We start from the raw sequence: 57,671 nt of genomic DNA, 5'->3' as shown, positions 1-57,671 counted from the left end.
GAGCCGGTGTCAGGACCTTGCCGATGCGGTCAACCAGTTTAGCTGGGTTGATGGAAAGCCACCAGGAAAATACAAAGAATAACACCAGGAATGCCCACATGATTGGCTGGGAACCGCCGCCATCGAGAAGCGGGCGGACGGCAATTTCATAGGAAACCGTCCCCGTTCTGGGAATAGCAAAGGCCGGACCAATAGCCAGATAGGAAATGACCGTGAAGAAAATAGCATATCTTTTATCTACACGATTCATCAATTCCTGCAGGTTGCTGCAGCCCGAATAACCCATAGCCAGTACACCCAAAAGCGGCAAGCCTACACCGGTAATAACAAAACCAGCAACAGCGTACCAGACGTTCGTACCTGCTGCCTGACCCATGGATGCAGGGAAAATAAGGTTACCGGCACCAAACCATAAGGCGAATAACATTAAGCCAATTGCAATCGTTCTATTGCCCTTTTTTCCTCCCATACGTCAAACCTCCTTACTTATAAGAACAGATAATATAGAATAATAACAACATACCAGAAGCTCTGCTTCATTTATTGTTTGTCTCATTCTACCATAAATTTTTAAAGTTATCTACCCTTATAAGTAGCAAATTTGCATATTTAACCTTATTTTAACTTTGCTTTAATCTTCATTTAATTTAAATGTGAAATTTTTCCTTTATAATGTCTGAAACGATATGTTAATATGATAATATTGCCAGATTTCTTATTGTTATTCTTAAAATAATTAACTTTTATTTTTTAAGCATGCTTTTATTGTCTCTACGACATACTCATTCTCTTCCCTGCTGCGGACAGCCAGGCGGATGTAGTAGGAATCCAGCCCCGGATAGTTGCTGCAGTCACGGATGAGGATGCCCTGCTCCTGCATGTGTCCGGCCAGTACCGTCGCTGTCAGGCCCGTCTGTCTGATATGGCATAAAATGAAATTGACCGACGGCTGACATATTGTCACTCCGGGAATGCAGGACAACATCCGGCTCATCCAGTCTCTTTCTTCTCTTACCAGTGTCCGTGATGCTTTTTGATATGCCGTTTCTGCAAGGGCTTCTATACCGGCAGTCTGAGCCAACGTATTGACGTGCCACACATCCGTCTGCTCCATTAATCCCTGTATAACTGCTTCGGGTGCGATGCCGAACCCCAGCCGCAGACCGGGCAGAGCATAAAATTTCGTCAGTGAATGGATGACAAAAACCTGACCGGACTGGCTGGCAAAGTCTGCCACAGTGAAATCCGGACCATCGTCGAGGAAATCAAGAAAAGATTCATCGACAATGACAAACTGCCCTCGTTGTACCGCCCGTTCGAGAAAGGAAATCAATTTCTGCCGTCTGATGAGATTTCCCGTAGGGTTATTGGGATTGCCGAGGACAATGCAATCAGCATCTTTGACCTGACTTGCTATAGCAGTCAGATCAGGCTGAAACGCTTTATCTGCTTCCAGATAAGCATATACAATCTCTGCCCCGGCAGACCGGGCAGCCCGTTCGTATTCACTGAAAGCCGGAACGGGAATACAGACGCGCCGGAAGTGGAAATGATGAAAATACAAGTATAGCAGTTCCGCTGCCCCATTTCCAGGAACGATAGTTTCCACAGGGAGATGATAAAACCGGGACAGAGCTTCTCGCAGGGCCGTGCAATCAGGATCCGGATAGTGAATGACATCGTCCAGATGAGACGATATGGCATTGCGGACGCCTTCAGCCAGACCCAAAGGGTTGATATTGGCACTGAAATCCAGTACAGGCCTGCCGCCTGCATGGCGGTATATATTTCCTCCGTGTTCAAAGGGACGGATCATACAGTCACTCTTCTTTCTCTATGTCCATAGTACCACTGATAAGGGGCACCACATCTAGTAAGGTATAATCAGGGAAGCGGGCTGTCAATTCGGTCATGCACTGCTTCACTTCAGAAACAGGCAGGAAGGAAGGAAATAATACGCCACACACTGTACCGCTGTGAGCCGCGTTAACGCCTAAAGCACCCATTTCCCGGCAAGCCTGTATCAGCTGGGGCAGGGCTGGTTTTGGCAATATATTCTGATGAGCCAGGGCACTCATCGTCGCCGCCTCTCCAATCTGCTCTTCCGTCGGCTCCTTGTCAAGAAGGGAGAGCGCAGCCACAGCCGGAGCTGTATGGTACGGCATGGTTTTATCCCACTGGTGGTGAAAGGTCTGCGTATCTACCGTGCCACCCGTATCCAGTATGGCAACGTTCATGGGCGGGACCGGTTCATACGACCGGATGATATTGCCACGACGGTATTGAATCAGCGAAAGTCCTCGGGCAAAAACGCCGTCTGTCGGATCTACACGAGCCGCCAGATGGCCTACGTCCTGCTCACTCAGTGTCCTGCCACAGGCACAGGCCACGGCCTGTATCACTGCTGCTACATCGGCACTGCTCGAGGCCATACCTTTTCCCCGAGGAATGGACGAAACAAGTTGCAGATGATAGGGAAAGGACGAACAGTGCAAATATGATAACGTAAGATTCACGGCTTGTGCTGCCTTTGGCGGGAGCCGTGAAAAGCCCGGTTCGTCAGATACAACAGCAGTGCTGAAAATCGGAACCGGACAGGTCAGAAGGAAGGGCGTCCCATGACAGACGCCCTGTACCAGTTCCCCACAGGATCCGGGAACACGGACGCGTATCACCATAGCCCCCTCCCTGCCCAGCACAAAATGGCAAGGGCTACTCCCATCACTGTTACGGTATACATGAGTTGCACTGCCCCGCGGATATGACGGGCTTTGAGCGGCTGTCGCGCATCTCCCATGTAGGCCCGGAAGGTCATCTTGCCGAAATAGGAATTATACCCGCCAAGACGGATGTCCAGCGCCCCTGCAACAGAAGCTTCGGCATAGCCGCCATTGGGACTGGGATGCTTTGCGGCATCGCGGCGCATCATGCGCCAGGCATTTCTATAATCCAGTCGCAGGAGGAAGGCTGCCATGACAAATAACAGGCCCGTAATCCGCGCCGGAATAAAATTGCATACATCATCCAACCGAGCTGCCACCCGGCCAAAATAGAGATATTTTTCATTCTTATACCCCAGCATGGAATCCATCGTATTGACGGTCCGGTAAAGCAGCGCCAGGGGCAGACCGCCAAGGGCATAGAAAAATAGCGGGGAAATAATTCCGTCCGTCGTATTTTCTGCCACCGTTTCTACCGTCGCCCGCACAATTTCTCCTTCATCGAGCTGGTCTGTATCGCGTCCTACGATCCAACTAACCTTTTCCCGGGCAGCACCGAGATGATGATGAGCGAGGAAGGTATAAATTTCCCCTGCCGCACTGGCCAGACTGCGTGGACAGATAGTAAAGCTCAGGAGCAGTGCTTCTACGCCTGTCGTGACATAGACGTTTCCCAAAATATCGAGTCCCCAGTACAGGATGTACAACACATTAAACACCACGAGGAGAACCAGAAGGACAACAACCATGCCGGCCGTCATCTGCATAAGCGGTCTGGCCTGTCTGGAATAAAAGAGATGGTCCAGCCAGCCGATGAGTTTTCCTATGAGGGCCACCGGGTGGAGACGCGTACGGGGATCACCAATCAGTGTATCGATTATAAATGCTGCCAAACATGTTATCATAAGCCACTATCTCTCATTATCCGTAATATTGCATCCATATCGAGATGCTGTGCCGTCACCGCCGCCAGACGGTCATAACTGCGTTCTTTTTCCGCCCGGTAATTGCGCTGTACCGGAAGAGGCGCAAGCCCTTTGTGACGGCGCAGGATATTAATCATATCCCGGCGGAACGGGTCATTGTCAAAGAGACCGTGAATATACGTACCAAAGACAAGACCATCTTCCCGGGCCGTCCCCACCGTAAGTGAGCAATCCCTGCCCGAACGCTGGCAGACGACAAACGGTTCGACAGCACCGGGCGCCACGTCAGTCTGACCCATGTGAATTTCGTATCCCCCAAGTCTTCCGGCCTGCAGTGTTTCTCCCATGAAAGAAAAGGGACGGCACAGGGCCTGTACCTGATAGGTCTGTTTCCAGTCGGCAAAAGTCGTCGTAACCGGCAGCAATCCCAGGCCGGCTATTTCCGGAAAATCTGATTCTGTATGATGCGGGTCATAAATAGACTGTCCCAACATCTGATATCCTCCGCAAATGCCAATGACGGGCGTCCCCCTTTTCACCTGCAAGGACAAACACCCGGCCAGTCCCGATGCCCGGAGCCAGCGCAAATCTTCGGTCGTATTCTTACTACCCGGCAGGATGATGACATCGGGATGTCCCAGCTCCTCTACTGTACGGACGTAGTACAGCGATGCATCTGGTTCTTCCGCCAGGCTGTCAAAATCAGTGAAATTAGAAATTTTCGGCGTCTGGATGACAGCTATCTGTACATCTCCTGTCTGAGGAACGCGCGGTTTGTCATCGAGAGAAACTGAGTCTTCTTCATCGATTCCCAATTTCTCTATATAGGGTATGACGCCCAGGACCGGTTTTCCCGTCTTTTGTTCCAGAAAATCCACGGCCGGCGTAAACAGGGATATATCTCCCCGGAATTTATTAATAATCAGCCCCTTGACCAAGTCCCGTTCCTCCGGTTCAAGCAGTTCCAGCGTACCTACCAGTGCTGCCAGAGATCCGCCACGGTCGATATCGGCTACGAGCAGGACCGGTGCCCGGAGATACTTTGCAACGCGCATATTGACGATATCATGGTCCCGGAGATTGACTTCGGCCGGGCTGCCCGCTCCTTCAATAACAATCGTGTCATACCGTTGTTTCAGCCGCTCCAGAGCCTCCGTAACAGCAGAAAAGGCACGGAGTGAATACCCTTTATGATAGTCCCGGGCAGACATATTCCCAATTGGCAGACCATCGATGATGACCTGGGAACAGCTATTTCCCGTCGGTTTCAACAGGACTGGATTCATATCGACCGAGGGTTCCAGTCCGGCAGCTTCTGCCTGGGCTACCTGGGCCCGCCCCATTTCCAGTCCCTGACGGGTCACGTATGAATTGAGTGCCATATTCTGTGCCTTAAAGGGGACGACCTGCCGTCCCATGCGGTAAAAAATACGGCATAACGCCGTCGTCAGGATACTTTTGCCTACGTGGGAACTCGTCCCCTGGAGCATAATATATTGTGTCAAATCGATTCACCACCTCTAAAGTGTAAGACATACACCATTATTATAAAGAAAACCTGCCGGAGATACAACCTCAGGCAGGTTTTGATTTGTTTATACTATGTGTGGTCTCAACCGGACCTTATCCTGTTATTAGAGGATGTAATGGCTCAGATCAACATTTTGTACGACATCGTTCAGTTTATCCGCTACGAAGTCTTTATTGACGATGATATGCTTCGTTTCGATATCCGGCGCTTCGTATGCAACGTTTTCCAGAATTTTTTCCAGAATCGTATGGAGGCGGCGGGCGCCGATATTTTCCGTTTCCTGATTGACACGATGGGCATATTCGGCAATGGCATTGATACCGTCATCTGTAAATTCGAGAGTCACGCCATCAGTCGCCAAAAGTGCCGTATACTGTTTGACCAGAGATTGATTCGGTTCCGTCAAAATGCGGCGGAAATCATCGACTGTAAGCGACTGCAGTTCGACGCGGATAGGGAACCGGCCCTGCAATTCAGGGATAAGGTCGCTCGGCTTGGACACGTGAAAGGCCCCGGCGGCAATAAACAGGATATGATCCGTCTTGACCGGACCGTATTTCGTGTTGACCGTAGCCCCTTCGACGATAGGCAGAATATCCCGCTGTACGCCTTCGCGCGATACGTCCGGACCGTTGGAACGGCCTTTTTCTGCAATCTTATCGAATTCATCGATGAATACGATACCAGCTTCTTCTGTCGCTTCGATAGCTTTATCGACGATGACATCCATATCCAGACATTTTTCCAGTTCTTCTTCCTTGAAAACTTCCCGTGCCTTGGCAATGGTCATCTTTTTCTTCTTTTTCTTCTTCGGCAGGATACTACCCAGCATTTCCTGGAAATTATTCGTTAGTTCTTCCGTCGAATTGCCTGTCAGGATGCCCTGGATGGTCCGTTCCTGTTCGGCTACTTCCACTTCGATTTCCCGGTCATCCATCTTGTGCTGGCAGATATCATCGAACATCTGCTGACGGCGGCCAGACATAGGTTCTTCCAGCTGTTTGGGCACATCTTTTTCTTCCCCTTCATCGCCGGAGGAAAAGAAGACATCCATCGGGTTGGGGACCTTTTCGGTCACACTTTTCTTCTTCGGCCACAGGACCTGTAAAATGCGCTTATTGGCTTCTTCTTCGGCTTTCTGTTCATAACGCTGGCTTTCCTGTTCCTGTACCATACGGATGGCATTGGTAACGAGGTCGCGGATAATCTGTTCCACGTCGCGGCCTACATAGCCTACTTCCGTATACTTCGTCGCTTCGACTTTAATAAACGGAGCCCCTACCAGGCGGGCCAGGCGGCGGGCAATTTCCGTTTTGCCTACGCCGGTCGGCCCGATGAGCAGGATATTCTTGGGAATGATTTCATTCTGCATATCCTCGCTCAGCCTTTTGCGGCGCCAACGGTTGCGCAGGGCAATGGCGACGGATTTCTTGGCTTCACCCTGGCCAACGATGTATTTATTCAGTTCAGCAACAATCTGCTTTGGCGTCAATTCGATTTCGTTCATGCTATACCTCTTTCCTACGTTTATATTTCTTCTACGATTACATTATGATTGGTGTAAACGCAGATATCTGCTGCTATATGAAGAGATTTTTCTGCAATATCCCGGGCAGACAGGTCCGTATTTTGCAGCAGGGCGCGGGCCGATGCCAGTGCATAGTTACCGCCCGATCCGATTGCCAGTACTCCATCATCGGGTTCGATGACTTCACCGTTGCCGGAAATGAGCAGGATACGCTGGCTGTCTGCCACGAGGAGCAGGGCTTCCAGCTTGTGCAGTATCTTGTCAGACCGCCAGTCCTTGGCCAGTTCGACGGCACTACGCACCAGGTTGCCGTTATGTTCATTTAGTTTATCTTCAAAGCGGTCAAACAGGGTAAAGGCATCGGCTACGGATCCGGCAAACCCACTGACGATTTTACCATGATACAGGCGGCGGACCTTCTGGGCCGTCCCCTTCATGATGACCGAATTGCCCATAGTGACTTGTCCGTCACCGGCAATGGCCGTTTTGCCGTCCCGCTGGACGGCGCATATAGTCGTAGCATGAAATTCTGTTGTCATGTCAAATACTCTCCTTCATTGCATCAATTTCTTCCAGTGCCCGTTTAGCCAGAAGGCCATTCTTTTCCTTCTTTTTCATCCGTTTTTTAATTCCCAGCGGTTCCATGATACCAAAATTAATATTCATGGGCTGGAAATTGTCATGAGGCGATGAAATATACTGGCTCAGGCCGCCCATAGCCGTACGCTTGGAAAAGGTCAGGCAGGATTTTCCCTGCAGCAGCCGGGCGGCGTTGATTCCTGCCAGGAGCCCCATCGATGCCGATTCCAGATACCCTTCGACACCAGTCAGCTGGCCGGCGAAAAACACGTGTTTGTTTTTCCGGTACTGGAGGGTCGCGTCGAGGAGTTCCGGAGAATTGATATAGGAATTGCGGTGCATGACACCATAGCGGACAAATTCTGCCGATTCCAGGCCGGGAATCATGGAAAATACCCTCTTTTGTTCCGGGAATTTGAGATGTGTCTGGAAGCCGACAATATTATACAAAGTTGCACTGCCATTATCCTGACGAAGCTGTACGACCGCATAGGGAAGTTCCCCTGTGCCGGGAATTTCAAGGCCAACGGGCTTCATAGGACCGAACCGCAGGGTATCAATGCCACGAGCAGCCATGACTTCTACAGGCATGCATCCTTCAAACACGGCATCATTTTTTTCAAAATCGTGAAGTTCGGCACATTCTGCCGTCGTCAGGGCCTGCCAGAACGCTTCGTATTCTTCTTTCGTAAACGGACAGTTCAGATAATCGGCACCGCCCTTGCCATAACGGGCAGCCCGGTATACTTTAGTCATGTCCAGCGACTCTACCGTCACGATAGGCGCTGCAGCATCGTGAAAATGAAAATATTCTTCTCCCGTCATCTGGCGGATGGTCTCGGTCATAGCCGGGCTGGTCAGCGGCCCCGTGGCGATGATGCATATCTGATCATCGGGAAGGTGGGAAACTTCTTCATGACGGACCGTAACCAGGGGATGATTCTGGAGATGATCGGTAATATACTGACTGAAAGGGACCCGGTCTACTGCCAGTGCTCCCCCGGCCGGTACGCGGTGTGTATCAGCCGCTTCCATGATGAGCGACCCAAGACAGCGCATTTCTTCTTTCAGGAGACCGACGGCATTTTCAATATTGGCAGCCCGCAGAGAGTTACTGCAGACCAGCTCAGCAAAGAGGGCCGTATGATGGGCCGGAGATGGTTTGACCGGACGCATTTCCACCAGTTCGACGGGGATGCCCCGCTGTACCAACTGCCAAGCCGCTTCCGAACCGGCCAGGCCGGCGCCGATGACGAGTACACTATTCTTCATTCACTTCTTCACCCTTTTTATGATTTTCACATTCCGGATTACTGCAAAAGAGCTTGTCCGGACCTTTTTTATAATGTTTGATAGTCATGATGCTGCCACAAAGCTTGCAGCGTTTGTCTACCGGCTGGTTCCATAAGACAAAATCACATTCCGGATACTGGCTGCATCCATAAAAGACGCGGCCCCTCTTGGACTTGCGCCGGATGAGCGTCCCCTTGCCGCACTTGGGGCAGGTAATGCCCAGATCATCGACGATAGCCTTTGTATTGTGACATTCAGGGAAATTAGAACAGGCCAGGAATTTGCCAAATCTGCCGAATTTATACACCATAGGAGCTCCGCAAAGTTCACATACTTCACCTGAATCCTGTCCGGCAATGGTGACTTTTTCCATTCCTTCTTCGGCCGCTTCCATTTCCGGTTCAAAGACATCATAAAATTCTTTCAAAACGTGGACATAGGTGTCCTTTCCCTGTTCGATGGCATCCAGTTCTTCTTCCATGTGAGCCGTGAAGCTGACGTTGATAATCCGTTCAAAGAATTTTTTCAACAGATCGACGATAATGACGCCCAACTCAGTCGGAACGAACTGTTTATCCTTCTTTTCGACATAATTGCGGTTCTGGATGGTATCCATAATCGGCGCATACGTACTCGGACGGCCGATACCTTTTTCTTCCAGCGTTTTAATCAGGCTGGCTTCGGTATAGCGGGCAGGCGGCTGAGTAAAATGCTGAATCGTATCAATGGTCTGATTATGTACTATCGTACCCGCCTCAATAGCCGGCAGCACCGATAGAGTCTTATCTTTCTTTGCATCTTCATACAGTTCCGTAAATCCTTTGAACAGGACGGTATACCCAGCAGCCCGCAGTTCATAAGATCCGCTCATGATGACGATGGTCATATGTTCCGTTTCTACAGGAGCCATCTGACTGGCCAGGAAACGGTTCCAGACAAGAGTATACAGGCGCAGCTGGTCCCGCGACAGATACGGCGCTACTTTGTCCGGCGTCAGTTCCAGCGACGTCGGCCGAATAGCTTCGTGAGCATCCTGGCTGGACTGTTTGGCTTTGTAAACATGTGGTTTAGCCGGAATATACTCTTTCCCATAGGTTGCCGTAATAAAATCACGGGCATTCTGCACCATATCATCATTAATACGGACAGAATCGGTACGCATGTAGGTAATGAGCCCCACATGACCGTGTTCGCCGATATCGAGGCCTTCATAAAGCTGCTGGGCCAGCATCATCGTCTTCTTGGCACCGAAATTGAGCTTGCTGACACATTCCTGCTGCATCGTAGACGTCGTAAACGGCGGCTGAGGCTGACGTTTGCGTTTCCGTTTCTCTACCTTTTCAATACGGTCCGGTTCATGACCGTCAGCTTTCCCTTTTTCCCATTGCAGGGCAGAAGCGATGGCAGCTGCCTGGTCCCCCGTTTCTATGGCCGCCTTTTTCCCGTCAATTTTTGCCAGTTCTGTATGGAGTTCCAGCCCGTCTTCTGTTTTGTATGTGCCTTCTACAGTCCAGTATTCTTCTGGTACGAAGGCCTTGATTTCTTCTTCCCGTTCGCAGATAAGCCGTACGGCTACAGACTGGACACGGCCGGCACTGAGTCCCTTACAGACCTTTTTCCAGAGGAGCGGGCTCAGCTTATACCCTACGATGCGGTCGAGGACGCGCCGTGCCTGCTGGGCATCCACTTTTTTCAGGTCGATGGGCTGAGGATGTTCCATTCCTGCCAGAACAGCTTTCTTGGTGATTTCATGGAACATGACACGACACGAAGTCTGGGGGTCCATATCGAGCAAGTGAGCCAGATGCCAGGAAATAGCCTCCCCTTCTCGGTCCGGGTCAGTTGCCAGATAAACGGTTTTGGAGCGGACGTATTCATTCTGCAGGTCTTCGATGAGTTTGCGCTTATCGAACATATTGGTATAGGTCGGCGTAAAATTATCTTCAATATTAACACCAAACTGATTGCGTGGCAGGTCGCGAAGATGGCCCCGGCTGGCCATGACTTTGTAGTCACTTCCCAGGAAGCGTTCAATTGTCTTCGCCTTGGCCGGTGATTCCACGATAACCAGGTTTTTGGCATTTTTAGGCAGGGGATCCATTTTCTTCAAAGGCTGCTTTTCCGGCAGATGGACCGTACCCTTTATGACCATTTTTTCATCGCTGCCCTTTTTTTTACGGCCCCGGCCTTTCTTTTTCTTATCGTCAATGACAATCGTTCGTTTAATTGGAAATTCTAACATCCCTATATCCCAACTCTCTGTGTATCATAGTATCGTATAGATTCTGCATGATTATAAACCTATGTATATTCAGTTATCCATGATACACTATAATCTCTGCAGGTTCAACCTCTATTGTAAGAAAACTGTCTGTCCGCTATGGCAGATGATCAAAAATACCGTGCATGGCGCAACAGGAATCATCCTCAAAAGGTCAGACGCATCTGATGCCAAATGGCCCCGCCATGGACCGATTTGCTGGTCACCCCTTCATCGAGAAATCCAAATTCTCCATAATAAGAGATGAGCCGGTCTTTGCAGGTCAGAACTAAGCCGCGTCTTTTCTGACGGCGGGCATCGGTAATTGCAGCCTGGAGAAGCCGTCCGGCATAGCCCTTTTTACGATACGAAGGCATCGTATTGACACCAAAGATCATCTGCCATGCCCCCTGTTCATTGTGCAGTGCGGCCCGGGCGTACATGTCGTCGGTCAGGTCTTTGTCATCGGTGACCATGCCATCGACAAAAGATATGAGCGTATCTCCTTCAAAGAGGAGCCAGAAATGATTGGCATAATAGGTCAGGCGGTCGTAAAATTCATCTTTCGATGCCGCTTCAGCCGGAGGAAAACATGCTGCTTCTACAGCAGTTACGGCGTCCAGGTCCTGAAGCGTGGCAGTACGGATCGTAATCATGAGATTCAAGCCATCCCTTTCTTTTTTATCATGAAAATTTGAAAAGGGGCTGTCGCACCTGCGGCAGTCCCCTTTGTCTTATTTTCCACCATATTTATGAGCCACGTCGATGCGCAGCAGCGCTCGTTTCAAAGAAGCTTGCGCTCTGGCTTCATCGAGGTTTTCTTTCTTTTCCTGCAGGCGTTTTTCCGCTCTGGCCCGGGATCGTTCTGCCCGGTCCAGATCAATATCTGCCGGCAGTTCTGCCGCCGGTGTAATGACCGTTATGGTATTGCCATTGACTTCCAGGAAACCGGAAGCAATGCAGACACAATTACGCTTGCCATCTTTTTCGTAAACCAGCGGCCAGATACGCAAAGAAGCAATGAGCGGAGCATGACCGGGCATGATACCCAGGTCGCCATCGAGGGCACGGACGAGAACAAAACTGACATCCGTGTTCAGGACAGCAGCATCAGGCGTGATAATTTCCAGGTGGATTGTTTTGCCTGTTTCTGCCATGCCTTATTCTCCTTTCAGAGTTTTGGCTTTTTCATATGCTTCTTCGATGTTACCGACCATATAGAAGGCCTGTTCCGGCATATCATCGCATTTGCCCGACAGGATTTCCTTGAACCCTTCAATTGTTTCCTTCAGCGGAACATACCGGCCCGGCTGTCCTGTAAACTGTTCGGCAACGGCAAAAGGCTGGCTCAGGAAACGCTGGATCTTACGGGCACGGGCTACGGTCAGCTTATCTTCTTCTGACAGTTCGTCGATACCCAGGATAGCGATGATGTCCTGCAGGTCGTTGTATTTCTGCAGGATAGCCTGTACGGCACGGGCCGTATTGTAATGGTCTTCCCCTAATACGTGGGGGTCGAGGATACGGGATGTCGAATCCAGGGGATCCACGGCAGGATAAATACCGAGTTCGGCAATCTGGCGGGACAGGACGGTCGTCGCATCCAGATGGGCAAAGGTAGCTGCCGGAGCCGGGTCTGTCAAATCATCGGCAGGAACGTATACGGCCTGTACAGACGTAATAGATCCGTTCTTAGTCGATGTAATCCGTTCCTGCAGGGCACCGACATCGGTTGCCAGTGTCGGCTGATAGCCAACAGCCGAAGGAATCCGGCCTAACAGAGCCGATACTTCCGAACCGGCCTGGATGAAACGGAAAATGTTATCAATAAAGAGCAGTACATCTTTGTGTTCCTTATCGCGGAAATATTCCGCCATCGTAAGTCCCGTCAGGCCAACACGCATACGGGCTCCTGGCGGTTCATTCATCTGGCCGTATACCAGCGCCGTCTTATCGATGACGCCCGATTCCTTCATTTCATTCCACAAGTCGTTGCCTTCACGAGTCCGTTCACCAACGCCGGTGAATACGGAATAGCCGCCGTGGCCGGTAGCTACATTGTGGATCAGTTCCATGATGAGGACGGTCTTGCCGACGCCGGCACCGCCGAAGAGGCCAATTTTGCCGCCTTTGGCATAGGGGCAGATGAGGTCAACGACTTTGATCCCTGTTTCAAAAATTTCCGTACCCGTAGCCTGGTCTTCAAATTTTGGTACCGGACGGTGGATAGGCCAGTAATCGTCAGCTTCAACCTTCTTATCTACTTTATCGACTGTCTGGCCCAGGACATTGAAAATCCGGCCCAGCACGCCTTCTCCGACAGGTACCTTGATCGGGCCGCCTGTATTTTCTGCTTTCATGCCACGCACCAGACCATCTGTGGAGCTCATGGCTACACAGCGGACAACATCGTCGCCCAGATGCTGCATGACTTCTGCTACCAGGTCAATCGCCTGATCGCCCGTACCGCCGGTAATATGGATGGCGTTATATATAGCCGGCAGTTCTTCTTCGCTCGCAAAGCGGACGTCAACGACAGGGCCGATGACCTGAATTACTTTCCCAATTGTATTGCTCATGAAGAGGCTCTCCTCCTTATTTAGATTTTCCTTCGTCCTTACTGCAGTGCATTGGCACCGCTGACGATTTCCGTCAGTTCGTTGGTAATACCGGCCTGACGGACTTTATTATAATGAACGGTCAGTTTTTCAATCAATTCACCGGCATTATCGGTCGCACCGGTCATGGCCGTCATACGTGCTCCCAGTTCGCTGGCTGCAGACTGCAGGAGGCCATTATAAATGACCATATCGATATACTGCGGCAGCAGAGTCGATAAAACCTGACCAGCATCGGGGGCAAAGAGGTATTCTTCCGAAGGACCGCTTTTTTCCGATACGGAAGGTTCGATGGGCAGCAGCTTCGTCTGTGTCACGACCTGTGACAGGGCAGACTTGAACTTCGTATACACCAGGTACACTTCATCAACGTTACCGGCGAGGAACTCTTCCGTCGCTTTCCGTGCCAGATTCTGGGCATGGCCGAAATTCGGCTTGTCAGAAAAGCCCGTCCGTTTATAATCGGGCGTGATGCGAAGATGCTTCAGATAATCCACTGGCTTGCGTCCCGTCACGATGAGATATGACGCAGAGCGGGGCTTGTTTTTCAGGAGACTTACCATTTCCTTATTGATGTTGGAATTGAAAGCTCCTGCCAGGCCTTTATCGGAGCCGATGATGATGTAGCACGTACGCTTTACATCACGCTGGATGAATAACGGATTATTTTCTCCCGGTATAGCTGCCGACAGACGCTGCAGCATCCCTTCCATTTTTTCAGTAAAAGGAGCAGTTGCCAGAGCGCGTTCCTGTGCACGGCGCAGACGAACGGAGGATACCATCTTCATAGCCTTTGTAATCTGCTGCGTATTCGTTACGGATTTAATCCGACGGTTTATTTCGCGTGCACTCGGCATAGACTATTCCTCCTCTTTAATCAGCTTATGGCTCGTACCGAACTGCTTGGTAAATTCCACAATTGCCTTTTTGAGAACTTCTTCATTATCTGCACCGAGTTCTTTTGTCTTTTTGATATCTGCACCGACTTCGGGATAGTTGGCATGCATGAATTTGATGAGCTGGTCTTCAAATGCCTGCACATCTTCTACTTCTACAGGCATGAGATATCCTTTGACGGCTGCATAAATCTGGATGACCTGGTCTTCGACGGGCATCGGCTGGTACTGTGGCTGGATCAGCATCTGCATCGTCCGTTCACCGGCGTCAATCTGGGCTTTGGTGCTCTTATCGAGGTCCGATCCAAACTGGGCAAAAGCTGCCAGTTCGCGGTACTGTGCCAGGCTCAGACGGAGTGTGCCGGCAATTTTCTTCATGGCCTTGATCTGGGCAGACCCGCCGACACGGGATACGGAGAGGCCGACGTTGATAGCAGGCCGTACACCGGAGTTGAATAATTCCGTTTCCAGGAAAATCTGGCCGTCGGTGATCGAAATGACGTTGGTCGGGATATAAGCGGATAAGTCGCCTGCCAGTGTTTCAATGATTGGCAGGGCTGTAATGGAACCGCCACCCAGTTCATCAGACAATTTGGCAGCTCGTTCGAGCAGACGGGAATGTAAGTAAAATACATCGCCCGGATAAGCTTCACGTCCTGGCGGACGACGGAGCAGCAGACTCATGGCTCGATACGCCTGGGCATGCTTGGACAAATCATCATATACACAGAGGCAGTCCTTGCCCTGATGCATGAAGTATTCAGCCATGGATACGCCGGAATACGGTGCCAGGTACTGAAGCGGCGAGCCGTCAGAAGCCGTAGCGGCAACGACGATAGTATATGCCATGGCTCCGTGTTCTTCCAATGTCCGTACAACGCGGGCAACAGTAGAAGCTTTCTGTCCGATGGCGACATAGACACAGATGACGCCTGTATCTTTCTGATTGATGATCGTATCGATGGCAATGGCCGTCTTACCGGTACCGCGGTCACCGATGATCAATTCACGCTGGCCCCGTCCGATAGGAACCATAGAGTCGATTGCTTTCAACCCTGTCTGGAGCGGCTGCTTGACCGGCTGACGTTCAGCAATACCATGAGCAACGACTTCGACGCGGCGGTATTCCGTCGCCTTGATGGCGCCCTTGCCATCAATAGGAGCTCCCAGGGGATTGACGACGCGGCCTATCATGGCATCACCGACAGGAACACTCATAACCTTGCCCGTCCGGCGTACCGTATCGCCTTCTTTAATGAGTTCGTCATCCCCGAGAAGGACGGCACCTACGTTGTCTTCTTCCAGGTTCATGGCCAGTCCATACACATTATGAGGCAATTCCAGGAGTTCCCCGGACATGCACTTATCCAAACCGTATATATGCGCTATGCCGTCCCCGACTTCCAGGACGGTGCCTACGTCATCGACGTTCATTTCGACGTTGTAGTCTTCGATTTGTTTTTTGATTATAGCCGTTATTTCTTCTGGCTTCATTTTCATTTTTCGTCCGTCACCTCATTCATTACGTCAGACTGAAGCAGGGAATGCTGCATATCTGTAAGCTGCCGCTTCAGGCTGCCGTCTATTAGCCGGTCGCCTATCTGGACAATCATACCGCCGATAATGGAAGGATCCATATAATACAGCGGTTCGATATGTTTGCCAGTCATCTTTTCCAGAGATGCGACCAATTGTTTTTCCTCTTCTGCTGACAGCGGTTTTACGAGGCGGATCTTCGCAACTTCGATATTCTGAGCCGCACGGGCCAAATCGATAAACCCGTCGATAGCTGCGATGATGGCCGCTTCCCTGCGCCGGTCTATCATGACGTAGAGAAACTGCAGGACAACAGGGGACACGTCATCAGCAAAAATAGCGTGGAGTGTTTCTTTCTTCGACTGGGGCGGAACCAGCGGATGATGGATGAACTTTTTCAGCTCCGGATTTAGCTGCATCGTATCGCGGACGGCTTTCAGTTCATCACCGTACACGTCCATCTTGTGCTGTTCCTTTGCTATGTCAAACATAGCCTGGCTGTATTTGCTGTACACGGCTTCAGGAATCATGATTTCTTACCTGCCGGATGCTGCCCGTCAAACTGCTTCAGGCATTCTGCTACCAGTTTTTGATTCATATCCGTATCCATGTTCTTTTTCAGCAGTTTTTCTGCCACAGCCATAGACAGCGTCACTACTTCATTTCTCATTTCGCGAATAGCTGCTTCCCGTTCATTGGCAATTTCAGCCTGAGCGATTTCCTTTTCCCGTGCAATCTGGGAACGGATAGCATCGAGCTGAGCCTGCGCTTCCTTGTCGGCTTGTTTTACAGCCTTGTCCACAATGGCCTGGGCTTCCGCATGGGCTTTCTGCAGCTGTGCTTCATAATCGGCTTTCAGTTTTTCCGCTGAAAGCCGGGCTTCTTCGGCACTGCTAAGGTCAGAAGCAATCTTGTTCTTGCGGTCTTCAAGCACTTTTAAAATGGGCTTGTATGCAAACTTGGCTAAAATAGCGACGAGGACAAAGAAGTTGATGAACTGGATTACCAGTGTAAAATTAATATCTACCAAAACTTTCTCCTCCTTTTACCGAACTGTGCCGGTACAGTTTAGCCTGCCAGAGGGTTGGCAAATACGAGCACGATAGCGATAACAGCTGCAATGATAGGCATAGATTCGATCAGACCTACAGAAATCAGGAAGTTGACCAGAAGCTTGCCACCCATTTCCGGCTGACGTGCCAGACCTTCGAGCATCTTCGATGCAGCGTGACCATCACCGATAGCAGCACCCATTGCTGCCAGACCAATACCAATAGCTGCGCCCATTGCGGATAATGCTAATACTAATTCCATAATTATAATCCTCCTTGATGTATGAGTTACTTGTCTTCACTTACTCTTCTCTAAGGGAATCTGCCAGATACGATGTGGTCAGTATAGTGAAGATAAAGGCCTGAATCAGGCCGATGACCAGACTGAATATCAACCAGATGATAGGTACCCCGACGGGGACCAGTTTGTACAGCACTTCCATCAGGATTTCCCCGGCAAGGATATTGCCGAATAGACGGAAGGCCAGCGTAATAGGCTTTGTAAATTCTTCCAGCAGGTTGATGACAAAAAATACAGCGAACGGTTGAAAATAATGTTTGACGTGTTTTTTCAGACCTTGGTTGCGCAGAGCAACAAAATGTACCATAAAAGATGATACCAGGGCCAGGCCCAGCGTCGTATTGAGATCATTCGTCGGCGACGTCAGGATGTGCGGACTGGGCAGCAGCCCTAATTCATTACCGACGAGGATAAACAGGAACATAGTCAGAAGGACTGATACGACCTGTCCCCACTTTGGCCCCAGTGTTTCCTTAAACTGTGCCAGGAGTGCCTCAACGACAATTTCAACTGCATTCTGGATACCGGAAGGAACCAGTGACCGGCCCCGCGTCGCAGCCAGCGTAATAATGATGACGATAGCCGCCGTGAGCCAGGTCATGTACAGCGTATCCATATTGACATTCATGCCAAACAGTTGATAAATCAAATGATGACCCGTATGCAGCTCCATGATAAGCGCCTCCTTTCCTTAAAGATGTCTTCGGATACAGGCGTGATACGCCGCTTCGAAGTATATGAGAACCCGATACGTCAGGATGCCCGCAACGACTGCCCATATGCGGACAGAGGGAAACTGCAGCACCACAATAAGTATCAGAACGATGGTAAGTATGCGCATCAGCGCGCCACCGCGGAGAACGGTGAATGCCTTAGCAGGGTCCATCTTCATGGCCCGGAAAGAGCGGCTGCACAACATGAGAAAGTACACGCCATTGATGGCACAGCCGATCAGCCAGCCACTGAGGTATTCTGCTTTTCCCAAAAGAAGGAGCAGTCCTGTAACCATTAGAGCCAGGCTCAGCAGTCTGAGCAGTGTCACTTTTACATATCGCGTAAATTCTTCCATAAGAGTCCTCTGCCCTATTCTCTTTCTAACGGGACGGATGATCATTCATAAAGCGCACGGCTTTTTTAAAGATAGACCAGAAGCCACTGACTGCGCCGAGAATACCTCCCAGGAGCAGCCCCCAGGGAATCGTTCCCAGCTGTGTATCCACCCAGTACCCGCAGGCAATGCCGATGCACAGGCTGACGCAGAGTGTCAGCCCCATAGACGCGGCACTGACCAGGATATCCCGGAGTCGCACCGGTTCCTTTTCGCCTTTTTTCTGCATAGTCTTTACCCCGGCATACATTGCATTACAATATTTCATGCATAGGATTCGTGTCCCGCAATACAGTTATTGTATCACGGGGCTTACATAAAATCAATAAATTTTTAGATATTAGTCATAAAACTAAAAAAAAATCTGTTTTATAAAAATTACTGCAAAAGTATGTAAAGTTACAATGTAAATTCATTTGGTTTTTCAGTGCTATTTCCAAAGGTATACAGGATAGCCTGTACAATGCGGCGCGACGCTTGTCCGTCCCCATAGGGATTAACAGCATTACTCATGGCATCATAGGCCGATTTATCCGTAAGGAGCCGTTTCGTTTCTTCATAGACGCGGTCCCTGTCAGTTCCAATGAGGCGGACCGTACCGGCTTCCACTGCTTCCGGCCGTTCTGTCGTATTGCGCAGGACCAGGACAGGCTTGCCCAAAGACGGCGCTTCTTCCTGGATACCGCCGGAATCGGTCAGTACGAGACAGCTGTGATGCATCAGATTGGCAAAGGGTTCGTATTCCATCGGCTCGATGAGATGGATACGATCTACGCCGGACAGTTCTTCTTCTACGACCTTGCGCACCAGCGGATTGCGGTGAACGGGGAAGACGATTTCCGTATCAGGGATTTCTTCAATGATCTGGCGTAGTGCTTTATAAATATGCCGCATGGGTTCGCCAAGATTTTCACGGCGATGCGTCGTAAGAAGAATAATACGGTGATTCTGGAAATCAACCGACTGTAATTCTTCGTCTTCAAAATCATATCCTTCATCGACGGTTGTCATGAGGGCGTCAATGACTGTATTGCCGGTAACAAAAATGGCATCTTTGTCGATTCCTTCCCGCAGCAGATTACCCCGGGCGGTCATGGTCGGTGAAAAATGAATGGCCGCAATGGCTCCGGTGAGCTTACGGTTCATTTCTTCCGGAAATGGTGAATAAATATTTCCTGTACGCAGACCGGCTTCGACATGACCTACGGGAATCTGCTGATAATACGCAGCCAGTGCTCCGGCAAAAGTCGTCGTCGTGTCACCATGTACCAAAACCAGATCCGGTTTTTCCACTTCCATAACGGACTTCAGCCCTTGCAGGGAACGAGTCGTTATGTCATACAGTGTCTGTCCCTGACTCATAATATCCAGATCGTAATCCGGACGGATCTGGAACAAATCCAGTACCTGATCCAGCATCTGCCGGTGCTGGGCCGTAACGGCCACGACCGTCTGAATCTGATCCGGATGTTTTTTGAGTTCCAGGACGACCGGCGCCATTTTGATGGCCTCCGGACGCGTTCCGAATACAGTCATTACCTTAAGCATATAAAAACCTCCTTGAACTAAACAAATTCTACTCATAAATCAATCTTTATGAGTAGAATTTGTCGTTTTATGCAGTATTCCTATTCGTTTTGCTGAATATATAATCACCGCCAGAACCACTGCCACGGTCAAGATACCGGTTTTGTAATTGACATTAGCTACAAAAATAGCCACAATTCCCAATACGATACTGACACAATACATGATGAGCACGGCCTGCTTCTGGGACATCCCCAGTGCCAGCAGACGGTGATGGAGATGACCCTTGTCCGGTGTGAAAATAGGCACGCCGCTCATCTTGCGGCGGATGATGGCAAACAGTGTATCCAGGATAGGCAGGCCCAGGGCGATGACCGGTACGACCAGGGCAATCGTCGCAGCCGTCTTCACCAGTCCCAGCACGGCCGTTACAGCCATGGTATACCCCAGGAGCATACTACCCGTATCTCCCATAAAAATCTTGGCAGGATTGAAATTATACTGCAAAAACCCCAGAGCTGCCCCGGCCATAGAAATAATAATCATAGCCGGAAGGTACTGGTTCATACTGACAGCCATGAGAAACATCGAAATGGACGCAATAAAGGACACGCCGGCAGCCAGGCCGTCAAGGCCGTCGATGAGGTTGACTGTATTAGTAAAACCAATGATCCAGAATATGGTCAGGGGAATGGCAACGACTTCCGGCAGGATGATTAAATCGCCAAACGGATTGGTCAGCCATTCAATCTGGATGCCAAAGACGACGGGAATCGCCGCCGACAAGATCTGTCCGACCAGTTTGACTTTTGCCGGAATGTTGCAGATATCATCCCAGATACCGACACAGACGATGGCCGTACATCCCAGCAATAATCCCAGCATTTCATGATTCATGGGCATGGAATACAGGACGCCGGCCAGAAAACCGATATAAATAGCCAGACCGCCCAGACGGGGAATGACATGAGTATGAACTTTCCTCGCATTGGGTCTGTCAACAGCACCCACTTTGATAGCCAGTTTCTTGACGCTTGGCGTCAGGGCATACGCTACAATCAATGCTATAAAAAAGGGTACAAAATATACAAGCACAACACACGCCTACTTTCAAAGGGATTCTCGATGCCGCCCGTCAGTTCGTCAGGCTGCGCATCGGGGCCGGAATGCGGCCGCCACGGGCAATAAACGCATCAGACTTATATTTATTAATATCAATAATAGGACAATGACCTAAAAGGCCGCCGAATTCGACCGTATCGCCCACATCTTTGCCCGGTACAGGGATGACACGGACGGCCGTCGTCTTGTTGTTAATCATACCGATGGCAGCTTCATCGGCAATGAGTGCCGAAATAGTAGAAGCCGTCGTGCTGCCGGGAATGGCAATCATATCCAGACCGACGGAGCATACACAGGTCATGGCTTCCAGTTTTTCCAAACTCAGGCTGCCCCGGCCTACGGCTTCCAGCATGCCTTTATCTTCACTGACAGGAATGAATGCACCCGACAGGCCACCGACACGGCTTGATGCCATAAGACCGCCTTTCTTGACGGCGTCGTTGAGGAGAGCCAGAGCTGCCGTAGTACCACAGGCACCACAGCTTTCCAGTCCCATTTCTTCCAGGATTGCCGCCACACTATCACCAACGGCCGGCGTCGGTGCCAGTGACAGGTCGATGATACCAAATGGAACGTGGAGCCGGCGCGATGCTTCCTGAGCTACGAGTTGACCGACACGGGTAATCTTGAATGCCGTCTTCTTGATGGTTTCCGCTACGACATCGAAAGGCTCGCCCTTGACGTTTTCCAAAGCCCGTTTGACGACGCCAGGGCCGCTGACGCCGACGCTGACACAGCTGTCACCCTGGGTAACACCATGAAAGGCGCCAGCCATGAACGGATTATCTTCTACGGCATTGGAAAAGACGACTAATTTGGCACAGCCCAGAGCATCCTGATCTTTGGTCAGTTCCCCCAGTTTCTTGAATACCCGGCCCATTTCAGCGACGGCATCCATATTAATGCCGGCCTTAGTCGAGCCAACGGCAACAGAACTGCAGACAAGATCGGTGCAGGCCAGTGCTTCCGGGATAGAAGCGATGAGCTTCTTATCTCCTTCAGCATAGCCACGTTCTACCAGAGCGGAGAATCCGCCGATAAAATCGATGCCGATCGTCTTGGCCGCTTTATCCAGGGTACGGGCGATTTCGACGTAATTATCGAGATCACTGCATCCGGCTACCAGAGCGATGGGAGTAACGGAAACACGCTTGTTGATGATGGGCACGCCAAATTCTCTGGCAATATCTTCCCCGGTCTGTACTAGATGTTCCCCATAGCGGGTCACTTTATCATAAATATTTTTGCAGAGCGTCCTGCCGTCACTGCTGCAGCAGTCGAGGAGACTAATGCCCATCGTAATGGTGCGGACGTCCAGGTTATGCTTCTGAATCATCTGATTTGTTTCTAACACGTCATGGATAGTCAGCATTCTCTCTTCCTCCTATCCTACACGGTGCATCGCGTTAAAGATTTCCATATTCTGCGCCCGGATTTCTACCCCCAGGGTATCGCCTTTTTCCTTCAGCAGCTGCTGCAGCGTACCCAGATCCACCGACGCCTGATCCATATCTACAATCATGGCCATATTGAAAATACCGTCGAGGATTACCTGATTGATAGTGAGAATATTTACCTGATGTTCTGCCATAATCTGGCTGACAGCGGCAATGATGCCGGTGCGGTCTACACCGACTACTGTAATGACAACTTTCATTCTGATGCCCACTCCTTTTCTATATGCGGAGACAAGATAGAATGCCCCTCTTGATCATTCTTCCCTATTATAGCATAAATCTGCGATAAATTACTATTGATTATTTTTTTAATGCCCGGCTGATAAGCGCCCGTCCTTCGTCCAACAGGTTCCGCGCATGGTCTTCAGATACGAAACTTTCGGCGTACAGTTTGTACATGTCTTCCGTACCGGATGGCCGTGCCGCAATCCAGCCATCGGGACTGCAGATTTTGACGCCGCCTATGGCATAATTTCCATAGGGGGAATGTGATAATACGGCGGTAATCGGACTGCCGCAGAGCGTCTTTTCGGCTACATCGGCTTCGGTGAGACTGCTGATCTTGGCCTTTTCGGCAAGCGTTGCCGGCGCATCACTGCGCATGGCATACGGCCGGCCCAGCTTCTGGCATAACTCATCATAATAGGCAAGGGGCAGCTTACCCGTCACGGCCCTGATTTCTGCTGCCAGGAGGCACATGATCATGCCGTCCTTGTCGGTCGTCCACAGGCTGCGGTCTTTGGCGATAAAGGAACCACCGGCACTTTCTTCACCGGAAAAGGCAATCTTCCCATCACTGTAGAGGGAACCAAAATACTTAAATCCTACGGGGACTTCATAGAGCGGCACGCCCAGTGAGGCAGCCGAACGGGCCAGAAGGTCTGTCGTCACTACAGTCTTGGCAATCCCCAGTCCGTCAAACTGACGGTGAGTCATGAGATAGTGGGACGCTACGGTCAGATAGGCATTGGCCGTAATCATCCCCTGACTGCCGGAAACAATGCCAAAACGGTCGTAATCGGGATCGTTGGCCAAGATGAGATCATAGTCCCCGCTCTGCTTTGTCACGGATGACATGACATAGGCTGAAGAGCAGTCCATGCGGACCTTGCCGTCATGGTCGTAATTCATGAAGGTAAACTGGGGATCATACGTATCGTTGACGAAATCCATATCAAGGCTATACTGTTCAGCAATAGCATGCCAGTAATTCATCCCGGACCCGCCCAGTGCGTTGACAAGAATATGAAGATGGGCACCTTTGATTGCTTCAAAATCAATGATAGATGATAATTCCGATACGTACAGGCCTTTGTAATCATAGCCCGTCACCAGGGAACTTTCCCGTGCCTGTTCATAGGGAATCTGCCGTACTTCGCAGTTCTTCCCTGCCAGCAGGCGGTTGGCTTCCGTTTCGATGGCTTTCGTAATATCCGAAGGCGCCGGTCCGCCGCTCGTGGGATTGTATTTGATGCCGCCGTGTTCCGGAGGATTGTGGGATGGCGTAATAATGATGCCGTCTGCCAGATGGTCCCGGCGCCCTTTGTTATACCGTAAAATAGCACGGGAAACAGATGGCGTCGGCACAAAATCGTCTTCACTGTCGATATAAGCAGCTACGTCATTAGCTGCCAGTACACCCAGTACCGTTTCAAAGGCAAGCTTAGAAAGATAATGCGTATCTTCCCCGACAAACAGCGGTCCATCGGCACCAAAGGTCTTCCGCAGATTGCATACCGCCTGGGTAATAGCGGCAACATGAGCAGCCGTGAAGCTGCCGTTTCCGGCCTGCCCCCGGTGACCGGATGTCCCAAACCGCACCTGGCATTCCGGATTCGCTACATCCGGAATAATGTGGGCGTAGGCATCAGCAATTGCCTTCAAATCGATGTAATCTTCTTTTCTGACTTTCGTACCTGCTAATTCATGTACTGCCATACCAATCACCTGATTCCTTAATTTTGACAATCCCTATAAATTTCTATACAATAACGTCATATAATAGATAATACCCTATTGTTTACTGTATGAATCCATTATAACAAAGAATGAACAAATATTATAGCTTCATTGCAAAGAAAGGACAAAATCTCATGAAATGTATTTCCTGGAATGTAAACGGTCTGCGCGCTGTCATGAAAAAAGGATTTATGGATGTATTCTACCAGCTCGACGCCGATATCTTCGCCCTGCAGGAAACGAAGCTGCAGGCCGGCCAGATAGACATGGACCTGCCCGGGTATGAACAGTACTGGAATTACGCCGACCGCAAGGGCTACAGCGGTACGGCCGTCTTCAGCCGCCTCCATCCCCTGTCGGTCCACTACGGCATGGGCATGGACGAACACGACCATGAAGGGCGGCTCATCACCCTCGAATTCGACACGTTCTACTTCGTCACCTGCTATACCCCCAACAGCCAGAGCGAACTGGCCCGCCTCGATTACCGCATGAAGTGGGAAGACGATTTCCGGGCCTACCTGGCCGGACTCAATGAGAAAAAGCCAGTCATCCTCTGCGGTGACCTGAACGTTGCCCACGAAGAAATCGACCTGAAAAATCCCAAGACCAACCACAACAACGCCGGCTTCTCCGACCAGGAACGGCAGAAGATGACCGATCTGCTGGCTGCCGGCTTTACCGACACGTGGCGCTACTTTTATCCCGATGTAACGGGTATCTATTCGTGGTGGAGCTACCGCTTCAAGGCCCGCCAGAACAACGCCGGATGGCGCATCGACTACTTCATCACCTCGAAAAGTCTCGACAACAAGTTGAAAAAAGCCTCGATTTATACAGATATCACCGGCAGCGACCACTGCCCTGTCGGTCTGGAATTACTATGAAATCACGTAAAGGAGAAATATATATGTTAAAAAAACTGACGATAACCGCGATAGCCTTCACGGCTCTTGCCCTGCCCCAGGCTTTTGCCCTGCCGGTCGTACCGGAAGCGGGCATCAGCATCGGCACCGGCACAAAAGAACAATATGCCGAAGCCAAAGTCCTGCCGCGGACGACCATCGGTTACAAACGGGCCGACCGCGACCAGTACGGCAATCAGAACGACATTTACGCCAAATATAATGTTATCGGATCGAATGTCCAGCTTCTCGGCGGCTGGCGCAACAACATCGGCCACCAGTCCAATTCGGCCTCCTTTTACGGTGGCATCGGCGTCGCTGCACCCCATATTCTGGGAATCCAGCCCTATGCCACATATGTCAAAGGCTCCCATTTCTCTGAAGCCCAGGCCGGCATCAATTATAACATCGCCCTGGGATGGGGACTGAACGTCAATTACCATAATTATATGCCTGAAGACGGCGATAACGAACACGGTGTTGGCGCCGGCGTCACTTTCCATTTCTAAGAAATAAAGACTGCTCCAAACCAGACCCTCTTTTTTCTTTCCTGCAGCCGTAGTAAAATAAAACAAAAGAGCATTTGCATGGTAAAGGAGAATGATAACTATGTTTTGTACGAATTGCGGAAAACCGGTCCCTGACGGATCCAGATTCTGCCCGTACTGCGGAACACCAGTAGCCGGTTCAGCAGATGGACTTTCCTATGAAGATGTCCTAAAAAAGGTAAATAAGCAGAAAGAAGAAAAAATATATCCTATTTTCTGCTCTCCTGAAGACGATAGTCTGGAACTGAGGCCCTTCCATGACGGAGAAAGAGGCAAGTATGTCTTTGATGTAGACGGGTGCCATTTCGAATATGATGAACGACAGGTCGGTTTTATTCGTCTGGCAAAAGCCATGACCAAAGAAGCGCTGTCAGATAAAGAACTAAAACGCATATACTGGAAAAATGACAGCGTAGAAGAGCTTCTGCAATTCTTTACGAGCGAAGAAGCAGCCGAACAGATTATGGGCAGCGTGCTGAAGAAGGAATCTTCCCTTCTTTTATCCCGCGGCATTTACGGTCTTACGAAAGATAATTTCATGGCCCGTGACATGGCAGACGGCGCCCCTTCTGCTCTCGATGCATGGCAGGATTTTGTCCAGTCTCTGCTGGGCCAGGTTGGTAAAATCACAGGAAATGCCGAAGCAGAAAGAACCTACCGGGAACTGCGGAAAGAATACCGCGGCCGGATCATAGGCGGCGGCTTCGGCCTGGGCGGCGCTTTGCAGGGTATGATTACTGCCGGTGTTCTCAATCTGGCAAGCGGTGCGGCGCACAGCATATTTAATGCCATCGGCAATGCATTCACCAACAGCCGGGAAAAAAGACAGCTCGATGATTTGTTCCGTTCCGACGATCTGGTACAATCGTTTATTGATACGTACAGACGTTCTGTTTTCTATCTCACCATGGACGCCTCCGACCGCCTGAACCTTATTCCACCAGATCCGGAAAAAAATGAATTGCCCGAGGTCATGCAAACTGCCATCAATGATGGCACCCTGGGAAAGGATGAGCGGAAAAAAGCAGCATTCTATGTACTGGACCGTAATCCCTACAAGCCCCTGTCCTACAAGTTATTTTACCTCTATCTCAACGATAGAGACGGTATCGTTGACCGCATAGCCGAGGCGTTCGGACTTTCTGAAAAGCTGGAAAATGTCAAGTTCCGGATGACCAAAGGCGTACTTGGCTATTGGGGAAAGAAGAGAGATCTTCCCCTGGCCGATTTATTGGACTACATACAGGATGGGTGTCCTCTGATAGACGCGTTCATGTCCCTGGGTCTGCTTCCTCAGGCAGGTGACATAGCCGGGGCCCTGCATGATGTGCAGATGACCTTCCCCTATCCCCTTTTGGACAAGCTGAAGCAGGAAGCGGAAGAAATTGTCATCCTGAAAGGATCCTCCCAGGAAACAGGCGATGGAACGACTATTCCTTCCTTTCATTTTTACGGAGTCTCCGATGAATCCATTACCATACCCGAAGGGGTAACCACTATTTCAGACTATGCATTCTTCTGTTGCGAGCAACTGAAGGAACTCATCCTGCCACAAAGCCTGAAAACCATCGGCCACCGCGCCTTTTTCGATGTGCCATGTTTGAAGAAACTGGTCATCCCCCCTTCCGTTGCGGCCTATCCGTTATCTGCCGTCGGGGAAAAAACGGTAGTGTTCCTTTCTGAACACACTACTGTTGTCAATGATGAATTCTACAATATAGACGTACGCCTCGATATTCCCCTTGGCGGGAACGTCTATGAAGACATGAAATCATGGGGACTACTGGAACGCAATACATCCATTTTTACACACAAAAATGCCATAGACCGAATCAAAGGCAGCGAACACTGTGAGCTTCCCATAGAATCACGCAAGCTACTTCCGCCTATTTCCGATGTCTGCTATAAAGAAAGCAAACAGTATCCGGAAGTCATTCATATTCCCGAAGATACGGAAGATGAGGAAGATGCGCTGCCCTATACGAAGCTGGATACAAAAGCACTGGTATATGCCCCCATATGTTATCTCCATCTCACTGGTGATATACGGGAAATCGGAGAATGGTGTTTTATGAAATCCACCCTTCTTCAGTTCAAAGCGGAAGAAGGTCTGGAAACGATAGGGGCCCATGCTTTTGAAGGACTGCATTTTCTGGACCGGGTGGAACTTCCTGCCTCCCTTTCCCATGTGGGCGACGGTGCCTTTGCCCATTGCCGCGACCTTCATTTCATCGAACTGTTACAGATGGACTGCCATATAGGAGAAGACGTATTTGCCGGAACGGACATCACGGTCTGCTGCCTGCCAGGGAGTATCTGGGAAGCGTACTGCCAGAAACATGCCATCCCCTATTTCCTGAAAGGGGAAGATTCCCCCGTACGCCAGGAACTGAAAGAACGGCAAAACCTAGACGACAAACGCGCCTGGAAACACTATGATATTTATAAAGAATCAAAAACCTACACGTTATATAGCTATCGGTCGGATTTCCGGGACACAGTACATACTATCAGTAATGACATGGGCATCCCGATTCTTCCGGGAGGAGGAATCAATCCGAAAGACAATAAACGGATTTACGTCGTGAAAAGCCAGGCAGAGAAAAACGGCGACTATGACAGGGAAGCCATCGTCGCCGCCATCAGACGCCGTCCGGAAAAGCCTGCCTACCAATCGGAAGACGGCATGAGGGATATCATCATCCACCCATGGACTATGTCTTTCCAAAAATGTATCGGCGAAGACGCATATATGAATTCCTCCCTGATCTACGTCTACGGCGGAACGAACATTTCCTATATCGGAGAAAATGCTTTTGCCGGTTCCAAAATCGTTGCATTTTATGCAACTAAGGTGAAAGGCATCTGGGCCCGCGCCTTCAAAGGATGCAGTGAACTTTCCTACGTAGAAGTAGGCGACTGCCTGGACTCGCTGGAAGACGAAGCCTTCGCTGACTGCCCGAACCTCAAAACGATTAAATTCACGGGTATCAATCATATAGGAAAAGACGTATTCAAAAACACCCCCGTCACCGTAATCTGCAGAAGAGACTCTCACATCTATGAATACTGCATGGAAAACGGAATTGATGTGGATACATACAGTTTTGATTCAGACTGGTAACGTACAGCTAATACACACTCACCCCTAAGAGCACATCTGTTCCGGATAAAAAAAGCAACCACCGCCCAACGCGATGGTTGCTTTTTTATTGGTGCGAGTGAAGGGACTTGAACCCTTACGCCGTGAGGCACCAGATCCTAAGTCTGGCGCGTCTGCCATTCCGCCACACTCGCCTGCCGATTGTCAGATGCAATCTGACACGATATTTATTGTATCATGAAAGCGGGGACAATGCAAGGATTCTGCAGTCCCCGCTTCATGCTTCTGTTTTGATTCTGTATACCCTGCCTGTTCTGTGGCGGCTACAAGGTCTGTACAACTTCCAATGCTTTTTCATATTGATAGTCTTCCGGGTCGTTGGGTTGCAACTGGACTTCTATATCAGGTTGTATGCCTACGCCATCAATTTCCCGGCCACTGGCCGTGCGGTATTTGGCAACAGTCAGCTTGATAGCGTCATCAGAATCAATGGGATAGACGCCTTGTACGGTTCCTTTTCCATAACTCTTCGTGCCGATAACTGGCCCCAGTTTCAAGTCCTGGATGGCACCGGACACGATTTCCGAGGCACTAGCCGAGTTTTCATTAATCAACACTACGAGAGGAATGGTATCACCACTTCCACTAGCCTTATATTCCGATTCGTCACCGGATCGGCTCGTAAAGGATACGATGACACTGTCCTTGGGAACGAAATTCGATGCTACGGCAACAGCTTGATCGACGATGCCACCGGGATTATTCCTGAGGTCGAGAATCATGCGCTTCATGCCCTGCTTACGCAGTTCCTGATACTGACGGGTAAACTCCTCGCCCGTATTTTCACTGAAAATTGCCACCCGGATATATCCCACATCAGTTCCTTCAATCATCTGGCCACCGACGGTTTTCATATGGATCTGACGGCGCGTTATGGCCATCTCCTGAGATTCACCATTTCTTCCCAGGGTCAGAGTAACTGTCGTATCCACGGGTCCCCGGATAGTCTTGGAAATGTCTTCCAGACTCATCCCCTTCGTAGATGTGCCATTAATAGCCTGGATCAGGTCACCGCGCTGGACGCCGGCTTCAGCAGCCGGGCTGTCATCCATGACTCCGGCTACAATCGTACCTTCCTCACTGGAACCGATATACACACCAATACCGGCATAGGACCCGGACGTCTGGTCGGAAAATGCCTGGAAATCATCGCCGTCGAGATAGATACTGTGCTTGTCGCCCAGTTTTTTGACGATTCCTTCCAGTGCTCCATTAAGGAGATCCTGCTTATCGACAGCACCGGGGAAATTCTGTTCCACCACGTGAAGTGTGCGGAAAAATTTGATGAATCCTACGGGCGTCCCCGTGTAGTAGTAAAAGAGGCCCACTAGCAGCAACACACTGCAGGCTGCCGTAAACAACCCCCAGGCAACGGCCCGGAACAACGTCTGAAACATATGTTTTTTCTGATTCATAGTCTGCCTCGTTTATAGATACGAATTCGGATCGACTGGTTCACCGCCGACACGGACTTCAAAGTGAACGTGTGGCCCCGTCGAATTCCCTGTAGAACCGGCATAGGCGATGACCTGGCCCTGAGAAACAGACTGTCCCGACGATACAGCCAGAGATTCGTTATGTCCATACAGAGTCGATGTCCCATTGCCGTGGTCAATGACGACGGCATAACCATAACCGCTGATCCATCCCGCTTCTACAACGACACCACCATCAGCAGCATGGACAGGCGTCCCGTAATCGACGCCGATGTCAATGCCGGAATGAAGAATCTGGCGGCCGAAAATCGGGTGTTCCCGGTAACCAAAGGGCGATGTGATGACGCCATTTACCGGCCAGATCATCTGACCGGAACCACTGACTGGCTGGTAATAACCGCTGTCATCTCCGCCGGACGAACTGCCACTATCCCCGCTGCTGTCGCTGCCACTTTCCCCAGACGACGCTGCCGCCGCTGCCGCAGCCGCTGCTGCCTGCCGGGCTGCTTCACGGTCGCGGAGCATCTGGGCAATCTGATTGGACGACGCTTCCAGTTCGGCATAGGCTTCTTCTGCCGTCGCCTTATCAGTCTGGGCTTTTTCCAGGATAGCCTGCTGTTCAGCCTTATGCTTGGCGATTTCTTCCTTCTTGGCTGCTGCTTCTTCTTTTAGCTTTGCCTGCGTTTCCCGCTGCTCTTCCAGAGCCTGTTTCGTCTGGTTGATCTGGTCCCGTTCATCCTTTATGGACGAAATCAGTTCCAGATCCGAACTGACGATACGCCGCAGGAGTTCGACGCGGTTAGCAAAATCATTAAAATCCTTAGCCCCGACGACGACATCGAGGTAATTGAGCTGGCCGTGCATATAAATATCACGGATGCGGCGGCTTAGCACCTTTTCCCGGCTTCTCAGATGGGTTTCTGCCCTTTCCAGTTCGGCCTGGGTCCGGGTAATCTGCCGTTCTGTTTCAGTTAATTCTTGGGAAATAGACTTATATTGTGCATTGGCGGCATCGAGATTTTCCTGGATGACCCGCAATTTTTCAAAGACATTGCCGATAACTGCTTCGGCTTCACTCTTCTTCTGAGCCTGTTCTGCCATCTGCCCCTGAACTGTCGATAACTGATCCTGCAAATCTTCGTCTTCCGCAAAGATGAGACCACAGGGGTTCAGGAGATACAGGACCGTCAAAGCCGCTGCCAACGGCTTTTTATATTGTATACTCATCATACGTTACACCTTCATATAGCGTTTCAGAGAAATCGTACTGCCAATGGCCCCGATGACCATGCTCAGTACGAGTATCAGACCACTTGCCTGATACATGAATGGATACGGACTGACCATAGGCAGAAATGCCAGCGTCCGGTGAATCGTTATCGTGACAAATTCATAGAACTGCAATAAGGCCACATCGGCAATGAGACCGCCGATGAATCCCAGGAACAATCCTTCCAAGAGAAATGGCCAGCGGATGAACCAGTTGGTAGCACCAACGTATTTCATGATGCCGATTTCCCGGCGCCGGGCAAAGACGGTCAGGCGGATTGTATTGGAAATGATGAACAGCGTCGCAAAAGTCAGGAAAATAATGAGGGCAATGCCTCCCCAGCGGATAATCGTCGCCACGCGGAACAACTGTTCCACGATTTCCTGTCCATAATGGGTGCTTTCCACTTCGTCATACTGTCCGACGACAGTTGCCGTCTTTTTAACCTGTTCCGGATTACTCAACGTCAGCGTATATGATGTCGGCAGCGGATTCTTCCCGTCGAGGGCATCGAGAATGCCCGGCTGGTCTTTCATACGTTCCTTTAGTTTATCCATGGCCTGGTCTTTGTTGGTAAATTCCAGTTCTTTTACATCGGGCAGGGCCTTCAGCCGGCTGCCTACACTCATGACCTGATCCGTTGTCAGATCATCTTTCAGATACACGCTGATCTGCACCTGGTTTTCCAGATTATCGGCAAAATAGTCCAGATTGGCTACCATGATCAGGAACAACCCTAAAATAAAAAATGAGACGGCTACGGTCGCAATGGACGCAATAGACATGAAGCTATTGCGCCAAAAAGACGTAAAGGCTTCCGAGAGGTAATACCTCATGGTTCTAATTTTCATCGTCGTATCCTCCCTGCTGTTCATCACGGACAATCTTGCCATCGACGATTTCAATGACCCGCTTGTTCATCATATCGACAAGCTGCTGGTCATGGGTCACCATGACGACAGTTGTCCCCATATGATTGACTTTGGTAAAAATATCCATGATTCCCTTTGACGTTTCTGGATCCAGATTACCCGTCGGTTCATCGGCAATGAGCAGGAGCGGCCGGTTGACGATGGCTCTGGCAATAGCCACACGCTGCTGTTCGCCGCCGCTGAGATTCGACGGCAGGGCATCGGCTTTACCGACCAGCCCTACCAAGTCGAGGACGTTGCGGACCCGTTCTTTGATCAGACGCCGCGGTGCTTCAATAACTTCCATGGCAAAGGCGACATTTTCCTCTGCCGTCTTATTGGGCAGCAGACGGAAATCCTGAAACACGATTCCCATGCGGCGGCGCAAGTACGGGACCCGGCTTTTTTTCAGCTTATTCACTTCAATGCCGTTGACGATGACTGAACCTTCCGTTGGCAGCTCTTCATGGTCGAGAAGCTTGATGAACGTGGACTTGCCGGCTCCGCTGGCACCTACGACAAATACGAACTCCCCTTTTTTGATATGCACATTGGCATGGTCCAGAGCAACAGACCCATTGTCGTACACTTTGGATACATTCTTAAAATATATCATAGATTTCCTCTTTTCTGGCAAACCATACTTTTATCAGACATACTCTATTATATATAAGGAAAAGCGGCCGTCAAGTCACTGCTCCTGCGAGCGTCAACCTTTCCGGGCCGCCGTATGTTCTTCTATAACGCGTAACGCCAGATAGGCATTACGCATAGACTGGCGTCGTAAGTGATTCATTCGCGCTCTGACTTCCGGCATAATACCGCCGGCCTTCAGTCTGGCCGTTACATCTGTCACCAGTGTCCTGGCAGTGACAGTCTCCATGGTCCCGCAAAGCGTATCACCAATGAGGCTGATGAACCCATCAATTTTGGGATCGTAGGAAATGGCCGTTACCGGCACCTGCATGATCGATGCAAAAATGAGTGCATGGAGCCGGTTTGCAATGACCACATCCATGCAGCCCATAAGGGCCATGAATTCCACCGTATTGTATGCTTCTTTCAGAACCGTCGCCGGTTCCTTCATACGCGCCGCCACATCAGACGCCGCTTCAGCATCGGCAGGATACTGCATGGGAATAAAAATAATGCGGGCTCCCACCGTACGTACCAGCTCATCTGCCGCCTTGGCAATCTCGTCTTTATACCGGGTCATATGCTGCCAGTTGCGGATGGCAATGCCGATACGGGTACCAACACCGTTAATACCATGCTTTTTCAACAGATAAAAGCCAATCTTTTTATCCACAGGGGGCATAGATAGTACGGCATCGGCCGTCACGTGGATGGGTGGATCCGTAACGCCGAGCCGCTGCAATTCCTGTCGCGATTCACTGTCACGGACACCAATCATAGTCACTTTCTGCAGCACATTGCGAACCGCCTTCCGCGCCTTGGGACGGCGTATGGGACCGATGCCCTGGGCATAGAGCATGACCGGCTTGTGGAAAAAGAGAGCCATGCGCATGATGAGCAGATAATAATAGAGACTGCGGGCGCTGGTCACATCCTGCAGCAGACTTCCACCACCGCTGATGAGAAGATCAGCCCGGCAGATAGCCCTGGCAATGCCCGGAAAATTCAGCCTGTGTACTGCCTCTACATGATGATTTTCCCGTGTCATATCCGGGTGTCCCGAAATGACCGTGATGGAAGCACCGGGAATCAGGTCCTCCAGTGATCCGAGGAGTGCCGCCAGCATGGCTTCATCACCGGCATTGGCAAATCCGTAATAACCGGAAATGACAATGTTAGTCACGGGACTTCACCCGCTTTCCCATCCAGGCCGTCACATACTGAACAATGGCAATGGCACAAATGAGCAGGATACCCAGTACAAGCCCTGTAAGCCAGCCATTAAGGCCACGGATAAAGGACATGATAAACGGCGTCCGGATGTGGGCAAAGGTTTCTACCATGGACCCTACGCCGATGACCGCTGCCAGTACCGTAAAGAAATGGACCAGTTCCGGCCATTTGCGATACATAGCCGCTACCATGAGGAAAAAGGCCGGATGGCCGATGAGAAATTCTTTTTCCCGCGGCCGGGCATACATGACCGTTTCCAGGAAACGGCGCATAGCCACTTCGATTCCCGGTACAGGTACACCGGCCGTATGACCGCTGCGGCCGACGAAGATAAAGGCCACCAGCCCCAGGAATCCGACGAGGATGAGCGTTCCCATGCGGATGGGGATGCGGAGAAAATCTTTGGCAAACGCTATGAAATCAGATGATGTGGCAAAATCGTGACCCATAAGGGGGAAGCGCCGCAGATAGCCAATCGCTACGATAATGATTGGCAGGATAAAGGTGAGTTTGACACCTCGGTAATAATCAAATTCCATAAAGAAGCGTATGTTCCCCAACATGGCCGCAATGAAAATACCTCCGACCATGGACATGAGGACAGCCGCCGTGAGTCCCAGCGCACCATCGCGGATGACCCGGCCATAGCCGAGTTTCTTTGTCAGATTCTGATGACGCCAGAAATCGAGCAGTACCAGTATTGCTGCCGATGGCGCCGTTACGGCACAACCGACAGCCATCATCTGTAAAAACAGAGCTCCTTTGGCAATCCAGGCTCCGCCGGCTCCAAAGAGTATAGCCAGTACGATAAGCCCGTAATTAACCCGGTCCGAAAGAGGAACGAGCAGATTCAGGAGGAACAAGAATCCACAGGCCGCTGCTGCCGCCGCAATCGCCAGGAGTACCTTATTGGGATAGTAGACAGGCAGTACAGACGCCCGGTCCAGCTGATAGCCCCGGCCTTCCAATTTCTGCGTAACCCTGCTGATATAGTTCAGATTCGTATCCAGCAAAGACTGGCCATACCGGGGTTTCTTATACAGTGGGAACAGGTTGACCCGGACATTACGTTCCAGGTCGCTGATATAAAAGCGCATGGCCGCTTCTTCCGGTGTAATCTTTTCCAATTCCTCTTTGGCCATGGCATAGACACGGCCTGTATCATAATGCATAAGACCTGCCAGGTCGTACATGCCATCCTGGTTATCATACTGGAGCTGATTAACCGATTCAATCATATAAAACGGCATCTGCCGGGCCAGCATACGGTCTGCTGTCAGCTGCAGCATGTCTTTGCGCTGCGCCGGGTCCGGACTATAGCCCAGTACCTCCTTACCGACAAACATGATGCCCGTCACATTGCGGATTTTATCGGCGCGCTGGAAAAAGTGTTCCAGATCAGCCGCCGTGACATCATGATAATTAGTCGGCCGCAGGATGACGTTAAAGCCATAGCTGGCAATGCGGTTGGCATCGGCTGACATAATGCCCAGATTGACTTCGCCGAGGGCCGGCATGATGCCATGCAGTCCAAGAATACGGTACTGGGGATTGTCGATGACGACAGCATTTTCCTTGCCCAGCCGCAACTGCAGATCTTCTGTCAGTTCGTCAAAATACAGGTCCTTCTGGTCTTTTGGCTTGCCGACAAGATAATATTCGTACTGATACGAACCAAGATGGAACTGTGGATAATAGAGTTCAGCTCCCAAACGGGTAATGACAGAGCATTCTCCGCGCTGGGTCATTTTATTCAGCGTCGTATCGTATATGGTAAAACTGGTGATGCCGGCCTGACGGCACTTTTCCAGTGTCGTTTCCAGATCATATCCTTCGTTGCGTCCCAAAACGACAACAGCATCATAATCCATCGCCTGTTCGATCGACATATTGTCATGTTCCACATAGTACCGCTGCACACATAGATATATACATGAAATCAGGCCGACCAATACGACCAGGATCATGAGCAGGATACTGCGCTTATTCTTTTTTTCCATTCTATCCACCTTATTCAGTGATTGCTGACCCTGCCATGCAGTGTAAGCAATCCGTTATCCAGAGTGACCTGGTCCGGAACCATATGAAGGGGAAAATCTGTAAAATCATAGACTTCCAGCCGGGCCAGATTCGAAGCATTGACCCGGACCCCCTTCGCCGATATGGCGGCATCCTCCGGCAGGAACATCAGCTTATTCCCTTCCATAGCAAACCGGCCGGCTATATCAGCATCGGCACGCAAAAAACCGCCGACCCGTACTTTGCCTCTGACATGGATAGTATCACCATCAAAGGATACATCCATCTGTTCTGTGCCTTTTACCTGTTTTTTGATAAAGTCACTCAGGTCATCCTGGGAAACTGTAGCTACCAGTTCTCCCTGTTCAGCCGATTCAGCCTGCAAACGGCCATCCATCAGGCTGGCCAGAGGATCGAACCGAACTCCTTCCAGCGTGCAGTCAAAGGACTGAAAACGCAGCTTGCCGACGCGGAAATCGTCACCACCTGCATGAACCCGGTCCAGACGGCCCGTCAGTACAGACAGGCCGGGGCTGGCTTCCACGAGGACATTATCCGGTGAAATTTCCATATGCCGGGAAAGGCCACGGTACAATCCATAAGCTGCCAGACGCGGAGCCGCTATATTCAGCCCCAGCAGAATGACTGCGACTGCCATGGCGGCATACATCCATTTTTTCATCATATAGTCTGCTTAGCCAGGCGCTTTTCTTTCTGCTGCTGCAAATATCCTTCGATGAACATATCGATATCGCCGTCCATGACAGCCTGGATATTTCCCGTTTCCACATTCGTCCGGTGATCTTTGACCATCGTGTATGGATGGAATACATAGGAACGGATCTGGCTGCCCCATTCGATGGCCTGATGTTCGCCGCCGATTTCTGCTTTGAGCTGCGCCTGCTTTTCCTGTTCTAATTCAAATAACTTGGCACGCAAGTACTTCATACACATTTCCCGGTTCTGTACCTGTGACCGTTCATTTTGGCACTGCACGACAATGCCTGTCGGGATATGGGTCATACGGACGGCAGAACTCGTCTTATTGACGTGCTGGCCACCGGCACCGGATGCGCGGAAATAATCGACGCGGACATCGTCCATGTTGATTTCTACATCTACATCATCGGGCAGTTCAGGCATGACATCGACGGCCGTAAAAGACGTATGACGCCGCGCAGCCGCATCAAAGGGCGAAATACGGACCAGGCGGTGTACGCCTTTTTCCGACTTGAGATAGCCGTAAGCGTATTCTCCTTCAATGGTAAAAGCCGCACTTTTGATGCCGGCTTCATCACCGGGCTGCATATCCATAACGGTTATGTGGAACCCGTGCTGTTCTGCCCAGCGCGTATACATGCGGACCAGCATCTGTGTCCAGTCCTGGGCTTCCGTTCCGCCGGCACCGGCATGGAAAGTCAGGATAGCATTGCACGTATCGTATTCGCCGGAAAGGAGCAGCAGTACTTCCCGCTTTTCAATGTCTTTCAGCAGAGCATGGTACTGCTTTTCGATTTCCTCGGCCATACCTGTTTCTTTTTCTTCAATGGCCATATCTAGGAAATCAAGCAGGTCCGCACACTGGGTTTCCAGTTTTTCATGCCCTTCTACTTCCGTCTTCAGGAGCGTTGCTTCCTGGGAAATTTTCTTTGCTTTATCCGGATCACTCCAAAAATCAGGGTCACTCATCTGCATATCGAGATCCATGATTTTTTCTTTTTTCCTGGGGAGGTTAAAGTGAATCCCCGATTTCCTGTATTCTCTTCTTCAAATCTTCCAGCGGTTTACGCATTTCATCTAATAACACAAGAATCACCATCTTTCAAAAACATAATCATAAACAAAACGCCACCACCACTTTGTGGTCCCATCTCTACTGTCCGTTTCGGCAACCGCCTTGCGCTTCCTTGCACTCAGCACCTTGTAGGCCGAAAAGGCCCTCCCCTTCACAGGGGAGGCTTTCTTGGGATATCTAAAACTGCGAACTGCGGGCTTTCCTACCTGTTAGCCGCTGACTGCGGTCTGCGGCCTACGAACTGCGGCTCTTTTACTGCCGTTCTTCGTCCCGCTTGATATCTTCTGCCGTGACCGGGGCACTTTCATCATGGACTTCCCGGGCACCCTGCAGATGATCTTCTGCCTTGGGAACCGGTTTGCTGTATGTAATCTGGATATGATAGAGGAATGTAACCGTCGTCCGTTTGATGGAATCGACCATTTCTTCAAACATATCATAGGCTTCAAACTTATATTCAACGAGAGGATTCTTCTGCCCGTATGCCCGGAGATTGATGCCTTCTTTCAGGGCATCCATAGCGTCAAGGTGATCCATCCACTTGCTGTCTACGACACGGAGCATGATGGCCCGTTCCAGTTCACGCATCGTTTCCGGCCCGATTTCCTTTTCCCGGGCATCATAGAGATCGACGGCAATCTGGTACAGTTTTTCCTTGACTTCGACACGGCTGAGGTTTTCCAGTTCTTCGCTGGTTGTCGCGTCTTTCGGCACGAAATACTGCTGCATCTGTGTCAGAAGGCCGGCAAAATCCCATTCTTCCGGATAGAGTTTTTCATCGGCATATTTATTGAGGCCATCATCGATGATATCGCTGACCATGCCGAGAATCGTATCCTTGAGGGAATCCGCCGTCAGTACCTGACGGCGCTGTGCATAGAGCACTTCACGCTGCTGATTCATGACATCATCGTATTCCAGAACGTATTTACGGATTTCAAAGTTGTGGCTTTCGACTTTCTTCTGTGCCTTTTCAATCGATTTGGTGATCATCTTGGCCGTAATCGGTTCGTCTTCATCCAGGCCCAGTTTGTCCATGAACTTGGAAATATTGTCGGACCCGAAAATACGCATGAGATCGTCTTCCAGAGACAAATAGAACTGTGTCGTACCGGGATCCCCCTGACGGCCTGCACGGCCACGGAGCTGGTTATCGATACGACGGCTTTCATGGCGTTCCGTACCTATGATCATGAGACCGCCCAGTTCGGCAACGCCCTTGCCCAGCTTGATATCGGTACCACGGCCGGCCATGTTAGTGGCGATGGTGACCATACCCCGCTGACCGGCATCCTTGATGATTTCCGCTTCTTTTTCATGATATTTGGCGTTCAGGACGTTATGTACGATATGTTCCTTATTGAGCATCTGGCTCAGGATTTCCGACTGACTGATGCTGGTCGTCCCTACCAGGATAGGCTGTCCCGTTGCATGGCGTTTGACGACTTCCCGTACGACTGCGCGGTACTTGGCATTCTTCGTCTTGTAAATGACATCGGGCAGGTCCTTACGGATCATCGGTTTATTGGTAGGAATGACATAGACATCGAGTTTATAAATCTTATTGAATTCGTCTTCTTCCGTCTTGGCCGTACCGGTCATGCCGGCCAGTTTCTTGTACATGCGGAAATAGTTCTGGAAAGTAATCGTGGCCAGAGTCTTGCTTTCGCCCTGCACTTTGACATTTTCCTTGGCTTCGATGGACTGGTGCAGGCCATCGCTGTAGCGGCGGCCAAACATGAGGCGGCCCGTAAATTCATCGACGATGACGATTTCGCCATTCTTCACGACATAATCCTTGTCACGGTGCATCATGAACCGGGCACGCAGGGCCTGAATGACCAGATGGTTCAAGTCAAGGTGTTCATTATCGAACATGTTGCTGATGCCCAGCATCTTTTCGACCTTGGCAACGCCCGAATCAGTCGGGGCAATGGTCTTCTGCTTTTCATCCATGATATAGTCGTCTTTGGTGAAGGTCTTGACGATACCGGCCAGCGTATAGTAGAGGTCCGTCGATTTTTCACCGGGGCCGGATATGATCAGCGGCGTACGGGCTTCATCGATGAGGATAGAGTCTACTTCATCGACGATACAGTAATTCAGCGGGCGCTGTACCATCTGTTCTTTACTGATGACCATGTTATCACGGAGATAATCAAAGCCAAATTCATTATTGGTACCATAGGTAATATCTGAATTATAAGCACGGCGGCGCTGTTCATAATTCAGGTCGTGGACGATAAGTCCGACAGACAAGCCCAGGAACTTGTAAATCTGTCCCATTTCTTCACTATCACGGGTTGCCAGATAGTCGTTGACCGTGACAACGTGGGCGCCTTCTCCGGTGAGGGCATTCAAATATACCGGCAATGTCGCAACGAGCGTTTTCCCTTCGCCGGTCCTCATTTCTGCAATATCCCCGCGGTGCAGCACAATGCCGCCCAGAAGCTGTACATCAAAATGGCGCATGCCAAGAACACGCCGCGATGCTTCACGCACGACAGCAAAGGCTTCCGGCAGAATATCATCCAGCGTTTCTCCTTTTTGCAGGCGTTCTTTAAATTCAAAAGTCTTAGCCTGGAGGGACGAATCGCTGAGCGCCGTCATCTGTGGTTCTAAATCATTGATATGGCGCACGATAGGCCACATTTTTTTGAGTTCCCGGTCGGTATTATTGCCGAGAAGGTGTTGTATAAACGAATCAAACACGAAATAACCTCCATTGCAACTTATTCATCACATAGTAACATTCATATCAATTTTACATTTTACATCATTTACCCCACTTTATGCAATAGCTGGCACCGTATCCGTCCCATTCCTTTACACGTTTCTTACGTAAAACGGCTTCTGTATTCCATCCATATCGCCCCATCCAAAACATGTCGCGCTTCCATCAAATATCCTATGACCACATCATGATGGATATTCTAAAAAAGAGGGATAGCACAGCGGCAATCCCTCTTGGTCTGTTATCAATATTTTATTTATTGCGTTTGTCCAGGATGTCTTCGATGAGCTGGACGGCTTCGAATACCATGCCGTCACAGTGGGGCTTCTTTTCCCCGCCATTGGCCTGGTTCATGCGCAGCAGGTCCGCACAGTCAAGACAGTTCTGATGATGATCCAGGAATGCTTTGTGGAAAGCGGCAATGGTCGGTCCGTCTTCGATACCCAGAAGGCCCAATGTCATGAGACCGCCGGTGATAGCGCCGCAGGTACCGCCCCGTTTCATGCCGCTGCCGAAGTTTGCCCCAATTTTGCGCGATGTGGCATCATCGAGCCCGGTCAATTCTTCAAAGGCACAGATGACAGACTGTGCACAGTTATAATGCACGTCCGTAATGGCGCGCAGTTCTTTGGCTTTTTCCAGATATTTTCCCATGGGAATCACTCCAGTCTTTGTAGTACATGTTTCAATGATGCTGTGAGAATTTCGCATACACCATGAACAATGAAAATGCAACGAGTGCCGAAACAATAATGCCTATGAGTTGTGACATAGGATCACGTCCTTTTATGAAAAACGGTATCGGCAATATACCATTGCTGTCTTAGTCGTTATAAATGAGTGCCATGAATACCAGATCTTCCGTTCCATTATTGGCAATGCAATGGGACTGTCCCGGTTCGATGAGACAGCAGTCACCGGCCGTTACTTTGGTAACGGAACCATCATTGTCAGTAAAATCGCCTACACCGGATAGGATGTAGTACGGTTCGGTTTCATGAATATGCTGATGAAATCCCAGGCTGGAACCCGGCGGCAGGATGACTTTAGCATACATGCGGCCATGGCCCATCAGTTCGTCTTTCGTCAGGATATGACAGACTGTTGCCGGCCCTTTGCCACCAGCCAGTCCTTCTACTTGTACTCTGTTTTCTTTGCGGATCATTGCAACCCCCTCCTTATACATTCTACTTCTGGTTATATTCTAGCATAGAAAGCAAAGGCTTTCTACTGTTTCTCCTTCAGAAAGAAAAAGTCCTTTCGTTCTTCTATGCAGCCTGTTACAATAGAATCGATAAAACTATGAACGGAACAGGAGAAATCAATGAAACAAAAACAGCTATGTATATTAGGCAGTACCGGTTCGATCGGCACCCAGGCGCTGGATGTCGTCGCCGCCAATCCGGAAGAACTTCGTGTCCGCGTGCTGGCAGCTCATCAGAGCGTTTCTCTCATGGCTGACCAGATTCACCGCTTTCATCCCGATTTCGCCGTCCTCACTGATGAGACGGCCGCCAGGGATTTGCAGCGCCTGGTAGGGAAAGAATGTGATATTCTGAGCGGCAGTGATGGTCTCAGGGCCGCCGCTTCCTATGGCCCTGTCGATACAGTGCTAGCCGCCATGGTAGGCTATGCCGGTCTGGAACCGACGCTCGATGCCATTGCCGCTGGAAAAACCATCGCCCTGGCCAATAAAGAAACTCTCGTTGCTGCCGGCCATCTGGTCATGGAGTCAGCCCGGCAGCATGGCGTTCAGATTTTACCCGTAGACAGCGAGCACAGCGCCATTTTCCAATCTCTCCGCGGCGGCAGGAAAGAAGAAGTGCGCCGTCTCATTCTTACAGCATCAGGCGGCCCGTTCCGGGGCTATACGAGGGAACAGCTGCATCATGTAACGCGGGAGCAGTGTCTCCATCATCCCAACTGGAATATGGGACCCAAAGTAACCGTAGACAGTGCTACCCTGGCCAACAAAGGGCTGGAAGTCATGGAAGCACACTGGCTGTTTGACATGCCCTATGAGGCCATCGATGTCGTCATCCATCCCCAGAGCCTGGTCCACTCCCTCGTCGAGTTTTGCGACGGATCGGTCATGGCCCAGATGGGACTGACCGATATGCGCCTTCCTATCCAGTACGCCTTTTCCTGGCCGGCCCGCTACGACTGCGCCTTTGGACATCTCGATCTGGTCCGTGCCGGTACGCTGACCTTTGAAGCGCCGGATCTGGATGCCTTCCCCGCCCTGCGCCTTGCCATCGAAGCCGGAAAGGCTGGCGGTACAGCCCCCTGCGTCTTCAATGCCTGTAATGAAGTCTGCGTACAGGCTTTCCTTGCAGGACGCATCGCCTATACGGACATTGCCCCGACGATTGCCACGATTCTCGACGCTCATAAGCCGATCAGCCATCCCTCACTGGAAGAAATCGCTGCAGCAGATCAAAGCACGCGTATAGATACAGAACAAGTCTTACAAAAAATTTAGTTTACTGGAAGCCTTACATCAGTCCAAACGATTGACCATTGTGGAACATACTATTGCACACCAAAAGAAGCTGTTGCATTAAGCAAAGATAATGCTAATGCAACAGCTTCTTTATCATAAATGGAAACTCACGGGACAAAAGATTTCCCCTTAAATCACTTCTAATCAGATGTCTTTATCAGCAGGAGCCTGGGGTGCTTCGTCTCGTGGGCCCTGCTGGTGCATGAGCTGCATGATTTCTTGCAGACGCGTTGTAGAGATTCCCGTTTCCTGGGATAGTTCCTGTTCTAATTTCTGACGGTCCGGTCTTTGTCCGTCAGCAGGCGCCTTAGGAGGCTGTCCCTGCCGGGAATGATGCTTCTGGAAACTCTGTTCCAATGCCGTCGCTTCACTTTGTGTGATGGATCCGTCTTTTACCAGCTGCTGGAGACGTGCCTGAGGCCCGAATCCGCGGCGCAAACGGGGCGGTGCCATGATTTCACGGAGCGTTTCTTCTGATATACCCGTCTTATTGGGCAGACTCTTCATAAATTTCTGATGATCTTTCGCTTCTTTTTCCCGGAAATCAGCTATCGCTTTTTTCAGTTTATTTGCTTGTTCCGATGTGATTTTTCCCTGCTGGACCATGCGGTCAATACGGGCATTCTGTCCTATACCGGGATGTATCGGCGGCATCTGCCGTGTCATTTTAGGACGGGTGCTGGCGCCCGCTGCCGCATCGGTCGTATCAGCAGCCTGTGCTATCGTAAAGGGAGCCACACCTATCATTACGGCCGCCGTTCCGGCCAGTACAGCAGCCAGCGTACGCCGCTGCCATGTATGTAACATCTTCATCGCCATCACTCCTTTTTTAGATGATGGACACAGTATAACAGACAAATGTTACATTTCTATGGCACAGGAGTCACAAATTGAAATAAACTGTTATAATTTAATTGGCTTCATAGGCCCGTACGCGCAGCGTCAGCCCCCGGTCTTCACAGATTTTACGGCACTTAGCGATTTCTTCTTCGCTTTCGACATGATCGACAACGGTCAGAACGACGTTGGGCACATACTTCTGACAGTGCTGGGCAAAGGTCAGCAGGGCTTCGTACGAACCGATGCCAAATTTGCTGCGCGTCAGGTCGAGATAACGCTGGGCGTTAGATGCATTGAGGCTGATGGAAACCGTATCAAGGATGCCGCCTTTGAAATCGACAGACGTATCACGGCCATATTCCAAATCCGACAGGCCATTGGTATTAATCCGCGTCTTGACATCACGATGATGTTTTTTGATATAGGTCAACAGAGTCACTACATCATCAAGGCGCATGGTCGGTTCCCCAAAGCCGCAGAACACGACTTCACCGATGTAGTCCCAGGGCTGGCTGTCCAGTTCTTTTTCTACCTCGGCAACAGATGGTTCTTCTTTAAGCCACAGTTCCATATCTTCGGCTTCTTTTTTCAGACTGCGCAGACAGAACGTACAGGAACAGGTGCAACGGTTCGTCAGATTGACATAGAGGTTGCGTTTTCCCTCTGGCTGTTTGGCCAGACTTTCGGCCATGGTAATATAGTGTCCCTTGTCGTATACATAAGTAATCATCAGTGCCACATCCCTTTTCTATATAAAATTAATGTAATTCTGTCAAAAATTGTTCAAAGGCCAGCCCCCGGTTGGTCGGTAGTCCCAACTGTTCCGTATAGACCAGCGTCCTGCTGATAAAATCCGTCGCCCGTACGACGGCGTCCTTCAGACTGTCGCCGCGTACGACCGAAGCTGAAACGATGGCGGCAAAGGCATCGCCTGTACCAGACCGGTCATGGCCGATTTTCTTCACCGACACGATGTCCGGTTCTTTTCCCGTTTCATAGATGTAGTTGTCAATATGATCCCCGTCGGCCAGTCCCGTAATGACGATCTGTCCCGGTCCCATAGCAGCCAGCCGCCCGGCAATATCTTCGAGGTACGCCCGGTCCGTATGACCTTTTTCCGGATAGGGAATGCCCAGGAGCTGGCATGCTTCCGTAAGATTCGGCGTAATAACATCGGCATACTGCATGAGACGGCGCATTTCAGCGCATAGCTTTTCCGTATATGACGCATACAACTTGCCATAGTCCCCCATGACCGGATCGACGATGACGATGGTATCAGGCTGCTTGAACTGGTGGATAAAGTCGATGACAATATCGATCTGCTCGAGGGAATTCATGAATCCCGTAGAAATACCGTCAAAGGTCAGGCCATTTTTCTTCCAGCTGGCAATGTAATCTTTCATACGGTCCGTATAATCGTCGATGAAATACGTAGGAAATCCCGTATGGACCGACAAGATTGCCGTCGGCAGCGGACAGGCCTGTACTTTCAGGGCCGATATGAGCGGCAGTTCGACAGCAATAGAACAGCGCCCAAATCCTGTAATATCATTGATGAGTGCAATCTTCTTCTGTTGTTCCATCGCCGCGCCTCACCGTATACTGCCCTGACGGGTCGTGGGCAGCTGCTTGAGAAAAATCCCGGCACCCATGGCAGCAATCGTATTGAGAAGACCTTCCATGAGAAGTCCCGGTAGAGAAGCCAGACCGGCCTGGATACTACCGAAGAGGACGGCACCGGCCAGGGTATAGGCGATGGCCATCCACAGAGAAGAAAGGAGGAAGGCAATGAGCGTGCGGACAGAATATAGGGCACTCTTCTGCGTTCCCCGGCAGCAGATGGCAAATACAATGAATACCATGACGTATTTAATGACAAAGGTCGGCGCAATCCACAGGGGGAAACCGCCGAGGAAATCGGACAGACAAGAGCCGATAGCGGCAGCCAGGGCGGCTTCGCGGCGGTTAAAATACAGGAAGCTCAGGAAAATCACGGCGTCGCCGAGGTGGGCATATCCCAGTGGAATGGGAATGCGCGGTACAAAAGTCATAATAAAGACCACAGCAGCGAGGACCGCCGATAAACAAATGGACTTTGTCGTATACGGCGCCTGCGGCGCTGCATCAGCAGGACGAGACATACATACCCCTTCTTTCACGATACTGCATAAATACAATATCTTCTATTTGTCCTCTATTTTATTATAAAAATCGCATAAAGTAAATAGGACAGATTGGTAGATTTCTGTCATCGTCAAGCAAATCTAATGCCCCTGTTCTGTATAGCGGTTAATTTCTCAACATAATGATATTTCTATCCAAGATAGTGTAAAGAGGTTGTGGGAATTTGTTAGTGTCAAGAAGTTCCCAGTCATTCCCCATCACCCCATAGGAGCTATCCGCCTGCTACTGAAAGATATAGCATAGTTGAATATTCAACTATGCTGCTAAAGGTGTAATGTAGAAGCGGTAGGGCTTCTACATCGGATGCTTGTACCAGGTGTAGGTTCGGGCTATGCCTTGTTCCAGAGTCATTTCTGGTTTTATGTGCAGGGTTTGTATCAGTTCTTTGTTGCTCAGGACGGAGCGCTGGATGTCTCCGGGGCGGGGTGATGCGTATTGCACTTCGGCCTTGTGTCCTATGGCCCGTTCGAAGGAACGGATCAGGTCGTTGATGCTCGTTTCAGTTCCTGTTGATACGTTGATCGTGTAATAGCCCGTGAAGGGCAATGCCTGTACGATAGCCGATGCGATGTCTCCGGCATAGACGAAGTCCCGTGTCTGATTGCCATCGCCATAGACGGTATGGATGACTGCAAAAAAATGATAACGGGAAAAGGACAAGTTGAACGCTCAACTATGATAGCTATGAATCGGTCCCTGCCAATCAAACTCATGGGGATCTAACGACAGGGGCTTTGGTTTATGTTTGATATATGGTTGATATATGGTTGATATGTTTCCATGAAGTAGCCACGCGCATCACCGTGTACGGTTGGCGTTATGACGCATAGTCCTTCGATTTCTCCTACATTTGTGCCATCACCCTAATTACAACAATCTTGAGTTTTCGTGATATCTGGAGATATTTGCTAACGAGACACTTGTAACAGCTCGGATTGACCGATTGGCGCACCATTCTCATGTTTTAAACATGAATAGTGCATCTTTCCGATTCGACGCTACCATATGAATTGACATCCAAAATAGCTCGCTCTTTTGGTGACATTCACATTTAAGAGAAAATAGACAAAGCCAATATAAGAAAAGCTAGTCATGCAATAACGAAGCCATATCGCAGGAGTTATATGATGGGAATTACATCAATAGCAAAACCAATAATGCCCCAGAAATATACAGTCTATGGAATATTAATTACTTTTAAATTTTGCTGTTGTAAGATGCTTACCAATATACCCAATATAAGCTATACGCTTAGTATAGTCCACAAAAAAATAAAGTCGATTTGAGCTGTTTAAACTCGTATGATAAGTACACAAAACACTTTGTCCCTTAAACTGCACTGTTCTTGCCTTGTATAACTGTTCATTATTTTTTACTGTTGTAGATTCATCTCTTACATCAGGTAAAATTTTACGCAGTTTTAAAAACGTAAGATTTTCATCTAGATAAGAACAAAGAAAACTATTTAACTGGCACAGTTTTTCAACTACAATACGTACAGTATTATTATCTAATTCTAATCTAAAAAATCTATCATGGAAAACTAAATTTTTCCAAAAATTTCCTTTAGAAGCTTGTTCTTTTAATTCGGCTCCATTCGAAATGTAGTTAAGACAGTGTTGGCTTGAAAGGTAAAATTTCAGATATTCCTCAAATTGCCCGTTATTTGTAAAGTTAAACACCAATTTATGTAATTCCCCTTCTTTAGTTATTAAAACAATAGACTCCTCTTCACCTGCAAAAGAAGACAAGGAAATTGCTGGACAATCTAAATATAAGCTAGCACTAAATCCTTTTGCAGGACGTTTATCTTTCCCATAAAAGTAGGTATCAATTTTCTTATCATTAATATACGGAGATCGATCATGAATTCTGAATATCAATCTCTTCAAATCTTTATCTATTGTTGAATTATAAATTAATTCATTAATGGGTTTATTATTAATTACAGTTCCCCACATTCCATTTTCCGTTCTAACTTCAGGAAATCCATCCTTATCTACAGCATTTTTCAAAATCAATAGGAATTTTAATAAAGTTTTTTCCAAGATTTTATTATCTATTACATCTAAATTCTGCAAACTAAGTTCGTTAAAACAAAAAATCATAGTCTATCTCCTATTATTACAGCAATTTAAAAAGATTATCTTCCCATTCAGATAAAAAGTCTTTTGGCCAATCATTCAATTTACCATTCTCATCTGCTTTTATCTGCGTTACACGAGGTGTCGAATCGTTTTTATCATCACTAGCTGAGAAAAAATTAATCAAAAGTTTATCTGGTTTCATACCTTGCTCTTTTATCGCCACACGTATTCCATTAATAATATGATCACTATGTGTTTCTAAAATAATCTGTGCACCATTTTCAACAACTCTTGCAATTAATCTTCCCAACATTGTTTGTGCATGAGGATGTAGATGGGCCTCTGGATTTTCTAACAATAATATTCCACCTTGTTGTACTGTTAGCAATGCAAGTATAATAGGAAGAGTGTAAGTCAATCCAAATCCAACATTAATAGAGCGACGGTTTTTAGCACTGCCCGAATATGAATAAGTCAATTGAGCTGCATCCATATCCGACTGCACAGTCGTGTGAATTTTCGTATTAGGGGAAATACATTCCATCCATTTATTAACCTGAAAATCTATAGTTGGTGTTTCATCTTGATCAGCTACACCCAGCAACGGAATATCTTTGTTCTGCATTGAATTATAATAAAAAGCAGAATACTCACCTTTACTGCCAATATTATGATTAACTTCAACGCTTTCATCAGGAACATCAAACCAGCTTCTTGGACCAATACGATCTGCAGTAATGTAAGAAAAATCAATATAGCTATTGTTATTTTGTGCAAAGAGTTTTGATTTCATGAAAATCTCTTTATCCCGAGTTACTGCATAAGAATTCATAGGTTGCAAGATACTAGAGTTACTACTTTTGTTAACCTTCCATTTATCCTCGAAAACATTATCCTGATCAACAACTTTCATACTAATGATATCATTATCGCTAAAATCACAAAGGACATCGTTGCCATGACCAAGACGCATATACTGATTATTTAAGCGTAATGTAAAAGAAGGAATTCGATTTTCTCCACTACTTATGGAATTCTGCCTTTTTAAATATGATTCTCTTAAAAGTAATAGTGATTCTATCACTGTAGATTTTCCCATACTATTAATTCCAGCTAAAATTGTTAAAGGTGCAATAGCAATATCTATAGATTTAAAGCATTTAAGGTTTTTTATTTGTATTTTTTTAATCATATTAAGCACTCCTGGATTAATTTTTCAATAGTTGCAAATCGAAATTGAACGTTTTCTCTATGTCCAGTTCCTTGGGAAACTGATTCTATAAACTTCTCATCGTCTAGCAATCTATTATATTTTTCTTTAAACGATTTATTTTTTATCAAGATTTCAAATTCGGAGTCACCTAGATGACTCAATTCAACTGACCATATTTCAAACATTGCTTTATTAATTTTACTTCCACCTTGTATTTTTTCGCCAAGTTTTTGCCGCTTAAAAGCTCTTATTCCAAAAAGAATAAATGCTCGTTTCATTGCTTTTTCAAAACTTGAAGATATTTTATGTAATTTAACAACTGACATACCTCTCAACTGCTGCATAGCAACTTCTAAAAAATCATCCATGCGAGGTCTATAGTTTTCTGATTTCAAGATATAAAATGCTACAAAACGAGTGACTAGTTCTTGATCAAGCATTCTCTTATTACTAATATGAAACTGTTTAAACGCATCACTATCTGCCAAATTTTCGATAAAATCGGATGCCTGCCCATGAAATATCGCATGTCTTATTTCTTGAGAATTTAAATTAAATCCGCCTGTATTAATTCTCTTAAAGATATTGAACTTAACCTCATCAGGAGTTCCTGGTTGAATAATATTAGCTATGATTTGGGTTTCTTCTATTCTTCTTATCATATTTTTAGGAAGTTCATCAAACTTTAAACCATTAAATTCGGTAAAATATTCTAAATCAGTTAATCTAAGTTCCTTATCAACCATAAAAGCTTTAAATGTACTCAATCGCTGTAGACCATCAACAATCAACCATTTATTGTCATCTGAACCATCAAAATAAAATGTTGGAAGAGGAATCCTTAAAAGTAACGATTCAATTAATCGACTTTGATCAGTCTTATTCCATAATCCACTATGTCGCTGAAAGCTTGTATTCATATCAATTTCAGATGGAGTTGAATTCATTCTTTGAATCAGGTTATATACAGTTGGTTGTTTAACAATTATATTAATCTTTTCAGGATCAAAATGAGCAGAAAAATCATGATCCGGGGCTTCATTATTGCTATCGTCATCATCAATATCAACAGAAAGAATTGTATTTACCCCTCTTATATTTTTTTCTTCTTCTCTATTTACAGTATACATAGATTATCTCCTGCTATCATACCAAACCATAAATTTTCAATATCAATATTATAATTATCTTTCACATCTATTTTAACAGCATTTTGCAACTTTTTGAACAAATAAATATCGCATAACCACTCTTTGAAATACAATGAATCTGTTCAATATTTTTCTACGGCAACACGGCAAACGCAATTCCTGTTGACCGGGCCGATCATACCCAACTGGCCTGAAAATGCAGACGTATCTGGATGAGCATTTTGCAAAGTATAAAAACGCCAGTCCACAAGAACTGCGAAGCCATATAAGCTAACAAATACAGCGTGAAATATTTTTTAGCAGACTTAGTACAGGCCAAACTGACTTTGGAAACTACCGAGGCAACGCAAAAGTTGTAAAGTGCTGAATAATACCAATAAAACAAGAAAATATGTTTGCCAATTTATATTTAGTTTATTGCAAAACAAATTTTATGTCAAATAAACCCACTTGCAGGTTAGTGTCAAGAAGTTCCCAGTCATTCCCCATCACCCCATAGGAGCTATCCGCCTGCTACTGAAAGATATAGCATAGTTGAACGTTCAACTATGATACTTAAAGTATGATGTAGAAGCGGTGGGGGCTTCTACATCGGATGCTTGTACCAGGTGTAGGTTCGGGCTATGCCTTGTTCCAGAGTCATTTCTGGTTTTATGTGCAGGGTTTGTATCAGTTCTTTGTTGCTCAGGACGGAGCGCTGGATGTCTCCGGGGCGGGGTGATGCGTATTGCACTTCGGCCTTGTGTCCTATGGCCCGTTCGAAGGATTGGATCAGGTCGTTGATGCTCGTTTCAGTTCCTGTCGATACGTTGATCGTGTGATAGCCCGTGAGGGGCAATGCCTGTACGATAGCCGATGCGATGTCTCCGGCATAGACGAAGTCCCGTGTCTGATTGCCATCGCCATAGACGGTGATAGGGTTTCCCTGGGACAGGAGTTTGCAGAATATACTGACCACGCCGCCTTCTCCTTTTTCTCCCTGCCGTTCGCCGTAAACGTTGGCAAAGCGGAACACCGTCGCATCGAGGCCGTACAGTTCATGGTAGACCCGCATGTTCCGTCGTCATCTTCGTAATACCATAGGGTGACATCGGGCAAAGGGGTTCCGATTCTTTCAGCGGGATATTTTTTATATAAAAAAAGGCCCCACATGATTATGAGGCCCTTACAAACCTTACTTATAGTTATGCTGTTTGTACATTCTCCAATGGGTCTTTTACGACTGGTGACTCATATACGATAAAGGGATCGATATCTATGCATCGTGTTTCATCGCGATTGCCTTCCAAGTCCCAGGCTACTGTACCATTCAATACAGTCAGACACGAACGGAACGTTTCTAAATTCTGTAATTCCTGAAAAACACCTTGTCTGGTAATTAATTTAGAAGCATCACATTGTCGTACTGTTCCATCATTAAAATATACGAAAATAGAAGATAGTGTCAAGATGTTGTGGGAATTTTTTGGCATGAGAAAGGAGACCTTGGTATAAAAGCTACATAATATGCTGATAGCCGCCGTTTTCTATTAATCGCATCCATCCGCCCGTCAAGGTGGATTCACGGCCTGGCATATCATCCGCTTTTTCAGGAATGTAAGTGCAGTACTTTAATTTCCGAAAATTCCATTCTTTTTTCAAGACTTCCCGATTGATGTTCAGTTCCGTCATCTGCCCACCGGACGCAAACCGTTTCTGTGCATAGGCTTCCAGATTACCTCCATTGGCTATATACGTACGCATCCTGGCGACTTGTTCGGCCCCAATCGGACTCCATCCATACACCGTGAACTCATCCGTTCAGACAGCATATGGCTTACGTGTCCTTCCGTACTGCTGGTAGCATCTGATTGCGTCAAAGCTTTATGGGCGCCATCCCAGTTGGACAGGATGTATTGGTACCCATCCATGATGGGCTTTTTCCGTTCCGGACCTGTCCGCAACTTTCGCTGTACTTCTTGTACAAAAGCCGCCTGGTCGTTGGCTCTCAGTGCGTCATAGAGTACGCGGCTCGTACCTTTCCCTGCGATTTTACGAAGGTATTGGCTGGCATGATATCCATCCACAACATGGGTACTTTGGGCTAAATAGTTGGTCCTTGCTTTAATCCATGGAGCAGCATCTCCTTTGATTACCACTTCCGGCGTCTGCTCCGCTCCATAGGCTTGTTGGATATACTGATTCACTTCTGGCCATAACTGAGACGGAGCTTCCCATCCGGAAAACGTGCGCCGCCCACATAGCTTCCTGCGTCCCCGACAGACAGATACCTTCGAGTCATAGACATTGATCAGTTTCATCTCTTTGGCAGGGCATTTTTGCATCGCTGCATGGTCCTCATCCGCTTCTACATATACTTTGTGAATCTCTGGTTTGGCTTCTGGCATAGCGGCTGCCTGATTGGGGAGAGTCCCTAATTTACGGATAGACAATAAGACACTTTGGACACTCAGGCTGGTGGGCGTTGTAAGAGCAGCGGCCTTACGATAACTTACGTCAGCGGAACGAGTGACTAAACGAGCCCGGCACAGCGGCTCAATATGAGTCGATTTATCCAATCCCAGCCACTCATCTAACAAATAATGATATGATGAATCTGCCTTACATTGATAATACGTCCGGGCAAAGGTGACATCGCCCCACAGTGTGGTCAGCGTCCGTACGCGATGGTCTTTAACCTGATACTAATGGTTTGGTCTAATCGCTGCATAGATAGCCGCATCGGCTTGTTCCAGGAGTGTTGTCATGATGGCTACTCCGATTTGATTGACCAATTGATCCAGATTTTGGCTTAACTGAGCTAATGATAGTTCCTGGGCCAAGATTTTCCGAAGAGATGCATTAAAAAAATCTACACAAACATTGGAAATTTGTTGTATACTAAACATGAGAAGGACTCCTTTCGTATGTGTTGGATCTACACTTTATTATACAATAAGGAGTTCCTTCTCTTTTTGTATTTTCTTTAATGTATTAAAGTTTTCCCACAATTATTTTACACTATCTGACATGAAAAAATCTTATGCAAAGATAAGGTAACATCCTTATATTAGGACACATTGCGATATCTCTGTAAATACGGGATTGAAAGGCAAAAAAACAAGGGCTGTGATACCCTTTCTGCGATACCACAGCCCCTGTATGATTCAGCTTAGTATTCCGGTTCAATCAGGCCATATTTGCCATGTTTCCGTTTGTATACGACGTTGATGGCTTCCGTTTCCGAATTGAGGAAAACGAAGAAATCGTGGCCAACGAGATTCATCTGCAGGATAGCTTCTTCTACGTCCATAGGACGGGCTGCAAATTTCTTGACCCGGGCAATTTCAAAGTTTTCTTCCGGTGCAGCCGGTCCTTCGACGAGTCCTTCATGGAAGGAGCCGCCTTTCATACGGCGTGCCAGCTTCGTTTTATATTTGTGGATTTGGCGTACCATTTTGTCGTAAACCAGATCGATGGCGGCGTACATATCGTCATTGGCTTCGACGCCACGAAGAACGACACCATCTACTTTCAAGGTGATTTCAGCAATTTTACGATCTTTTTCGACGGAAAGAAGAGCCTGGACATTGACTTCATTTTCAAAGTACTTCGTTACTTTCTTTTCATGTTTCAGTACATAGTCCTTTAATGCCGGTGTAATTTCTAAATTCTTGCCTCTTACGATTGTTGCCATACAAATCCCTTCCTTTCGTGAGAAACTTCGTTCCGGACCATCCATGCTTAAAATCCGGATATCCTGCTCCTCATATATTAAGTATTCGATATAAAAAGGTAAATTCCTGCTTGACGATGAAATATTTTTTTCGAACGGCATTCAATTTTTTACACAAATAACATTGACAAGGATTCCTATTAGTGTTAGTATACAACTCAGCAATTACATAACCTATTCATCCAGAGCAGCCGAGGGAATGGCCCTATGACGCTGCGGCAACCCCCCATAGCGGGAAGGTGCCAAGTCCAACGGATTTCCATCCGGCAGATGAAATGATTGTATACGTACCGTCAGCATCTGTTGACGGCTTTTTTTATGCTATCAGCACCTCCAGGTGTATCCATTAAGGAGTTGATCTTGTGATTACCTTTGAAAACATTACCAAGACCTACGGCGGCAAAACGCACGTCCAGGCCCTGAAAGGCATCTCACTGACTATCCATGACGGCGAAATTTTCGGCATCATCGGGAAAAGTGGTGCCGGCAAATCGACGCTCGTCCGCTGCATCAATATGTTGGAAAAACCGACGACGGGCAAAGTCATCATCGACGATAAGGAACTGACGGCCATGTCCGACAGCCAGCTGCGGGCCGAACGCAAAAACATCGGCATGATTTTCCAGCATTTCAATCTGCTGTCGTCCCGTACCGTTTTTGACAATATCGCTTTTCCGCTGGAACTGGCTGGCGCTTCCAAAGAAGTCATCCGCAGCAAGGTCGATTCCCTGCTCGAACTGGTCGGCCTGACGGACCGGCAGTTCAATTATCCGTCCCAGCTTTCGGGTGGCCAGAAACAGCGTGTCGGCATCGCCCGCGCCCTGGCCAGCGATCCGAAAATCCTGTTGTGCGATGAAGCGACATCAGCACTGGATCCACAGACGACCAAATCCATCCTGGAACTGTTGAAAGACATCAACAAACGCCTGGGCATCACCATCGTCATCATTACCCACGAAATGGCCGTCATCAAGGAAATCTGCGACCGCGTGGCTGTCATCGAAGGCGGGGTCATCAAAGAACAGGGCCGGGTCATCGACGTCTTTACCAATCCCCAGTCGGAAACGATGAAGGAATTTGTCAAATCGGTCATCAATATGGAACTGCCCGAAGGCATCAAAAAACTGGGCGTCACCAATCAGCCATCGCCGGACCGGGATATGCTCGTCCGCTTCCGTTTCAAGGGAGCCGCTACCAACGAACCGCTGGTAGTCAATGTCGCCCGCAAGTTCAATCTCGATGTCAGTGTCCTTTACGGCAACATCGATTATATTCAGGATGTGCCGTTCGGCTATCTGATTGTTGTCATCATGGGCGATATGAAAGCCCAGACCGAAGCGTATTCGTATATTAAGACGCAACCTATTGAAAGCGAGGTTTTAGGATATGTCCCCAGAACTCATTAAATTAATGATACAGGGTATCGAAGAAACACTGTTCATGGTGTCCATCTCTACTCTCATTGCTGCTATCATCGGTATTCCTCTCGGCATCACCCTGGTTACGACCAGCAAAGGCCACATTCTGGAAAACAGGGTAATCAATCAGATTCTCGGAACTATCGTCAATATCATCCGTTCCATCCCGTTTATCATCCTCATGGTCGCCATCATCCCGCTGACCCGCCTCATTGCCGGTACGTCTATCGGCACGACGGCAGCCTGTGTACCACTGACTATCGTCGCTATTCCCTTCCTCAGCCGGCTCGTAGAAACGAGCATCCGCGATGTCGACTTCGGTCTCGTCGAAGCGGCAGAATCCATGGGTGCTTCTCCGCTGCAGATTATCCGCAAAGTCCTGCTTCCGGAAGCACTGCCTACGATCATCAATAATATCACCGTCCTCATCGTCAACCTCATCGGGGCTTCAGCTATGGCTGGTGCCATCGGTGGCGGCGGTCTTGGGGATATCGCCATCCGCTACGGCTACCAGCGTTTCCAGGCCGATGTCATGCTGGCTACGATCATTATCCTCGTCATCGGCGTCAATCTGATTCAGGCTTGCGGCGACTTTGCTTCCCGCAAGAAGAATAAAAAATAAAAGGAGTGTCTGTATCATGAAATCATTCATCAAAAAGGCCGTAACACTGGCGGCCCTCGCTACACTGTGCGTTTTTGCCGCCGGCTGTGGCAGTAGTGACAACAATTCCAAATCGGCTTCTTCCGACAAAAAAGAAATCACTGTCGGGGTCACACCGGGCATCCATGCGGAAATCATGGAACAGGTCAAAAAAGAAGCTGCCAAACAGGGCATTACCATTAAAATCATGGAATTCTCTGATTATGTAACTCCCGATGTCGCCCTCTCCAATAAGGAAATCGACATGAACTCGTACCAGCATAAACCGTATATGGACAACCTGGTCAAAGACAAGGGATTGAAAATCGTTTCTATCGGCCAGACCGTCGTAGCACCTATCGGCCTCTACTCTCACAAAATCAAGAGCCTCGATGACGTAAAAGACGGCATGACCGTAGCCGTTCCAAACGACCCGACCAACGGTGCCCGCGGCCTGCTGCTGCTCCAGAAAGCCGGTTTCATCAAGATTAAAGATGGCGTAAAATATCCGACACCGCAGGATATCACGGAAAATGCAAAACATCTCCAGATTAAAGAACTGGAAGCCGCTCAGATTCCCCGTTCTCTCGACGACGTTGACTTCGCCGCTATCAATACTAACTATGCCATGGATGCCGGCCTGAACCCTGTAACGGATGCCCTCCTGCGGGAAGACAAAGATTCGCCGTATGCTAATATTCTTGCCGTCCATGAAGATGACAAAGATAATCCGACGCTGAAGAAAATCGTCGAAATCTATAATTCTGATGTCATCAGGAAATATATCGAAGAACATTACAAAGGTGCCCTTATTCCGGCATTTTAATGTGTGAAAGAAAAGACGAGCCCCACGA

Annotated in this window: 56 protein-coding genes, 1 tRNA gene, 1 pseudogene and 1 riboswitch (1 of these 59 running past the window's edge); of the genes and pseudogenes, 8 read left to right on the top strand and 50 right to left on the bottom strand. The window is 48.7% G+C overall.

The window, feature by feature from the left end:
- The 25 genes from brnQ to B2U90_RS11555 form a co-directional block, all read right to left on the bottom strand.
- Window positions 1–469, bottom strand: the 5' end (the start) of a protein-coding gene (brnQ, locus tag B2U90_RS11675) for a branched-chain amino acid transport system II carrier protein (RefSeq protein WP_292017851.1). The gene continues 872 nt to the left of window position 1, outside the view; the window shows 469 of its 1,341 coding nt (coding positions 1–469); its start codon is at window positions 467–469; its stop codon lies off the left edge, out of view.
- A gap of 267 nt (window positions 470–736) precedes the next feature.
- Window positions 737–1,816 (bottom strand): threonine-phosphate decarboxylase CobD, encoded by a 1,080-nt coding sequence (gene cobD, locus B2U90_RS11670; RefSeq protein WP_150824482.1) that lies wholly within the window; start codon window positions 1,814–1,816, stop codon window positions 737–739.
- 4 nt (window positions 1,817–1,820) lie between these two features.
- A complete protein-coding gene (locus tag B2U90_RS11665) occupies window positions 1,821–2,678 on the bottom strand; it encodes a GHMP kinase (RefSeq protein ID WP_292017850.1) in 858 nt (285 codons plus the stop codon).
- On the bottom strand, window positions 2,672–3,613 hold the full coding sequence (cbiB, locus tag B2U90_RS11660; RefSeq protein WP_349678597.1) for an adenosylcobinamide-phosphate synthase CbiB: 942 nt from the start codon (window positions 3,611–3,613) through the stop codon (window positions 2,672–2,674). The genes B2U90_RS11665 and cbiB overlap by 7 nt, the downstream gene beginning before the upstream one ends.
- An 8-nt stretch (window positions 3,614–3,621) precedes the next feature.
- The gene (locus tag B2U90_RS11655; RefSeq protein ID WP_292017848.1) at window positions 3,622–5,151 is read right to left on the bottom strand and encodes a cobyric acid synthase; all 1,530 of its coding nucleotides are present in this window, start codon (window positions 5,149–5,151) and stop codon (window positions 3,622–3,624) included.
- A 129-nt stretch (window positions 5,152–5,280) separates the two neighbouring features.
- The gene (gene hslU, locus B2U90_RS11650; RefSeq protein WP_292017847.1) at window positions 5,281–6,684 is read right to left on the bottom strand and encodes an ATP-dependent protease ATPase subunit HslU; all 1,404 of its coding nucleotides are present in this window, start codon (window positions 6,682–6,684) and stop codon (window positions 5,281–5,283) included.
- 20 nt (window positions 6,685–6,704) lie between these two features.
- Entirely contained in the window at window positions 6,705–7,244 is a 540-nt protein-coding gene (gene hslV, locus B2U90_RS11645; protein WP_059077238.1) for an ATP-dependent protease subunit HslV, read from the bottom strand.
- Window position 7,245: 1 nt separating this feature from the next.
- Window positions 7,246–8,556: a methylenetetrahydrofolate--tRNA-(uracil(54)-C(5))-methyltransferase (FADH(2)-oxidizing) TrmFO gene (gene trmFO, locus B2U90_RS11640; RefSeq protein WP_292017846.1), complete on the bottom strand. Its 1,311-nt coding sequence runs from the start codon at window positions 8,554–8,556 to the stop codon at window positions 7,246–7,248.
- On the bottom strand, window positions 8,546–10,819 hold the full coding sequence (topA, locus tag B2U90_RS11635) for a type I DNA topoisomerase (RefSeq protein WP_113856023.1): 2,274 nt from the start codon (window positions 10,817–10,819) through the stop codon (window positions 8,546–8,548). Before topA ends, trmFO begins: the two co-directional genes overlap by 11 nt.
- Before the next feature lie 185 nt (window positions 10,820–11,004).
- Complete coding sequence (locus B2U90_RS11630; RefSeq protein ID WP_292017845.1) at window positions 11,005–11,493, bottom strand: GNAT family N-acetyltransferase; 489 nt, start codon at window positions 11,491–11,493, stop codon at window positions 11,005–11,007.
- Window positions 11,494–11,571: 78 nt separating this feature from the next.
- Window positions 11,572–11,994: a F0F1 ATP synthase subunit epsilon gene (locus B2U90_RS11625; RefSeq protein WP_292017844.1), complete on the bottom strand. Its 423-nt coding sequence runs from the start codon at window positions 11,992–11,994 to the stop codon at window positions 11,572–11,574.
- Window positions 11,995–11,997: 3 nt separating this feature from the next.
- Entirely contained in the window at window positions 11,998–13,416 is a 1,419-nt protein-coding gene (atpD, locus tag B2U90_RS11620) for a F0F1 ATP synthase subunit beta (RefSeq protein WP_150824458.1), read from the bottom strand.
- A 38-nt stretch (window positions 13,417–13,454) separates the two neighbouring features.
- On the bottom strand, window positions 13,455–14,312 hold the full coding sequence (atpG, locus tag B2U90_RS11615) for an ATP synthase F1 subunit gamma (protein WP_059077233.1): 858 nt from the start codon (window positions 14,310–14,312) through the stop codon (window positions 13,455–13,457).
- Between the two features lie 3 nt (window positions 14,313–14,315).
- Entirely contained in the window at window positions 14,316–15,851 is a 1,536-nt protein-coding gene (gene atpA, locus B2U90_RS11610) for a F0F1 ATP synthase subunit alpha (RefSeq protein WP_059077232.1), read from the bottom strand.
- Window positions 15,848–16,417 (bottom strand): F0F1 ATP synthase subunit delta, encoded by a 570-nt coding sequence (locus B2U90_RS11605; protein WP_075582248.1) that lies wholly within the window; start codon window positions 16,415–16,417, stop codon window positions 15,848–15,850. The genes atpA and B2U90_RS11605 overlap by 4 nt, the downstream gene beginning before the upstream one ends.
- A complete protein-coding gene (gene atpF / locus B2U90_RS11600) occupies window positions 16,414–16,917 on the bottom strand; it encodes a F0F1 ATP synthase subunit B (RefSeq protein WP_059077230.1) in 504 nt (167 codons plus the stop codon). Before atpF ends, B2U90_RS11605 begins: the two co-directional genes overlap by 4 nt.
- 38 nt (window positions 16,918–16,955) lie before the next feature.
- Window positions 16,956–17,201, bottom strand: a complete 246-nt coding sequence (atpE, locus tag B2U90_RS11595; RefSeq protein WP_059077229.1) for a F0F1 ATP synthase subunit C — start codon at window positions 17,199–17,201, stop codon at window positions 16,956–16,958.
- 40 nt (window positions 17,202–17,241) lie between these two features.
- Window positions 17,242–17,913 (bottom strand): F0F1 ATP synthase subunit A, encoded by a 672-nt coding sequence (gene atpB / locus B2U90_RS11590; RefSeq protein WP_075582246.1) that lies wholly within the window; start codon window positions 17,911–17,913, stop codon window positions 17,242–17,244.
- Between the two features lie 18 nt (window positions 17,914–17,931).
- Entirely contained in the window at window positions 17,932–18,309 is a 378-nt protein-coding gene (locus B2U90_RS11585) for an ATP synthase subunit I (RefSeq protein WP_059077227.1), read from the bottom strand.
- A 25-nt stretch (window positions 18,310–18,334) separates the two neighbouring features.
- Window positions 18,335–18,577, bottom strand: coding sequence for an AtpZ/AtpI family protein (locus B2U90_RS11580; protein ID WP_170087864.1), 243 nt, complete (start codon window positions 18,575–18,577; stop codon window positions 18,335–18,337).
- A 170-nt stretch (window positions 18,578–18,747) separates the two neighbouring features.
- Window positions 18,748–19,896 carry a non-hydrolyzing UDP-N-acetylglucosamine 2-epimerase gene (wecB, locus tag B2U90_RS11575; protein WP_113856026.1) on the bottom strand — a complete coding sequence of 383 codons (1,149 nt, stop codon included), beginning with the start codon at window positions 19,894–19,896 and terminating at the stop codon, window positions 18,748–18,750.
- A 39-nt stretch (window positions 19,897–19,935) separates the two neighbouring features.
- Window positions 19,936–20,970: a glycosyltransferase family 4 protein gene (locus B2U90_RS11570; protein WP_059077225.1), complete on the bottom strand. Its 1,035-nt coding sequence runs from the start codon at window positions 20,968–20,970 to the stop codon at window positions 19,936–19,938.
- 40 nt (window positions 20,971–21,010) lie between these two features.
- Window positions 21,011–22,369 carry a PFL family protein gene (locus tag B2U90_RS11565; protein WP_170087854.1) on the bottom strand — a complete coding sequence of 453 codons (1,359 nt, stop codon included), beginning with the start codon at window positions 22,367–22,369 and terminating at the stop codon, window positions 21,011–21,013.
- A 12-nt stretch (window positions 22,370–22,381) separates the two neighbouring features.
- Window positions 22,382–22,654 carry an ACT domain-containing protein gene (locus tag B2U90_RS11560; RefSeq protein ID WP_059077223.1) on the bottom strand — a complete coding sequence of 91 codons (273 nt, stop codon included), beginning with the start codon at window positions 22,652–22,654 and terminating at the stop codon, window positions 22,382–22,384.
- Between the two features lie 100 nt (window positions 22,655–22,754).
- Complete coding sequence (locus B2U90_RS11555; protein WP_059077222.1) at window positions 22,755–24,392, bottom strand: phosphoglucomutase; 1,638 nt, start codon at window positions 24,390–24,392, stop codon at window positions 22,755–22,757.
- Window positions 24,393–24,547: 155 nt separating this feature from the next.
- Here B2U90_RS11555 and B2U90_RS11550 point away from each other — a divergent pair, with 155 nt between their 5' ends.
- The 3 genes from B2U90_RS11550 to B2U90_RS11540 all read left to right on the top strand — a co-directional run bounded on the left by B2U90_RS11550 (window position 24,548) and on the right by B2U90_RS11540 (window position 28,990).
- Window positions 24,548–25,300 (top strand): exodeoxyribonuclease III, encoded by a 753-nt coding sequence (locus B2U90_RS11550; protein ID WP_075582243.1) that lies wholly within the window; start codon window positions 24,548–24,550, stop codon window positions 25,298–25,300.
- Window positions 25,301–25,323: 23 nt separating this feature from the next.
- Window positions 25,324–25,827: a hypothetical protein gene (locus B2U90_RS11545; RefSeq protein WP_292017843.1), complete on the top strand. Its 504-nt coding sequence runs from the start codon at window positions 25,324–25,326 to the stop codon at window positions 25,825–25,827.
- A 100-nt stretch (window positions 25,828–25,927) separates the two neighbouring features.
- A complete protein-coding gene (locus tag B2U90_RS11540; protein ID WP_292017842.1) occupies window positions 25,928–28,990 on the top strand; it encodes a leucine-rich repeat protein in 3,063 nt (1,020 codons plus the stop codon).
- 89 nt (window positions 28,991–29,079) lie between these two features.
- On the opposite strand, the gene B2U90_RS11535 is transcribed toward B2U90_RS11540, so the two are convergent.
- From B2U90_RS11535 to B2U90_RS11480, 12 genes are all read right to left on the bottom strand, one after another.
- A tRNA-Leu gene (locus tag B2U90_RS11535) sits at window positions 29,080–29,163 on the bottom strand.
- Window positions 29,164–29,292: 129 nt separating this feature from the next.
- Window positions 29,293–30,444, bottom strand: coding sequence for a S41 family peptidase (locus tag B2U90_RS11530; protein ID WP_292017841.1), 1,152 nt, complete (start codon window positions 30,442–30,444; stop codon window positions 29,293–29,295).
- Window positions 30,445–30,456: 12 nt separating this feature from the next.
- Entirely contained in the window at window positions 30,457–31,695 is a 1,239-nt protein-coding gene (locus B2U90_RS11525; protein WP_059077215.1) for a murein hydrolase activator EnvC family protein, read from the bottom strand.
- 3 nt (window positions 31,696–31,698) lie between these two features.
- On the bottom strand, window positions 31,699–32,586 hold the full coding sequence (ftsX, locus tag B2U90_RS11520; protein ID WP_059077214.1) for a permease-like cell division protein FtsX: 888 nt from the start codon (window positions 32,584–32,586) through the stop codon (window positions 31,699–31,701).
- Entirely contained in the window at window positions 32,576–33,262 is a 687-nt protein-coding gene (ftsE, locus tag B2U90_RS11515) for a cell division ATP-binding protein FtsE (protein ID WP_059077213.1), read from the bottom strand. Before ftsE ends, ftsX begins: the two co-directional genes overlap by 11 nt.
- A gap of 93 nt (window positions 33,263–33,355) precedes the next feature.
- Window positions 33,356–34,465 carry a polysaccharide pyruvyl transferase CsaB gene (gene csaB / locus B2U90_RS11510; RefSeq protein ID WP_075582238.1) on the bottom strand — a complete coding sequence of 370 codons (1,110 nt, stop codon included), beginning with the start codon at window positions 34,463–34,465 and terminating at the stop codon, window positions 33,356–33,358.
- A complete protein-coding gene (locus B2U90_RS11505; RefSeq protein WP_292017840.1) occupies window positions 34,458–36,515 on the bottom strand; it encodes a DUF5693 family protein in 2,058 nt (685 codons plus the stop codon). The genes csaB and B2U90_RS11505 overlap by 8 nt, the downstream gene beginning before the upstream one ends.
- 14 nt (window positions 36,516–36,529) lie before the next feature.
- Window positions 36,530–37,219: an LmeA family phospholipid-binding protein gene (locus B2U90_RS11500; protein WP_083237134.1), complete on the bottom strand. Its 690-nt coding sequence runs from the start codon at window positions 37,217–37,219 to the stop codon at window positions 36,530–36,532.
- Window positions 37,216–38,353 (bottom strand): peptide chain release factor 2 gene (prfB, locus tag B2U90_RS11495; RefSeq protein ID WP_338086663.1). Its coding sequence is split into 2 segments (ribosomal slippage): window positions 37,216–38,268 and window positions 38,270–38,353, totalling 1,137 coding nucleotides; the frame shifts between segments, so codons are not numbered across the junction. Before prfB ends, B2U90_RS11500 begins: the two co-directional genes overlap by 4 nt.
- A 228-nt stretch (window positions 38,354–38,581) precedes the next feature.
- On the bottom strand, window positions 38,582–41,041 hold the full coding sequence (gene secA / locus B2U90_RS11490; RefSeq protein WP_292017839.1) for a preprotein translocase subunit SecA: 2,460 nt from the start codon (window positions 41,039–41,041) through the stop codon (window positions 38,582–38,584).
- A gap of 274 nt (window positions 41,042–41,315) precedes the next feature.
- A complete protein-coding gene (locus B2U90_RS11485; RefSeq protein WP_059077209.1) occupies window positions 41,316–41,717 on the bottom strand; it encodes a C-GCAxxG-C-C family protein in 402 nt (133 codons plus the stop codon).
- Window positions 41,718–41,886: 169 nt separating this feature from the next.
- On the bottom strand, window positions 41,887–42,228 hold the full coding sequence (locus B2U90_RS11480) for a cupin domain-containing protein (RefSeq protein ID WP_059077208.1): 342 nt from the start codon (window positions 42,226–42,228) through the stop codon (window positions 41,887–41,889).
- A 159-nt stretch (window positions 42,229–42,387) separates the two neighbouring features.
- On the opposite strand from B2U90_RS11480, the gene B2U90_RS11475 reads away from it, so the two are divergent.
- A complete protein-coding gene (locus B2U90_RS11475) occupies window positions 42,388–43,545 on the top strand; it encodes a 1-deoxy-D-xylulose-5-phosphate reductoisomerase (RefSeq protein WP_292017838.1) in 1,158 nt (385 codons plus the stop codon).
- A 165-nt stretch (window positions 43,546–43,710) separates the two neighbouring features.
- Here the strand turns inward: B2U90_RS11475 and B2U90_RS11470 are convergent, their stop codons facing one another.
- The 5 genes from B2U90_RS11470 to B2U90_RS11450 all read right to left on the bottom strand — a co-directional run bounded on the left by B2U90_RS11470 (window position 43,711) and on the right by B2U90_RS11450 (window position 47,253).
- Complete coding sequence (locus B2U90_RS11470; protein WP_075582233.1) at window positions 43,711–44,379, bottom strand: hypothetical protein; 669 nt, start codon at window positions 44,377–44,379, stop codon at window positions 43,711–43,713.
- A gap of 97 nt (window positions 44,380–44,476) precedes the next feature.
- Complete coding sequence (locus B2U90_RS11465) at window positions 44,477–45,136, bottom strand: TatD family nuclease-associated radical SAM protein (RefSeq protein WP_075582232.1); 660 nt, start codon at window positions 45,134–45,136, stop codon at window positions 44,477–44,479.
- Between the two features lie 28 nt (window positions 45,137–45,164).
- Window positions 45,165–45,992, bottom strand: coding sequence for a pyridoxamine kinase (locus B2U90_RS11460; protein WP_059077204.1), 828 nt, complete (start codon window positions 45,990–45,992; stop codon window positions 45,165–45,167).
- Between the two features lie 9 nt (window positions 45,993–46,001).
- A complete protein-coding gene (locus tag B2U90_RS11455) occupies window positions 46,002–46,550 on the bottom strand; it encodes an ECF transporter S component (RefSeq protein ID WP_292017837.1) in 549 nt (182 codons plus the stop codon).
- A gap of 337 nt (window positions 46,551–46,887) precedes the next feature.
- Window positions 46,888–47,253, bottom strand: coding sequence for an NAD-dependent epimerase/dehydratase family protein (locus B2U90_RS11450; protein WP_292017836.1), 366 nt, complete (start codon window positions 47,251–47,253; stop codon window positions 46,888–46,890).
- 235 nt (window positions 47,254–47,488) lie between these two features.
- Between B2U90_RS11450 and B2U90_RS12575 the strand changes: the two genes are divergently transcribed.
- Window positions 47,489–47,602 carry an ATP-binding protein gene (locus tag B2U90_RS12575; RefSeq protein ID WP_414673980.1) on the top strand — a complete coding sequence of 38 codons (114 nt, stop codon included), beginning with the start codon at window positions 47,489–47,491 and terminating at the stop codon, window positions 47,600–47,602.
- Between the two features lie 178 nt (window positions 47,603–47,780).
- On the opposite strand, the gene B2U90_RS11440 is transcribed toward B2U90_RS12575, so the two are convergent.
- The 8 genes and pseudogenes from B2U90_RS11440 to hpf all read right to left on the bottom strand — a co-directional run bounded on the left by B2U90_RS11440 (window position 47,781) and on the right by hpf (window position 54,720).
- The gene (locus tag B2U90_RS11440; RefSeq protein ID WP_292017835.1) at window positions 47,781–48,701 is read right to left on the bottom strand and encodes a hypothetical protein; all 921 of its coding nucleotides are present in this window, start codon (window positions 48,699–48,701) and stop codon (window positions 47,781–47,783) included.
- Window positions 48,702–48,717: 16 nt separating this feature from the next.
- Window positions 48,718–49,872, bottom strand: coding sequence for an AAA family ATPase (locus tag B2U90_RS11435; RefSeq protein ID WP_292017834.1), 1,155 nt, complete (start codon window positions 49,870–49,872; stop codon window positions 48,718–48,720).
- Window positions 49,869–51,023: a DUF262 domain-containing protein gene (locus B2U90_RS11430; protein WP_292017833.1), complete on the bottom strand. Its 1,155-nt coding sequence runs from the start codon at window positions 51,021–51,023 to the stop codon at window positions 49,869–49,871. The genes B2U90_RS11435 and B2U90_RS11430 overlap by 4 nt, the downstream gene beginning before the upstream one ends.
- Window positions 51,024–51,630: 607 nt before the next feature.
- Window positions 51,631–52,098: an NAD-dependent epimerase/dehydratase family protein gene (locus tag B2U90_RS11425; protein ID WP_292017832.1), complete on the bottom strand. Its 468-nt coding sequence runs from the start codon at window positions 52,096–52,098 to the stop codon at window positions 51,631–51,633.
- A 443-nt stretch (window positions 52,099–52,541) separates the two neighbouring features.
- A complete protein-coding gene (locus tag B2U90_RS11420) occupies window positions 52,542–52,787 on the bottom strand; it encodes a hypothetical protein (protein WP_292017831.1) in 246 nt (81 codons plus the stop codon).
- Window positions 52,772–53,716, bottom strand: a pseudogene (locus tag B2U90_RS11415) (ISLre2 family transposase); the annotation flags it as partial. The gene B2U90_RS11420 and the pseudogene B2U90_RS11415, both read right to left, overlap by 16 nt.
- Before the next feature lie 12 nt (window positions 53,717–53,728).
- On the bottom strand, window positions 53,729–53,932 hold the full coding sequence (locus tag B2U90_RS11410) for a hypothetical protein (protein WP_292017830.1): 204 nt from the start codon (window positions 53,930–53,932) through the stop codon (window positions 53,729–53,731).
- Between the two features lie 263 nt (window positions 53,933–54,195).
- Window positions 54,196–54,720, bottom strand: a complete 525-nt coding sequence (hpf, locus tag B2U90_RS11405) for a ribosome hibernation-promoting factor, HPF/YfiA family (protein WP_059077183.1) — start codon at window positions 54,718–54,720, stop codon at window positions 54,196–54,198.
- A gap of 214 nt (window positions 54,721–54,934) precedes the next feature.
- A riboswitch (SAM riboswitch) is annotated at window positions 54,935–55,036 on the top strand.
- A gap of 85 nt (window positions 55,037–55,121) precedes the next feature.
- On the opposite strand from hpf, the gene B2U90_RS11400 reads away from it, so the two are divergent.
- The 3 genes from B2U90_RS11400 to B2U90_RS11390 are packed head-to-tail and all read left to right on the top strand — an operon-like array spanning window position 55,122 to window position 57,643.
- The gene (locus B2U90_RS11400) at window positions 55,122–56,165 is read left to right on the top strand and encodes a methionine ABC transporter ATP-binding protein (protein WP_059077182.1); all 1,044 of its coding nucleotides are present in this window, start codon (window positions 55,122–55,124) and stop codon (window positions 56,163–56,165) included.
- Window positions 56,146–56,799, top strand: coding sequence for a methionine ABC transporter permease (locus tag B2U90_RS11395; RefSeq protein WP_059077181.1), 654 nt, complete (start codon window positions 56,146–56,148; stop codon window positions 56,797–56,799). Before B2U90_RS11400 ends, B2U90_RS11395 begins: the two co-directional genes overlap by 20 nt.
- 16 nt (window positions 56,800–56,815) lie before the next feature.
- Window positions 56,816–57,643: a MetQ/NlpA family ABC transporter substrate-binding protein gene (locus B2U90_RS11390; RefSeq protein ID WP_059077180.1), complete on the top strand. Its 828-nt coding sequence runs from the start codon at window positions 56,816–56,818 to the stop codon at window positions 57,641–57,643.
- Window positions 57,644–57,671 lie beyond the last annotated feature (28 nt).

Origin of the sequence: Megasphaera sp. UBA4233 (genome assembly GCF_002395615.1) — a bacterium.
Lineage (GTDB): Bacteria > Bacillota > Negativicutes > Veillonellales > Megasphaeraceae > Megasphaera > Megasphaera hexanoica.
This window is presented reverse-complemented; position numbering and strand designations above follow the sequence as displayed.

What these genes read in the sequence shown, in the direction of transcription:
- B2U90_RS11540 (WP_292017842.1), top strand. Translation starts at nt 25,928, where the DNA reads ATGTTTTGTACGAATTGCGGAAAACCGGTCCCTGACGGATCCAGATTC.
- atpG (WP_059077233.1), bottom strand. Translation starts at nt 14,312, where the DNA reads ATGCCGAGTGCACGCGAAATAAACCGTCGGATTAAATCCGTAACGAAT.
- B2U90_RS11425 (WP_292017832.1), bottom strand. Translation starts at nt 52,098, where the DNA reads ATGCGGGTCTACCATGAACTGTACGGCCTCGATGCGACGGTGTTCCGC.
- B2U90_RS11505 (WP_292017840.1), bottom strand. Translation starts at nt 36,515, where the DNA reads ATGGAAAAAAAGAATAAGCGCAGTATCCTGCTCATGATCCTGGTCGTA.
- hpf (WP_059077183.1), bottom strand. Translation starts at nt 54,720, where the DNA reads ATGGCAACAATCGTAAGAGGCAAGAATTTAGAAATTACACCGGCATTA.
- B2U90_RS11530 (WP_292017841.1), bottom strand. Translation starts at nt 30,444, where the DNA reads ATGAATCAGAAAAAACATATGTTTCAGACGTTGTTCCGGGCCGTTGCC.
- B2U90_RS11410 (WP_292017830.1), bottom strand. Translation starts at nt 53,932, where the DNA reads ATGTTTAGTATACAACAAATTTCCAATGTTTGTGTAGATTTTTTTAAT.
- B2U90_RS11420 (WP_292017831.1), bottom strand. Translation starts at nt 52,787, where the DNA reads ATGCGTACGTATATAGCCAATGGAGGTAATCTGGAAGCCTATGCACAG.
- B2U90_RS11475 (WP_292017838.1), top strand. Translation starts at nt 42,388, where the DNA reads ATGAAACAAAAACAGCTATGTATATTAGGCAGTACCGGTTCGATCGGC.
- B2U90_RS11560 (WP_059077223.1), bottom strand. Translation starts at nt 22,654, where the DNA reads ATGAAAGTTGTCATTACAGTAGTCGGTGTAGACCGCACCGGCATCATT.
- wecB (WP_113856026.1), bottom strand. Translation starts at nt 19,896, where the DNA reads ATGCTTAAGGTAATGACTGTATTCGGAACGCGTCCGGAGGCCATCAAA.
- B2U90_RS11465 (WP_075582232.1), bottom strand. Translation starts at nt 45,136, where the DNA reads ATGATTACTTATGTATACGACAAGGGACACTATATTACCATGGCCGAA.
- B2U90_RS11430 (WP_292017833.1), bottom strand. Translation starts at nt 51,023, where the DNA reads ATGTATACTGTAAATAGAGAAGAAGAAAAAAATATAAGAGGGGTAAAT.
- B2U90_RS11500 (WP_083237134.1), bottom strand. Translation starts at nt 37,219, where the DNA reads ATGATGAAAAAATGGATGTATGCCGCCATGGCAGTCGCAGTCATTCTG.
- B2U90_RS11630 (WP_292017845.1), bottom strand. Translation starts at nt 11,493, where the DNA reads ATGATTACGATCCGTACTGCCACGCTTCAGGACCTGGACGCCGTAACT.
- B2U90_RS11585 (WP_059077227.1), bottom strand. Translation starts at nt 18,309, where the DNA reads ATGGAAGAATTTACGCGATATGTAAAAGTGACACTGCTCAGACTGCTG.
- B2U90_RS11455 (WP_292017837.1), bottom strand. Translation starts at nt 46,550, where the DNA reads ATGTCTCGTCCTGCTGATGCAGCGCCGCAGGCGCCGTATACGACAAAG.
- hslV (WP_059077238.1), bottom strand. Translation starts at nt 7,244, where the DNA reads ATGACAACAGAATTTCATGCTACGACTATATGCGCCGTCCAGCGGGAC.
- cobD (WP_150824482.1), bottom strand. Translation starts at nt 1,816, where the DNA reads ATGATCCGTCCCTTTGAACACGGAGGAAATATATACCGCCATGCAGGC.
- ftsE (WP_059077213.1), bottom strand. Translation starts at nt 33,262, where the DNA reads ATGATATATTTTAAGAATGTATCCAAAGTGTACGACAATGGGTCTGTT.
- B2U90_RS11460 (WP_059077204.1), bottom strand. Translation starts at nt 45,992, where the DNA reads ATGGAACAACAGAAGAAGATTGCACTCATCAATGATATTACAGGATTT.
- topA (WP_113856023.1), bottom strand. Translation starts at nt 10,819, where the DNA reads ATGTTAGAATTTCCAATTAAACGAACGATTGTCATTGACGATAAGAAA.
- atpB (WP_075582246.1), bottom strand. Translation starts at nt 17,913, where the DNA reads ATGGAGCTGCATACGGGTCATCATTTGATTTATCAACTGTTTGGCATG.
- B2U90_RS11625 (WP_292017844.1), bottom strand. Translation starts at nt 11,994, where the DNA reads ATGGCAGAAACAGGCAAAACAATCCACCTGGAAATTATCACGCCTGAT.
- B2U90_RS11555 (WP_059077222.1), bottom strand. Translation starts at nt 24,392, where the DNA reads ATGGCAGTACATGAATTAGCAGGTACGAAAGTCAGAAAAGAAGATTAC.
- atpD (WP_150824458.1), bottom strand. Translation starts at nt 13,416, where the DNA reads ATGAGCAATACAATTGGGAAAGTAATTCAGGTCATCGGCCCTGTCGTT.
- B2U90_RS11605 (WP_075582248.1), bottom strand. Translation starts at nt 16,417, where the DNA reads ATGATTCCTGAAGCCGTGTACAGCAAATACAGCCAGGCTATGTTTGAC.
- B2U90_RS11470 (WP_075582233.1), bottom strand. Translation starts at nt 44,379, where the DNA reads ATGAAGATGTTACATACATGGCAGCGGCGTACGCTGGCTGCTGTACTG.
- hslU (WP_292017847.1), bottom strand. Translation starts at nt 6,684, where the DNA reads ATGAACGAAATCGAATTGACGCCAAAGCAGATTGTTGCTGAACTGAAT.
- atpA (WP_059077232.1), bottom strand. Translation starts at nt 15,851, where the DNA reads ATGAAAATGAAGCCAGAAGAAATAACGGCTATAATCAAAAAACAAATC.
- B2U90_RS11440 (WP_292017835.1), bottom strand. Translation starts at nt 48,701, where the DNA reads ATGATTTTTTGTTTTAACGAACTTAGTTTGCAGAATTTAGATGTAATA.
- B2U90_RS11525 (WP_059077215.1), bottom strand. Translation starts at nt 31,695, where the DNA reads ATGATGAGTATACAATATAAAAAGCCGTTGGCAGCGGCTTTGACGGTC.
- B2U90_RS11545 (WP_292017843.1), top strand. Translation starts at nt 25,324, where the DNA reads ATGTTAAAAAAACTGACGATAACCGCGATAGCCTTCACGGCTCTTGCC.
- B2U90_RS11435 (WP_292017834.1), bottom strand. Translation starts at nt 49,872, where the DNA reads ATGATTAAAAAAATACAAATAAAAAACCTTAAATGCTTTAAATCTATA.
- B2U90_RS11580 (WP_170087864.1), bottom strand. Translation starts at nt 18,577, where the DNA reads ATGCAGAAAAAAGGCGAAAAGGAACCGGTGCGACTCCGGGATATCCTG.
- B2U90_RS11480 (WP_059077208.1), bottom strand. Translation starts at nt 42,228, where the DNA reads ATGATCCGCAAAGAAAACAGAGTACAAGTAGAAGGACTGGCTGGTGGC.
- B2U90_RS11395 (WP_059077181.1), top strand. Translation starts at nt 56,146, where the DNA reads ATGTCCCCAGAACTCATTAAATTAATGATACAGGGTATCGAAGAAACA.
- B2U90_RS11665 (WP_292017850.1), bottom strand. Translation starts at nt 2,678, where the DNA reads ATGGTGATACGCGTCCGTGTTCCCGGATCCTGTGGGGAACTGGTACAG.
- ftsX (WP_059077214.1), bottom strand. Translation starts at nt 32,586, where the DNA reads ATGAAAATTAGAACCATGAGGTATTACCTCTCGGAAGCCTTTACGTCT.
- atpE (WP_059077229.1), bottom strand. Translation starts at nt 17,201, where the DNA reads ATGGAATTAGTATTAGCATTATCCGCAATGGGCGCAGCTATTGGTATT.
- B2U90_RS11390 (WP_059077180.1), top strand. Translation starts at nt 56,816, where the DNA reads ATGAAATCATTCATCAAAAAGGCCGTAACACTGGCGGCCCTCGCTACA.
- B2U90_RS11485 (WP_059077209.1), bottom strand. Translation starts at nt 41,717, where the DNA reads ATGGGAAAATATCTGGAAAAAGCCAAAGAACTGCGCGCCATTACGGAC.
- B2U90_RS11550 (WP_075582243.1), top strand. Translation starts at nt 24,548, where the DNA reads ATGAAATGTATTTCCTGGAATGTAAACGGTCTGCGCGCTGTCATGAAA.
- trmFO (WP_292017846.1), bottom strand. Translation starts at nt 8,556, where the DNA reads ATGAAGAATAGTGTACTCGTCATCGGCGCCGGCCTGGCCGGTTCGGAA.
- B2U90_RS11565 (WP_170087854.1), bottom strand. Translation starts at nt 22,369, where the DNA reads ATGCTGACTATCCATGACGTGTTAGAAACAAATCAGATGATTCAGAAG.